Here is a 56,717-nt window from a genome sequence, read left to right on the forward strand (position 1 = left end):
TCCAGCCAATTCCCCGTTATATAGACGAGGCCAAGCAGTGCCGCGATCGTTGCCGGCAGGAAGGGACCGATCACCGAATGCAGCGTCCCGGCTATTCCGCCGAGAAAACCAGTGAGGGCGAATGTGCGGATACCTGCTGTCCTGCCGCCCGCCCGGACGTCGCGCTCCTGCCAGCCCCGCTCGACGCCGACAAGCAGGCCAATCGCAAGCGCCACGCCGAGACGCTGAAAGATTTCGAGATGTTCCATGGTCTTACGATATTCCTGTCATGTCATCGTACAATCAGAAATGTTTGAAGGAGTTGACGCATTCGTTGCTATTCTTAACGCCGGAACCTTCGCAGTTCTGGAATCTTTTCGCGCTTGCTGCTATTGCCCCATGGATTTAAGCGAAGGAGAGAGCGATGATCCACACGACATTTCCCGACCGCGCCGTCATGGCCGAACTGGTGGCGAAGATGCTCTGGGAGATCAGGGCGGTCCATTTCAACGCCGCCCAGCCCTACAAGCTCTCCTCCGGCATGGCGAGCCCGGTCTATATCGATTGCCGCAAGCTGCTCTCTTTCCCGCGAATCCGTTCCACGGTGATGGACTTCGCCGCAGGCGTCGTCCTTCGTGACGCCGGTTTCGAGCAGTTCGATTGCATTGCCGGCGGCGAGACGGCGGGGATTCCCTTCGCCGCGTTGCTTGCCGATCGTCTCGGCCTGCCGATGATCTATGTGCGCAAACAGCCGAAGGGTCACGGCCGCAATGCGCAGATCGAAGGCAATATGCCGGAAGGTTCGCGCGTGCTTGTCATCGAGGATCTGACGACGGCGGGCGGCAGCATGTTCAAGTTCATCGATGCCGTCCGCGCGGCTGGCGGCATCGTTGATCACGGTATTGCACTCTTCTACTACGGCATCTTTGACGAAGGCGCGCTGCGCTTTGCTGACGGGAAGGTGAAGCTACATTACATCGCTACCTGGCGTGACGTTCTGGCTGTTGCGAAAGCGCAGGAGCTTTTCGACGAGAAGACGCTCAGCGAAGTGGAAGCCTTCCTCGACGCGCCGCTCGCCTGGTCGGGCCGCAACGGCGGCGTTTCGTCGCTTTAAGGACAGATAGGCAAAGTGTGGCTTTGCTTTTGCCACGAAATTATCTAATCGATTTGAAGACCGAATTTCACCGATACGTTGGGAGGCCGGAATGATTTTGTGCTGTGGCGAAGCGTTGATCGACATGCTGCCGCGGGAGACAACGCTCGGCGAGAAGAGCTTCGCGCCCTATGCCGGCGGAGCGATCTTCAACACGGCGATTGCGCTCGGCAGGCTTGGCGTTCCGACGTCCTTCTTTACCGGCATCGCCGATGACATGATGGGCGATATCCTGCGCGAGACGCTGGTCGCCAGCAATGTCGATTTCAGCCTTTGCGCCATATCGCCCCGCCCGTCGACGCTCGCATTCGTTAAGCTGGTGAACGGACAGGCGACTTATGCCTTCTACGATGAAGGCACGGCCGGCCGCATGATCACCAAAGACGACCTGCCGGTCCTCGGCGACGATTGTGAGGCGCTACATTTCGGCGCGATCAGCCTGATTCCGAGTCCCTGCGGCGAGACGTACGAGACGCTACTCGATCGAGAGGCCGGAAAGCGCGTCATCTCGCTCGATCCGAACATCCGCCCCGGCTTCATCAAGAACAAGGAAGCCCACATGGCGCGCATCAAGCGCATGGCGGCGAAATCCGATATCGTCAAGTTTTCCGACGAGGATCTCGAATGGTTTGGCCTTGAAGCCAGCCACGACGATCTGGCGGCCCACTGGCTGAAGCATGGCGCCAAGCTCGTCGTCATCACCAAGGGCGCTGAAGGCGCGTCGGGCTACACCAAGGATCGCAAGGTCGTTGTGCCGAGCCAGCGCGTCACCGTGGTCGACACGGTTGGTGCGGGCGATACATTCGATGCGGGCATCCTCGCTTCGCTGAAGATGGACAATCTTCTGACCAAGGCGCAGGTTGCCTCCCTCGACGAAAAGGCGCTGCACAACGCCCTGTCGCTTGGGGCAAAGGCCGCGGCCGTCACCGTTTCGCGCGCCGGCGCCAATCCGCCCTGGTCGCACGAAATCGGCCTTTGAGCTACGCAAGCCGATCAAGAAAGCCGAGGACTTCGCGATTGAAGTGCTCGGGCCGCTGCAGTGGCGCGAAGTGGCCGACATCGGGCAGCAGGATGAGCTCCGCATCAGGGATGTTGCGCGCGAGATAGTCGGCATGCTCGGGCTTGATGAATTCGTCGCGCTCACCCAGCACGACCGCGACTGGCACCTTGATCCGCGCGAGATCGCTCGCTGTGTAGTTGGGCTCGGTCGCCATCATCCTGCTGACGTCCTGAACAAAGGCATCGAACTGATCGGGTGTTGCCGATAGTGCCTGATAGTCCTTCCTGTGCCGGCTGAAGCAGCGATCGATGACCGGTGTCGCGACAAACTCTTTCGTGCCGCTCGGATCCATATTGCACGCGAAGAAGAAGACGCCGGAGACGCGGTCCGGATGCTGATCGGCAAGGATGAGTGCCGTGCAGGCGCCATCACTCCAGCCGACGAGCGCTGCTTTGGCGAGCTCTAGATGATCCATGATTTCCAGAACGTCCGTTGCCATCAACTCGTACTCATACGGCTGGCTATCGCGCGTGCTGCGGCCATGCCCCCGGCTGTCGATGACCACAACCTGCCGGCCGGACTCGATCAATGCCGGCACTTGGTAGCCCCAATTGCCGCTGTTACCAAGCCCGCCATGCAGCAGGATCACCGCAGGACCGTTCCCGTAAGTCGCGTACCAGATACTGGCGCCGTCATGCTCGACGACACCTGCGGATGCCGCCGTCGGCAGCGGTGGCGCGCCCTCTGCCTCAAAAATCTTGAGCTCGTCGTCCATCACACTCATCCGGCTCTCCCTTCCTGATACAAACGATCAGATGTGGCGCGTTTCGACAGCTTCAAATGAAAATCACAGATCCCTTCCGAGATCTTGAAGCACGATCCGATAGCGTCGGGATCGTCGAACGTCAGACCGATATGGTCCCAGGGAGAATTGGTAGGAGGTGAAATAAGACACCATCAGATCGTCTTAGGCTTCGAAAGTCGCACCATGCCTAAACGGGATGCCAGGCTCAGGGAGACCCGTCGTGTACCGGCAGCCGCGACAAGGGCGAGCCGAGGAGCAGAGCAGACACAGCATCTCGTCGAACGGACTTACGTGGCCAATTCGACGGACAAACGAGTCATTCGCATTTTCATCTACTAGGCCGATAGACGAGCCTCGACAAAGTGTTCGGCGGCTTCTTCGAGTGCTTCTTCCGCCCACTGATTGAGGCTCTTTCCTGAAAGCTCGGCAGCAAGAGCTGCTCGGCGGTGCACTTCAGGAGCGACACGAAACATCATCTTGCCAGAATAGGGTTTCTGAGGCTCTTTTCCTATTGTCTTGCATGTCTCGACGTAATCATCGACAGCCTCATGAAAGGCTTTCTTAATTTCAGAGACGCTGTCACCGTGAAAGCCGATGACATCGGAAATACCTGCAATCTTGCCAAAAAATACTTCGTCCTCAGCGTCAAATTCGATGCGAGCGTGGTAGCCGTTGTAAGTCATGGTGTTCATGGTGTTGCTCCAATCTGGGTCAGGAACTCGCGAGCATCGCGCACCTGATAGCGCTTCGCTTCCTTGTCCAGGTGAGGTCGATGGAAGCTCGCAATGATGCCGTCTTTTTCGAACTTAACGCGAGAGCCGTTTCCCTCGATTACATTCGCCCCGGCAGCTACAAGCAGGTTCTCGATTGCCGTCCATTCAATGGTTCCAGAGACCGGATCCTTGAAGACGGCCGCGAGAGTCTTTCTCTGCTTGCTGTTCATGCTAGCAAATATATAGGCGCTTGCTGATTATGCAAGCACATATTCGGCAGCCCAAGCAGGCTAAAATATGGGTCCATAGTTTTCTAATCGCCCTTATGAGGCAGTCGATCAATTCGAAGAATAGGCTCGTGACTACGTTCTCGCCGGCATCGGTGTTATCAGGGGTCTGCAGCTCGAATCTTTTCAAGGCGAGGGATTGGAGTTGCCTCTTGGCGCGATCGATCCAGCGGCAAGCAATACAAAGGGCAAACTTCCATCCAAGCCTGCCCTGACGTTCTCGTCGGCGCGACAGGCAGCTCTGGAGCGCTTCGCCACGCCCGCGGCCGAGCCGCCCATCAATCCAGGAGATCACTTCGCCGTGAGGCCTGGGCTCCGTCTTGAAACGAAATTAAGCCGCTCCAATTCCTTCCAGCAATTCAGCTTGTATTCGGAGGGCGCCGATGAACGTCTTTTCCCCTAAAGCCGGATTTCTCTCCGCTAGAATTGGATTTCTCGCGCTCGCCTCCGTCGCGACTGTCGCCTCCGGCGTGGCCCTCGGCCCGGCGCGGGCCGAGCTGCTCGCACGTGTTCCCGCCGCGCGCGAAATGGCGGTCTGCGGCGACATATTGTTCGTCGGGACCAAAGGTTCCTCGGTCTATGCCGTGCCATTCTCCGGCGGCCTCGCCCGGCGGGTTGCCTCCGGATTCTCCGCTCCGAACGGAGTCGCATGCTCCCGCGGTCGTTTGTTCGTTGCTTCGAGGAACAGCGTAACCGCGTTCAACATCGGGCGTGGGGGCGCTCTGAGCGGTAGGCGTGATATTCGTCGAGACTTGCCGAATTCGGGAGCCCACAGTTTTCGCTATATCGCCGTCGGTCCCGATTCCCGGCTCTATGTCTCGTTGGGATCGCCTTGCAACATTTGCTTGCCGCGCGGGCTGCAAGGCACGATCGTCAGCATGGACCAGGACGGGTCCGACCTTCGACGAGTGGCCTGGGGTGTGCGCAATTCGGTCGGCTTCGACTGGCGCGGCGGCACGATGTTCTTTACCGACAACGGCGCCGACCGAATGGGCGACGATATCCCACCAGACGAGCTGAACGCGCTGCAGCCCGGCGGCTTTTACGGCTTTCCCTTTTTCGGAGGCCAGATCCGGCTCAAAGGGTTCGAGGACGCGTCGCCGCCCGCGCGGCAGATTTCGCCCGTCTTCAACTTTCAGGCACATGTCGCAACCTTGGGAATCCATTTTTTCCGCAGCCTCGGCGGCGACGCCCTGGTTGCCGAGCACGGCAGTTGGGATAGGTCTGTTCCGGTCGGCCGTCAGGTAGTGCGGGTGCGCTTCCAAGGGGGGCGCCCCGTCTCCGCGACGACTTTCGCCAGAGGCGTCGGACGGCCCGTGGACGTCAAGGAGGCGCCGGATGGTTCCGTCCTCGTATCCGACGACGCCGGAGGCGCGATTTACGTCTTCAGGCGGTGACGTCCGAGGGCTCCTTAGAGGGGACCCGTCAGGTTAACGGCGTGGTTGGTCGGATGAGCGCTTCGAGGTAGTCGGGTTCAAGATTGGCGAGCTTGCCGCGGACTTCGAGACGCTGCGAAAGCCTCCCGACACCGGTTGCGCATTGCGCCTTATGCGACCTTGAACGATGGTCCGTTCGGTGAACATGTTCTCGTTCTGTGTTGCGAAAGCCGCACAATGCCTAGTTTGGAACTGTGCTTTTCGCACCACTCAACATACTGAGATCTGACTTCATGCGCCAAGACGTTCCTTGCAGATAGTCTCCACAAGCGCCTGCAGGTCCTTCACGCGCGCAACAAGCCATTGCAGCTCATCATTACTGATCGTGTATCTCGACGAATAGCGCGCCTCGACATAAGCCCGCGACAACAGCTCACGAATGAGCGGCGGGCAGAGCGAGTGTCGCGCGGCCAAGCGGAAACCAGCCGCGCATCGGCGCTTTCGGCTTGCGAGCGCAGTACCTTGATCCGATGAGACTTCGGGCTGTAGAGGGTCAGGGTCAACAAGACGCAATGGTAGAAGCGTTCGGTGGCCTGATGCAGATCAAAGGCTGCGTGATTTGACATCTGATCGGCAACAGCATTTTCAGCCTGCCTGACACAGTAAAACGCATCGACAAACCATTTATCGAAATATCGCTGTGCCTCGGCCTTCGCCTCCCCTGGTGTCAGCGCCTTCGGCTGGGCGAGGGGATGGCCCGGCTCCTCATAGAGCACGATCCCGTCTTTGGCGATGTCGGTAAAGAACGGCCGACCGCGCGAAAGCTGGTCGTTGACGTCTGAAAGGCAGTGCACGATCGGGATCACCGGTGTTTCGATCCGGTGGCTGATCTGCTCCTGCAGCAACCGTTCTTCCAGCGTCTCCCACAGCTCATGCTCCCCGGCAAAGCTCTTGGTGTTGACGACGATGAGAAGGTCATAGTCGGAACGGTAGCCGCTTGAGCGATCCTCGACCCAGTCGCCGCGGGCATAGGAGCCGTAAAGGATGACCATGAGGACCTTGCCGGCCGCCTTCTTGGCGGACAGCTTGGTAGCGCGGAACTGCTCGACCTCGAAAAACAGGATTTGCAGAACCCGGGCAAGCTCCCGTCGCTTCTTGTCGGGCAGATGGTCGAGATGGTCTGTCAGGGTCACTGCCGCGTCGAAGCCTTCGGTGGGAATCATATCCATCGTAGCGGCTCATCGGTTGTTGCGCATCTAAACTCTTTACGCGCACGTGTTATGGATTACAACCATATTTCCCTGGTACACCTCTCCCCGCAAAGCGAAAAGGGTTGTCCTTGTCTCCGGCGCGAAATCTCACTGTCGCGGGCTTCTCTTGCGGTTCGGATCAACGCCGGCCCGCTCGGCGAGATACCTCCTCACATCCGCTGGGAGGAGGATCCGACAGCTATCGCCGAGGGGCGCAACCCAAAGGATCCAAGTGATCTTACGTGGCGAGCTTCGCCAATGATGCAACAAGCCCCTGAGTCGAGCTATCGTGTCCTGCCGCGCTCTCCGTGCCTTCAATAACCGGCAGCAGGCCGGTCGCCAGTTCCTTGCCGAGCTCGACACCCCACTGGTCGAAGGAGTTGATGCGGAAGAGCACGCCTTCGACGAATACGCGATGCTCGTAGAGGGCAATCAGGCGGCCGAGCGCATAGGGCGTCAGTTTATCATAGACGAAGGTGATCGATGGCCGGTTGCCGGTGAAGACCCGGTGCGGCGCGATGAAATCGGCCTTCTTGTCGTCCATCCCCTTGGCTGTGAGCTGCGCTTTGGCTTCCTCGAAAGTGCGGCCCTTCATGAGCGCTTCGGACTGTGCCAGGCAATTGGCCATCAGCAATTGGTGCTGGTGGCGCAGTTCCGGCTCGAAGGCATTGGCGGCGATCATGAATTCACTGGGAATAATGCTCGTTCCCTGGTGGATGAGTTGGAAGAATGCGTGCTGGCCGTTGGTCCCAGGCTCGCCCCAGACCACCGGGCCGGAATTGCTCTCGACCGGCGTGCCGTCGATCGTCACACCCTTGCCGTTGGATTCCATGTCGAGCTGCTGCAGGTAGGCCGGGAAGCGCGAAAGGCGCTGGTCGTAGGGCAGGATCGCACGGGTGGGATACCCCAGCACATTGCGATGGTAAAAGCCGATGAGGCCGAGCAGCATCGGCAGGTTTTCGGTAACCGGAGCCTTACGGAAATGGTTGTCCATTGCATGCGCGCCGTCGAGGAACTTGCCGAAGTTTTCCGGTCCGATCGCGATCATCAGCGGCAGGCCGATGGCCGACCAGATGGAATAGCGGCCACCGACCCAATCCCAGAAGCCGAAGACGCGTTCGCTCGTGATGCCGAAGGCGGCGACCTTGTCGAGCGCCGTCGAGACGGCCGCGAAATGGTGCTGCACCGCAGCCTCACCCAGCGCCTTGGCGACGAAATTGCGCGCCGTCTGCGCATTGGTCATCGTCTCGATCGTCGTGAAGGTCTTCGAGGCAATGATGAAGAGCGTCGTTTCCGGCTGGACCTGCTTCAGGATGTCGGCGATATGGGCGCCGTCGATGTTGGAGACGAAATGCGCGCGCGGGCCATCATGGAAGGGCGCGAGCGCCAGCGTCGCCATGACCGGGCCGAGGTCCGAGCCGCCGATCCCGATATTGACGACGTCGGTGATCTGCTTGCCCGTCGCGCCCTTCAGCGCGCCGGAGCGGATGCCGTCGGCGAACTTGCCCATGGCGGCGAGAACGCCGTTGACATCCGGCATCACATCCTTGCCGTCGACCAGCACCGCCGTGTTGGAGCGGTTGCGAAGTGCAGTGTGTAGAACGGCGCGGTCTTCTGTGAAGTTGATCGCCTTGCCGGAAAACATTTCCTCGCGCTTCTTCTCCACACCGCCTTCTTCTGCGAGCTTGACAAGAAGCGCCAGGATTTCGTCGTTCACGGCGGTCTTTGAATAGTCCATCAAAAGGTCGTCGAGCGAGGCGGTGAAGCGCGAGAAGCGCTGCGGATCGGCCGCGAAGGCGTCGCGGATATCGGTTGCCCTCGTGGCGGCCGCAGTGCTCTTCAGCTGTTCGACGATGACATTCATGGGAGGCTCCTTGAAGGCGGAAAGGGTTGCGGAAACTATTCGCTTTGTAGGGCGTAAATCAAGTTCAGCCACCGCCGGAATGCAAAAAAGCCACCCGCGCACAGGCGGATGGCTTCAAATTTCATGCGGGTGTCAAAATCAGCCGCGCAGGTCCTTGCGCAGAATCTTGCCGACCGGCGATTTCGGCAATTCGGTGCGGAATTCGATATGGCGGGGACGCTTGTAGTTGGTGAGGTTGGCGGCACAATGGGCCCTCACATCGGCCTCGGTCAGCGCCAGGTCCTTCCGCACCACGAAGAGTTTCACCGCTTCGCCGGAATGGCCATCCGGCACGCCGATCGCGGCGGCCTCGATGATGCCCGGGTGCATGGCGGCGACTTCCTCGATCTCGTTCGGATAGACGTTGAAACCGGAAACCAGGATCATGTCCTTCTTGCGGTCAACGATCTTGGTGTAGCCGCGCTCGTCCATGAAGCCCATGTCGCCGCTGCGGAAAAAGCCGTCCGCCGTCATCACCTTCGCGGTCTCCTCCGGCTTCTGCCAGTAGCCGGCCATCACCTGCGGGCCGCGGATGCAGATCTCGCCGATCTCGCCGAGCGGCAGGGAATTGCCGTTTTCATCGCGGATGTCGACATCGGTAGAGGGGAGAGGCAAGCCGATCGAGCCGGTGAATTCCGGCGAATCGAAGCGGTTGGCGGTTGCGACCGGCGAGGTCTCGGAAAGGCCGTAGCCCTCGGTGATATGCGAGCCCGTCATCTTCAGCCAGCGCTCGGCGACCGGCCGCTGCACCGCCATGCCGCCGCCCAGCGACATGATGAGCGAGGAGAAATCGAGCTTGGCGAAATCGGCATTGTTCATCAGCGCGTTGAACAGCGTGTTGAGGCCGGGGAAGATATGGACGTTCGACTTGCCGAATTCTTTGACAAAGCCCGGAATGTCGCGCGGATTGGCGATCAGAATGTTGTGCGCGCCGAGCGACATACCCATCAGCGAATTCACCGTAAGCGCGAAGATGTGATAAAGCGGCAGTGCGCACATGAAGTTGAGCACGTCCGGCTGCTTCTTGAGCTCGAAGGCGGATTTCAGCCAAAGCTGCAGCTGTCGTTTGTTGGCAAGCAGGTTCTGGTGTGTCAGCACCGCACCCTTGGCCACACCCGTGGTGCCGCCGGTATATTGAAGGAAGGCGATATCGCTGCCCTCGATGGCCGGCGGTTGCAGCGGTTTGCGTGCACCTTCGCCCAAGATCTGCTTGAATGTCTTGTGCTGCGGGATCGACCAGGAGGGGACCAGCTTCTTCACCTTGCGGACGACGAAATTGACGATCAGTCCCTTTGGACCCAGCATTTCGCCAAGCGAAGTCACCACCACATGGCGCACATCGGTCTTTGCCAGCACCTGTTCGACCGTGCGGGCGAAGTTCTCCAGTACGAAGATCGCCTTGGCGCCTGAATCGCGCAGCTGGTGTTCCAGTTCGCGCGGCGTATAGAGTGGATTGACATTCACGACGACCAGGCCGGCGCGCAGGATGCCGTAGACCGCGATAGGGTTCTGCAGCACATTCGGCATCATCACGGCGACCCGATCGCCTTTCTGAAGACCGATGCTTTGCAGCCAGGCTGCGACCTTGCGTGTCTGCTCTCCAAGCTCCCGATAGGTGAGCGTCTTGCCCATGCTCGAAAAGGCAACACGGGTTGCATAGGTCCCGCAGGATTTGTCCAGCAGATCCGCCAGCGATTCATGCTCGGGCGGCGGCAGTTCGGCCGGAACGATCGCGGGATAGGCGGCAAGCCAGGGTTTTTCCCGCTTCGAGCCACCTGGATGGACGGAAATGCTGCTCATCGTGTCTCTCTCCCTATCCGGCAACGGATGCCGGTCTGCGGCTGCCGGTCGGATGATCCTCCATCCTCCGAAGGGCAGCTTATGCCAATGCTTGAACGGTTCAAGCTGGATTAGAGTTACACTAACTTTGACGTAAACGTCAACGTGCTTCCGGCGCTCCGGTAATCCGGGAACTTTTGAGTTCGAAGACACGTTTTATTTCCATGACTGACAGGTGAGGAGAAGCAGAAATGCTCAATGAAGAGGCTGATGTCAGCCGCGATCCCAATGTGAAGGATACTCCGTCGCTGATTGCAAGTGACCGCGTTGAGGGCACTCGTGTCTATGGCGCCGATGGCAAGCACATCGGCTCGATCGAGCGCCTGATCATCGGAAAGCAGGACGGCCGCGTGGCCTATGCCGTGATGAGCTTTGGCGGCTTCCTGGGTATCGGCAACGACCACTACCCGCTGCCTTGGGAAAAGCTGAACTACGACACGCAGCTTGACGGCTACCGTATCGACCTCACGAAGGAGGAGATCGAAAACGCGCCGAGCTACGCGGACGATGACGACAACTGGTACAACGATAATAGCCGCCGAATCTATGACTACTACGGCGTGCCACCTTACTGGATGTAACGTCGTTCGCGCGAACGAGCCGGAAAGGGCCCCGCGGCTGGCGGGGCCTTTTTGGTGTCTTCAAAGGAGATCGTTGGCCGAGCGAAGAACCACGCCCGGGACGATATCGTCCGAAGAGATCAGCCTCTTCGTCTTCAGCGTGAAAACGTGGCTCTCGCCCGGCAGCAGGGACACAAGCATGGAATCCACCACCGCAGTCGGATCGAGCCGGTCGGCCATCAGGCAAAGATCCTTCAGAAAAGTTCTGGCCGTGACCTTCACCTCGCAGCCGTCGACACCAAGCGTGACTGCGACGCCAAACTGCGGCCTCGGCAGCTTCAGGTCGACATCCTCGACGAAATAGTGGAAGGCTCGTTTGTCGAGCATCTCTACGACGACCACCTCGTCATCAGCCGCATCTGGAGTGGCGATGTCGTCCGGCAGGATGAATTCCTTGGCTTCGAACCTGTCGCAGAGCAGCCGCCAGAATTCGAATTCGGCAAGCACCGTCCCGTCGAGCTTCATGCGCCTGCCGCTGATTTTCGACCGCCAGAAAAGCGTCCGCTCGTTGACGGCTATGGCGGCGAGCTTGTCTCCCCGCGGCTGGATCGTCAAAAGGCGCGGATCGAAAGTCTGTTGCAGGGCGTACCAGAGCGGCTTTCGCCGCCCCGCGGAATCGAGTGCGGACCAGGAGGTTACCGGCCAGCAATCGTTGAACTGCCAAACCACTGCACCTTTGCAGATGCCGCGATTCGAGCGCATATGCTCGACGGCGAAGCGGATCGCGCGCGCCTGGTTCAACTGTGTGGCGAAATGCCAGTCGGCCATCGTCTTCGGTATGGGCAAATGGCCGGCAAGGCCGCGGATCAGCCGCTCGTTGCCATGTGTCGCCTTTTGATGATGGAAGACGCCATGTGATTGCGGCGTCAGCGGATTGTCATGCACGCTTTCTTCGAGCGTCGCCCAACTCGGCGGTGCCTGCCAGCCGAATTCGGAGCAAAAGCGCGGGATGTAGTTGCGATAAACCTCGTAGCCGACGTCGTTCCACACATCCCAGATATGCTTGCACCCGTGTTCGTCCGCATTGGGCGCGATATCCATCGTGCCGGAATAGGGACTACCGGGATAATAGGGCCGGTCGGGGTCGAGTTCGGCGCACAGCTTCGGGAGCAGATCGAGATAATAGCCAAGCCCCCAGGTAACGCCCTCCTTGATGATCGGCCGCCAGCCCCACTCGTCGAAGCCCCAGATATTCTCATTGTTGCCATTCCAGACGATGAGCGAAGCATGTGACATCAGCCGGACGACATTGTCACGTACCTCGGCTTCCACTTCGCTACGAAGCGGCTCTTCCTCCGGATAGGCAGCACAGGCAAAGAGGAAGTCTTGCCAGACCAGCATCCCGGCGCGGTCGCACGCCTCGTAGAATCCATCGCGCTCGAAAATGCCGCCGCCCCAGACGCGCAGCATATTGATGTTTGCTGCCTTCGCCTCGGCGATGCGCGAGACATAGCCGTCCGAAGTCACACGCGAGGGGAAGCAATCGTCGGGAATCCAGTTCGCGCCGCAGATGAAAAGCGGCACCTCGTTGACGATGAAAGTGAAGGCTGAGCCATGTGCGTCCGGCGCAGTATCTAGCCGGACAGAGCGAAAGCCGATCGCCTTGGAATAGCTATCGAGTAAGTCATCGTTTACGCTATCGCGCAACTCGATCTTCAGCGGATAGAGTGGCTGGGCGCCGAGATGATGCGGCCACCAAAGCTGCGGCGATGGAACGCGGATATCGAAGCTGACCTCTCCGGCATCTTCCGCAATCTCGACCGTATGAAATACGCCCGCAATCTCGGCGACGATCCTGCATGCACCCGATGCGCCATGCTGCGTCAGCTTGGCATGGACCTTCACCAGGCCATCGCCCCCTGCAAGCGTCGCCGATACCCGGGTCTCGAGGAGCCGTGCCCGATCCCAGCTTTCCAGCCGCACCGGCTTCCATATCCCCGCAGTCACCAAGGTCGGCCCCCAGTCCCAGCCGAAATTGCAGGCCATCTTGCGCATCAGGTTGCCGGGCCCGGGATAATTGTTGGGCCGGTAGCCGTAACGCTTCTCCATCTCCGCACCGTGGGCATAGGCGGAATGGAAGGTGACGCTGAGTTCGTTGACGCCGGCCTTCAGCAACGCTGAAACATCGAAGCGGTAGGTGCGATGCTGGTTGAAGGTTCGCGCCACCTCCTCGCCGTTCAGTCGGATCGTCGCGATCGTATCCAACCCGTCGAAAACCAGCTCATGAACTTTGCGTTCATCAGGGGCGGCTTCGAAGCTGCAGCGATAGGTCCATTCCGTTCTGCCGATCCAGTCGTTGCTGATCTCGTTGACGTCGAGATAGGGGTCGGGGATCAGCCGGTTTGCCAGAAGGTCGAGATGCACACAGCCGGGAACGGCTGCGGGAATGAATTCGGGCAGTCCGGGATGCCCTGTATCGTTGCAGGAGAGCGTCCAGCCGCTGTGAAGTTCGGCTTTTTCGATCATGGGAGTGCTCTTACTGGAAACGACCGTGACGCTGCAGAACTTCGATCTTGTAGCCGTCGGGATCGGTGATGAAGAAGAAGAGGCCGAAGAGCTTGCCGTCGCGGTTGAGCTCGACAAGCTTGCCGGGGTTGAGGCCGGCTTTCGTCAATCGCTCGTGTTCGACGGCGACCTCATCGACCGAAACGGCGAGGTGACCATAGCCGTTGCCGAGGTCGTAGGATGCGGTACGGCCCTTGTTGATCGTCAGCTCCAGCTCGAATCCGGTCTCGGCATTGCTCATATAGATCAGCGTGAAGGTCTCGAAATCGACCCGATCGGCGACTGTCAGCCCCAAGACCTTGCTGTAGAAATCGACGGAGCGCGCCTCGTCGAGTACGCGGATCATGGAGTGGATCATCTTTGCCAAGGCGGCCTCCCATTGCCGGTATTGCGGCAGCCTTGGTAGCTTTCCCGCTATGCGGGGCGCAAGCCTATTCTTTGCGTTATCGCGCTTTCGATGAGCCCCATTGCATCGTAGATCAGCACGGCCATCAGGCCGACGATGAGACCGCCTTGCAGGATGAAGGCTGTATTGTCGGAGATCAGGCCAGCGATGATGACCTCGCCAAGGCCCTTTGCCGCAACCGTCGAGCCGATCGTCGCCGTGCCGATATTGATGACGGTCGCGACCTTTAGTCCCTCAAGGATGAGCGGAAGCGCAAGCGGCAGCTCAACGCGCAAAAGCCGCTGTGTCGCATCCATCCCCATGCCGTCAGCGGCATCAAGAACGGACGGCGAAACCTGACGCAATCCGGAGACGGTATTCTCGAAGATCGGCAGCAGGCCATAGAGAAAGAGAGCGATCAGCGTCGGAGCGGCGCCGAAGCCTGTGGCCGGAACGGCAAGCGCCAGCACGGCGACCGGCGGGAAGGTCTGCCCGGCATTGGCGATCGCGCGTGAGAGCGGCAGGAAATCCTCGCCGCTTTTCCGCGTCACGAAGACGCCGGCCAGAACCGCCAGAATGGCACTGCCGACGATCGAGACGGCCACCAGTTGGAGGTGGCCGAAGGCAAGCGATGGCAGGCTGTTTTGCGTGTAGACCGGCGGCGCGTTGTTGCTGGTCAGTGGCACCAGTATGAAGGAAAGCCACTCGGTCCTGAAAAGCAGGATCAGGAGTAGCCCCAGCGCTGTGAAACGAAAGAGGTTGGCGACGACAAGCTTCATGCCTTGCGGCCCAGTTCGAGAAGCCGCGTCATGGAGATGGAGCCGACCGGAGCCCTGTCGGCATCTTGTACAGCTGCTTCCTCGACCCCTTGCCAGATCATTTCCGCGAGAGCGTCCCGAAGGCTGATCGATTGCGGCAGTGCGTAAGGCAGCCCTGTCTTGGCGGGCGCCATGCTTGCCTTGAGCGGCAGCAGCGACATCAGTTTCAAGGCCCTGTCGGAGGTACCGGTCAACTGTTGCACGAAGGGGTCGGCCGGTTCGGTCAGTATCTTTTCCGGCGTCGAGCATTGCAGCAGCCTGCCCTCGCTCATGACGGCGATCTGGTTGCCGAGGTGGAAGGCCTCGTCCATGTCGTGGGTCACGAGAATGACGGTCGTGCCGAACTGCTTCTGGATCGCCAGAAGATCGTCCTGCGCCTTTCCGCGGATAACTGGATCGAGCGCACCAAAGGGCTCGTCCATCAGCAGTAGCTCTGGTTCGGCGGCGAGCGCGCGGGCTACACCGACGCGTTGCTGCTGACCGCCGGAAAGCTGATGGGGGTATTTTTCGGCAAAACTTGCCGGATCGAGATTGAAGAGACCGAGGAGCTCGTCGACGCGCCCGGCGGTGCGCCCTGCGTCCCAGCCCAGCAGTTCCGGTACGGTTGCGATATTCTGCGCCACGGTCCGGTGCGGAAAGAGCCCATGACCCTGGATTGCGTAGCCGATCTTGCGGCGGAGGTCTGTTGCCGGCACGTCCATGACATTCTGCCCGGCGACGAAGATCTGCCCTTCGGTGATCGGGACTAGCCGATTGATCATCCGCATCAGCGTCGATTTGCCCGAACCGGACGTGCCGACGATGACGGTGATCGAACCCTTCTCGACACTCATCGAGACACCATCGACGACGGTTGCAGCGCCATAGCGTTTGGTGACGTTCCTGATCTCGATCATGGTCATGCGGCCGATCCCCGTATGCTGTCTATGACCGCATCGAGGATGACGGCCGATGAAAAGGCGAAGAAGACGGTCGGCACGGCACCGAGCATGACGAGATCCATGGCGGTCTGCCCGAGGCCCTGGAAAATGAAGATGCCGAACCCGCCGCCGCCGATGAGCGCTGCGATCGTCACAAGGCCGATCGCCTGTACGAGCACGATGCGGATGCCGGTGAGAATGACCGGAAAGGCAAGCGGCATATCGATGCCGGTCAGGATTTGCCGGCGCGTCAGTCCCATGCCGGCGGCTGCATCCCGCACTGAAGGATCAACGCCCTCAAGACCGACGACCGTATTGGCTACGATCGGCAGCAAGGAATAGAGCACGAGCGCGATCAGCGCCGGCGCCGTGCCAATCCCGCGGATGCCGAAGTCCGCTGCGAGCGGCACATGCGTTGCGATATAGCCGAGCGGCAGCATGAGGATGCCGAAGAGCGCAAGGCTCGGGATGGTCTGGATCAGGCTGAGGCCCTGCAGCACGGCGGCGCGCAGCTTCGGTACCCAGAAACAGAAGATGCCGAGCGGCAAGCCGACGACGATCGCGATCGCAAGCGAACCGAGGGCAAGCAGCGAATGGGCGACCGCCTCGGACCAGAATTGAGCAGACCGCGTTGCGAACTCCTTCATGATCGACAGGCTGTCGAGCAAGCCGGAAGAAAGGCAACCGGCCAAGAGCGCAGTGTAGCCGATCAGCGCGGCGACCCGCATCCACGGCGTCAGGCGGACCTTGACGAGCGCATCCGAAATGATGAGACCGACGACGGCAAACAGCACCCAGAAACCGCCTCCCGGCGTCATGCGCGCCGCATTGCTGTTGGGTGGAGTAAAGGCCGCGGCAACGAGACCGATCGCCGCGACAAGTGCTGCCAGGCCAAGCGTCGCTATCGCAAGCCGCAACGGGGCGCTCTTTGCAAAGAGCGTAGCAAATGCGGTGGCGACCAGCAGAATGGCTAGAATGATGATGGAAGGGTGGTCGAGAAGCTGCGTAAGCAGCATCGGCTTGCCGGAGGCAATGCGGTTTGCCTTCACATAGATGAAGGGCAAAAGGGCCGTGGCGATGATGCCGGCAGCCACGAGAACCACGCCGAGCCGATCCAATTTGCGGACCGCTAAGGTTTCTTCCATCGATCCATCCTGTCTGGAAAGCAGCCGCTCCGCCCTGCGATGAGGGCGGAGCGTAAGGAGATTACTTCAGGAAGCCCTTTTCCTTCAGAAAGGTTTCGGCAACAGACTTTGCCGGCTCGCCCTCGACCTGGATCCTGGCGTTCAGCTTTCGCAGTTCGTCGGCCGTCAGGCTCTTGAAGATCGGAGCGAGGATTTCCTCGATCTTCGGGTTCGCCTTCAGCACGTCCTCGCGGATGATCGGGGTCGGCGCGTAGACCTGCTGCACGCTCTTATCGTCTTCAAGGACGGTGAGTTCGGCCGCTTCGATTGCGCCGTCGGTGCCATAGACCATGGCGGTGTTGACGCCGTTCGTCTGGTCGGCGGCGGCCTTGATCGTCGCTGCCGTGTCGCCGCCGGAAAGGACGACCATCTGGTCGGGCTTGAGTTGGAAGCCGTAGGTGGTCTGGAAGGCGGGAAGCGCACCGGCCGAGTTCACGAACTCGGCCGAAGCTGCAAGCTTTGCATCGCCGCCACCGGCCACCCATTTGCCGAAATCGGACATGGTCTTGAGGTTGTTCGGACCGGCGACATCGTTGCGAATGCCGAGCGCCCAGGTGTTGTTGGCAGGCGAGGGGGCCAGCCAGACGATCTTGTTGGCATCGTAGTCGAGCTTCTTGGCCATATCGTAGCCCTGCTCGAGATTCTTCCAGGCTGCATCATCGGCCTTGTTGAAGAAGAAGCCGGCATTACCGGTATATTCCGGATAGATATCGATTTCGCCGGCCGTGATCGCCTTGCGCACGACCGGCGTCGCTCCCAGTGCGATGCGATCCTGCGTCTTGATGCCGCTGGCTTCCAGCGCCAGCGCAATGACGTTGCCGAGCAGCGTGCCTTCCGTATCGATCTTCGACGAGACGACGACGTCGGCAGCATGGGCCGCACCCGCAGCAAAAGCGGAAAGTGAGACGGCAAGCGCGAGTTTCTTGAGCATGGAGTGTCCCCTTGGTTACACCGTTTGACCGTCGCGAGGGCTCGGCGGAACCTTCGCGCATGAAATCCGCCGGCCAAAGCGCATAAGCGATCATGCCGGACATACGAGCATCATGGAAATAGTGTGCGCTCTCGAAAAATCGATGCAACCCCTCTCCAGTATCTGCAGTCGCGGCGCGATTATGGCCGTGAAAGCATCACCGCGCGCGAAACTGCATTTCCTTTTGCAAGGCCGCGGCGGTTTGTTTTTGTCCCCTTGCGTGTTTCCGCAATCCTCCGGTGCTCTTTATCGGCTGTGCTGCCGCGCCCGGAATTGTTCTCGAAAAGACGATAGCCCGGCAATTCCGGAACAGGGATATCTTTTTTCGTGAACACATCATATCGTCCGGTTTTTCAGTCACTTCCGGAGAATGCCTTGCATCTCGGTGCCCTTTTTGTCGCCAGCCACGTTCTCTCCTCGGGTTCAGTTCGCGAAACCGCGCGGCGCTTCTCGCTCGCGGCCTCCACGGTATCGGCGGCGGTCAGCAATCTTGAGAGTGAGCTTGCGATCAAGTTGACCAAGCGCAGTTCCGGTGAACTCGTCAAACTGATCGCGAGCGGCAAGGTGCGTGACGCGCTGCGGCCCATCATGCACGCGGTCGAGCAGCTTTATGAACTCGCCGGCGAACGCGCCGAAACCTTCGAAAGCTGGGCATCGCGCATTCCGGTCAAGCTCGTGACGATCGAGCGCTTTCTGGAGGTCGCGGATCAGGGCAGCATCAATCGTGCCGCCCGGCGTCTTCAGCTTGGCCAGCCGCAACTTTCATTGCAGATCGCCAACCTTGAGAAGTTCGTCGGTCATCAGCTTCTCGAACGTCAGGCGCAGGGCTCGACGCTGACCGAGAACGGAAGGCGGGTCTACGGCATCTTTTCGGCGGTGAGCCAGGCCTGGAATGATCTCAAATCAGCGGCCGACGAACGCTATCGGCGTGCGGCGCGTTCGCTGCGTATCGGATCGATCATTCCGACGGGTGCGGAAAGCTGGGTTGCGCGCTGCCTGGGCGCTGTGGTGGCCGATTGGAATGCGGGGCGCAGCAAGAATGCCATTTCGCTGATCTCCATGACTGCCGATGATCTGCGGGAAGCCCTGAGATCTGGCCGCATCGACGTGGCGATCCTGGATTCGGTGTTCGAGCTGGAAAGCTTCGGACATCGCGAACTCCTTCGCACCGATCTGGTGGCAATCGCGCCGCCGGGAAGTACGGGGCTGACTGTCGCCGATCTGGTGGCCGAGCATCCCATCTGCACGCCGAGCGAGCGAACCGGCCTGGGCGATGCCGCAACCGCACTGAGCCGCGAGCGGACCGTAAGCCGCCGCTTTCGCAACCAGGATATCATGGCGGCGGATTCACTGCCGGTGATCGTCGATCTCGTCGCGAACCACGGCTATGTCTCTTTCCTCGGACGCGTCAGCGCGTTGCCGATCGCCGATCGCGTCCGTATTGTCGAACTCGCAGAACACATCCCGATTTCCTATCATGTCGCCTTCAATCATCGGAAAGCATCGGCGGATGCCTGCGCCATGATTTCTGCAGCCGTGCACAAGATCATCTCGGAGCCTGTCGCAAAAACCGCTGCTGTCGCCTAAAGAGGCTGTCGGCGGATGAAGGAGATTAGAAGATGCCGGCTTTGCTGGAAGTGTGCGTGGACAGCCCGAAAGGCCTTGCTGCCGCAATCGAAGGCGGCGCGGGCCGTATCGAACTTTGCTCGGCGCTCGAGCTGGGCGGCCTGACGCCGGTCGCAGGTCTCATGAAAGCCGCAGCCTCAGCTGCGATCCCAGTCTACGCGATGATCCGTCCGCATTCCGGGCCCTTCATCTTCGATGCAGCGGACGAGGATGTAATGCTGGCGGATATCGATGCCGTCCGCGCTTTCGGCCTCGCCGGCGTTGTCATCGGCGCCAACCGCCCCGACGGAACGCTGGACATGCCGCTCATCCACCGCTTGAAAAAGCATGCTGCCGGTCTGGGCTCTACGCTGCATCGCGCCTTCGACCTCGTGCCGGATGCCGATGTTGCGCTGGAGCAGGCCGTCGAGCTTGGCTGCGAACGCATCCTCACCTCCGGCTGCACACCGAAAGCGATGGACGGCCTCGAAACGCTGAAGCGTATCTCCGCAAAGGCCGCCGGCCGGATATCGGTCATGCCGGGCAGCGGCGTGCGCCCCGGCAATGTTGCGGAAATTCTGCGCGCAACGGGCGCCCGCGAGATCCATGGCTCCTGCAGTTCGCCGGCAGCAAGCGTGGATCCGCGTGCCGTTTATTTCGGCTTCGAGACACCGGCCTCCAATCAAACCGATGTCGCGGTCGTCCGGCAGATGCGCCAGGCGATCGACGCGGCTTAAGCGGCCACTTTGATGACGGCCTTGATGAGGCCGGTCTTTTCATGCGTCCAGCGGGGGAGGTCGCGCGGCGCGTCGGCAAGGGTCGTGCGGTGCGTGATCAGCTTGTCGACCGGTACCAGACCTTTGGCGATCGAATCCGCGACATGCTCGAAGTCGGCGCGCGTCGCATTGCGGCTGCCGATGACCGTCATTTCGCGCTTGTGGAATTCCGGGTCGGAAAAGCGGATGTCGTCCTTCACGACGCTAACCAGCACCAGCGCGCCGCCATGCGCCACGAAACTGAAAGCCTTCTCCATCGAAGGACCGTAGCCCGTCGCGTCGAACACGGCATCGAAGCCGTCGCCGTCCGTCTTCGCCTTCACGGCTTCCGCCGTTTCGTCATTGGCGACAATGCCGGAGACGAAGCCGAATCGCTCCGAAGCCATCTGCAACCGTTCGGCACTGGTGTCGAGCAGCGTTACGTCATGTCCGGCAATCCGTGAGAAGATTGCAGCCCCAAGCCCGATAGGACCTGCGCCGATGACCAGCGAGCGCGAGCCGGCGCGCGCCATCGAACGTCGGACGGCGTGTGCGCCGATCGCCAGGAACTCGACGGTTGCTGCCGCCTCGAGGCTCAAGCCTTTCGCGGCATAGAGATTGCCGGCCGGAACGGTGATCTCTTCGCAGAACGCTCCATCGGTGTGGACGCCGAGCACCTTGATACTCGTGCAGCAGTTCGGTTTGTCTTGCCGGCAGGCAATGCAGTTGCCGCAGGAAAGGTAAGGATTGACGATCACCGGCGTTCGGGCAGTCATCGTGACACCGTCACCCGCCTCGAGCACGGTTGCCGAGATTTCGTGGCCCATGACGCGCGGATATTCGAGGAAGGGGTGTTTGCCTTCGAAGATGTGATAGTCCGTGCCGCAAATGCCGACGTGGCTGACGGCAAGCCGGACCCAACCGGGGGCAGGCGTTCCGGGGGAGGGGTGCTCGACCATTTCGAGCACGCCGGGCTTCTGGCAAAGCACTGCTTTCATGATGTGTCTCGCATTCAGAACATGAAGAAGCCGGTCCTGGACCGGCTTCACGATGTTTCTTCGATCTCACTGGCTCCGGCGGCGGCGCAACTGATCGAAATAGACGATCACGATGATCAGCAGACCGGTGATGATACGCTGCCAGAAGGAGTTGACGTTCAGGAGGTTCGCGCCGTTGTTGATCGTGGCCAGGATGAAGGCGCCGATCAACGGACCATGAACCGAGCCGATCGCACCGAAAAGGCTGGTCCCGCCGATAACGGAAGAGGCGATCGCCTGCAGTTCCCACCCGTCGGCCTGGGTCGCGTTGCCGATCGCGATGCGCGAGGCAAGCAGCACGCCGACGAAGGCGGCGAAGGTCGCCGAGAGAATATAGGCGAGATAGATCATGCCGTCGACGCGCACGCCCGAAAGGCGGGCAGCTTCGCGGTTGGAGCCGACCGCGAAAAGATAGCGACCCCAGCGGCTCAGATGCAGGAAGACGAAGGACGGAACCGCAACGAGTATGACCATCCAGAAGAGGCTCGGCACGCCGAGAAAGTTGGCGCGGGCGAAGTTCGTGAAGGGCTCGTTGACGATATTGATCGTCGATCCGTTGGTGATGAGCAATCCGATACCGCGCAACGAGGTCAGCGTCGCCAAGGTGATGATGAACGGCGGCAGACCCATCTTGACGATGCCGAAGCCGTGAAAGGCTCCGATCCCGACCCCGATCAGCAGCGTTATGACGACGGATGCCCACACCGGGACCCCTGCCTGCAGAAGCCACGCGAGGATGACACCGGCAAAGCCGACGATGGCGCCGACGGATAGGTCGATGCCGGCCGTAATGATAACGAAGGTCTGGCCGAGCGCCAGGATTGCCGTCATCGCGCCCTGCCGCAGCAGGTTCGAAATATTGAGCGGCGTCCAGAAGCTGACGGTGACGATGCCGAGGAGGATCCAGAGGAAGAGAAGCAGCCCGATCAGGGTCAAGCTAAATAGGATGTTCACTTTTCGGCGCGGCGGCGGGGCGACGATTTCCGTGGGGGTTACAGTCATTGGTTTTTCTCTCTCCCTCTTATTCTTTTACTCAGACGCCGATCGCTTCGCCGAGCACTTCTTCATGCGTCGCGGCGTGGTAGTCGTGGCTTGCGACCAACTGGCCGCGGCGGAAAACGTGCAGCCGGTCAGCAAGCTCGTAGACTTCCGGCAGGTAGGACGAGATCAGGATGATGCCTGCGCCTTCCTTCAGAAGCTTGGCAAACAGCCGGTAGATTTCCGCCTTTGTGCCGACATCGACACCAACCGTTGGCTCGTCGAAGATGAACAGGCGTGCGCCGTGGCTGAGCCATTTGCCGATGACGACCTTTTGCTGGTTGCCGCCGGACATGCTGGACGCGAGCACACGGCGGCTCGGGGTCTTGATTGAAAGATTGCGAATCTGCCGGTCGGAATTCTCCGATTCTTCGCTGTGGCTGATGACCGGGCCTTTGCTCAGCCTCTTGAAGACCGGCAAGTTGATGTTGAGACTGATAGACAGGTTGAGGCAGAGCCCCTGATCGCGGCGGCTCTCGGGCGCAAGCGCGATCCCGAGCTCCATCGCCGTGCGTTCGTTCTTGATATCGACCTGCTTGCCCATCCAGCGGATTTCGCCGGCCGTCGTCTTTTCGCGGCCGTAGAGGCCGAGTGCGAATTCGCTGCGTCCTGCCCCGATCAGGCCGTAAAGCCCGACGATCTGGCCGGCCTTCACGGTCAGCGATACGTCCTCGAAACCAGGCCCCGAAAGCCCGCGTACATCAAGGATCGTTTCGCCGATCGGAATTTCTTCCTTGTGATAGATCTGTTCGATCGAGCGGTTGATCATCAGTGCGATCAGTTCCGCCTCGTTCGTCTCGCCGATCGCGCGCGTGCCGACATGGGTGCCGTCGCGCAGCACCGATACGCGGTCGGCAAGCTCGAAAACTTCTTCCATGCGGTGGCTGATGTAGACGATTGTCACGCCTTCGCCCTGCAGGCGACGGATGAGCTTGAAGAGTTGTGCAGATTCCTGTCGGGTAAGATAAGCCGTCGGCTCGTCGAAGATGAGGAACTGCGTACCGCGCATAGCTGCGCGTGCCGTTGCAACGAGCTGCTGCTGGCCGATGGTGAGCGCACTCAGCAGGACATTTGCGGGCAGGCCGAAGCCGAGATCGTCGAGGACGGCCTGTGCCATCTTGACCATCTGCTTCTTTCGCATGAGGCCGTACTGGTTGACTTCGTCGCCGAGAAAGAGATTGGCCGCAACCGTCAGGTGCGGGCAGAGCACCACCTCCTGGTGGACGGCGTTGATGCCGCGCGCGATCGCCTCGTTCGGCGTCGCAAGTGCAACGGGATGGCCGCACCAGAAAACTTCCCCGGCGGTTCGGCTGATCACACCGGTCAACAGCTTGATGAGGGTTGATTTGCCCGCACCGTTTTCGCCGACAATCGCATGAATTTCGCCGGCCAGAAACGTCATCGTCGCGGGCTTTAGCGCTTGGACATAGCCATAATTCTTCTGTAACGCCCTGAGCTCGAGGATCGGTGAGCCTGCAGGAATGCGGTTTGCCTCTTTCAGTGTCGCGCTGTCGTCGTGGCGATGACTGACCTCTTCCAGGCTCATGGACGTCTCCTCCTCACGAATTGCTGTCTCCTCCACCAGCGATCCGCACCCCTCGGGAAAACGATAACACAGGTGAAGAAAAGGCTGCGCGGAATTTCTCGCGCGCAGCCTTGGCTCGTGTTTACTGGATCTTCGGATTGATCAGCGCATCGATCTTCGGATCGCTCATGTTCGCCTTGGTGACGAGGTTCGCGCCGGTATCGACGTTTTCTTCGACCTTCTCGCCCTTCGAAACCGCAAGCGCGGTCTTTATGCCGTCATAGCCCATGCGATAGGGGTCCTGTACGACGAGGGCGGCCAGCGCGCCTTCCTTCAGGAAGCCGACGGTCTTCTCGTCGCTGTCGAAGGCGACGACCTTGATCTTGTCGCCGAGCTTGTTTTCAGCGATCGCCTGGCCAACACCCTGCCCCAGGATCAGGTTGGAAGCAAAGACCCCGACGAGGTTCGGGTTGGCGGTGATCAGGTCGGTCATCATGTTGAGACCGGTCGTTGCCTGGCCATCACCGTATTTGTCGGCAATGACCTTCAGGCCGGGATACTTGGTCTTCACTTGATCCAGGAAACCTTCGCGGCGCTGCTCGAGCGAGCCGACGCCCGGAAGATTGGTGAGGATCACCACTTCGCCCTCTTCCTTGCCCGTCATTTCCTTGATGGCTGCAGCCAGACCGTCAGCTGCGATACGGCCGCCCTGAACGTTGTCCGTCGTCAGGAACGACTTGAATGCCTTGGAATCGGCGGCAGAGTCGATACCGATGATCGGAACCGATTTGGCGGCTTCGTCGATCGGCTTGCCGAGCGCCTTGAACTCGGTCGGCGAAATGACGACGGCGGCGGGTTTGCCAGCGACGGCGTTTTCAAGAATGCTGATCTGGCCATTGATGTCGGATTCGGCCTGCGCGCCGAGTTCCGGGACGTTGACGCCGAGATCCTTGCCGGCCTTGCGGGCGCCGGCGAGCACGATCTGCCAGTAGAAGGACGTCGTATCCTTGACGATGATCGGGATCGTCACGTCGGCTGCGAAGGATGGGACCGGCATTGCAGTTGCGATGACGGCGGCGCCCGCGAGAGCCGTGAAGGCTCGACGAGACAGAATGGATTTCATGCGCATGTGGGTTCTCCTCTCAGGTGCGTTCTCCTCCAAGAAACCAGACCGCTGAACGCAGGCGGACGATTTTTATCTATAAAAAACAGATGCCGAAGGAAGTTAGCCGAGGCCTTTTCAAATTGCAAGTGGCTACAGGCCGGCTGCGGCTGTTTCGACTATACTCTCAAGCTCCTGTTTTTAAATAAATTAAACTGCATTCTAAAATAAATCTCAGCCGCGATAGACTTCATGCGGATGCACGACGCCTTTCTTCAGAATAAGATTTCCATACAGTCGGAATTCGGTCGTCGCGACGATATAGGCCGCCTTCCTGGCATGCTCGTAGAATGCGAAGCGTTCAAGCGGTGCGATCCGGAAATCGCCAGCCCGCCTGTTCACAATCTCCTGGAATTCGAGGCATACCTCCGGCATGGCGCCGGGATCACCGACGACCTCCATGCGCCATGCCGTTTCCGGAACGAACGTGTCCAGCGGCATATGCGTCAGGATCGCTTCGGCCATCTCAGTCGCCGTTACGCCGTCGGCACGAATGACATCCGGTCCCATGGTGCTCGAGGGAAAGTTGGCGTCCGCGATGACAATGTCGTCGCCGTGCCCCATGCACGCTATGGCGCGCAGAAGATCCGGGCTGAGAACGGGATGAATTCCTTTGAGCATCGTCTGGTCCTTAAACGCGCACCGCATCTTCGCCGAGCGGCGGCGCGACGAGTGTCAGGTGGTCGAATTCAGGGAAGATCGTGTCGGGTAGCGCGGGCTCGAAGAGCTCCATGTTGCGCTTGAAGCTGGATGCCTTTGCCGTACCGATCAGCACGGAAGAAACGGCTGGCTCGCGGAGCGGGAATTGCAGCGCCGGGGCCGCGAGCACAACGCCGTGGCGTTTGGCGATGTCTTCCATCGCGCCCACCTTGGCAAGCACGTGCGGTGTCGCGGGCATGTAGTCGAAATGCGAGCCCGGCACCGGACCAGTCGCAAGGATGCCGGAATTGAAGACGCCACCGACAACCAGAGACGTGCCTTTCTTGCGGCAGAGCGGCAGGAGCTCCGCCACGGCGGAGCGATCGAGCAAGGTATAGCGCCCGGCCATCAGGATGGCGTCGATGTCGGCGTTGCGCATGACATCGAGACAGACAGGAACCTCGTTGACGCCCAGGCCGAAAGCCTTGATCGCGCCCGATGACTTCAGCTCTTCCAGCGCCTTGATGCCGGAATTAAGAAAATTTTTCAGGTGGACGGCATTCTTCGCCGCACCGTGCGTGTAGCTGCCGATGTCGTGGACATAGAGAATATCGACGCGATTGAGCCCCAGCCGCGCATAGCTGAAATCGACCGATCGCATGATGCCGTCATAGGAATAGTCGTAATCGGCATCGAAGGAGAGCGGGTCGACATAGCTATAGTCGGGCACCGTACCAGTCGGCACGGGCCGCAAAAGCCGGCCAACCTTGGTCGAGAGCACGTATTCGCTCTCGGGCTTTGCCCTCAGGAAATCGCCCACGTGGCGCTCGGCAAGGCCGAGGCCATACCAGGGGGCCACGTCGAAATAGCGGATGCCGCTCGCCCAAGCAGCTTCCAGCGTTTCCATTGCCTGTTCGCGCGGGCAGGCACGGTACAGGCCACCCAGAGCCGCGGCACCGAAACTGATTTCGGTGACCTTGAGTTCCGTCTTGCCGATTTTCCTCGTCTTCATCTTCCCTCCCCGTGAAGAGCCGATCTGTGTTAGAGCGTTGCTCCCAGATGCCACGGTACGAATTCGTTGTCGCCGTAGCCGAACTCCTCGCTTTTCGTCTTCTTGCCGGAAGCCGTATCGATGATCAGGTCGAAAATTTCGCGCCCCTTGCCGCTGATCGTCGCATCGCCGGTGGCGATCGTGCCGCAATCGATATCCATGTCCTCTTCCATCGAAGCATAGAGCGCCGAATTGCTGGAGAGCTTGATCGAGGGTGCGGGACGACAGCCGAAACAGCTGCCGCGGCCGGTTGTGAAGGCGATCATGTTTGCGCCGCCTGCAACCTGCCCCGTTGCGGAAACCGGGTCGTATCCGGGCGTATCCATGAAAACGAGTCCCGGTGCAGTCACGCGTTCGGCATAGCTGTAGACCGCCGTCAGCGGGGACCGGCCACCCTTGGCGACGGCACCGAGCGATTTTTCAAGAATGGTCGTCAATCCGCCGCGCTTGTTGCCGGGCGAGGGGTTGTTGTCGAGCGAGGCGCCATGCAGCCCGACATATTTTTCCCACCAGGCGATCTTGTCGTCGAGCTTCCTGGCCACGTCCTCGTTGATCGCGCGGCTGCGCAGCAGATGCTCAGCGCCGTAGATTTCCGAGGTCTCGGAAAGGATTGCGGTACTGCCGGCTGCGGCCAGAAGATCGGCTGCGACGCCGAGCGCCGGATTGGCGGTAATACCCGAAAAGCCATCCGACCCACCGCATTGCAGGCCGATGATGATCTCGCTGATGGGGATCGGCGTGCGCCGCTCCCCACCGACATCGGCGGCGATCTCCCGGAGCATCCCCATGGCGCGTTCGACGGCCCGCCGCGAGCCGCCGGCATCCTGAATGTTGAAGTGCCGCTTGGCATTGCCGGCACCGCTTTGGCCGTAGAGCGTCAGCTGGTTCACTTCGCAGCCAAGTCCGATCATCAGCACGCCACCGAAATTGACATGGCGCGTGTAGCCCGCAAGCGTGCGGTGAAGGACCGACATGCCATCACCCGTCGAGCTCATGCCGCAGCCCTGGTCGTGCACGATCGGCACGAAGCCGTCGATGCCCTCGTAATACGGCAGGATGGTGCGATTGGCCTCGTCTGCAATCGCACGGCAGACGGTGGTGGAACAGTTCACGCTGGCGATGATGCCGATATAGTTGCGGGTCGCCGCCCGGCCATCGGCGCGGCGATAACCCATGAAGGTTCTCGCGCGGTCTTCCTCGGTCGCCGCCTCCGGCGCGGAATTCGCAGTTGCCGCCAGCCGATCGTTCTCGAAATGCAGGTTATGGCTGTGGATATGATCGCCGGCCTTCACCTCGGCCGTCGTTCGACCGATCGCCTGGCCATATTTCACCACCGGCGTGCCAAGCGGGATGTCGGCGATCGCAACCTTGTGGCCGGGTTCGATTTTCTGCCGGGTCTCGATACCTGCGACGGTCGCTCCGGCTTCGATCGCTGCCGTTGCGACGGCGACGTTATCTCCAGCAGAAAGGATGAGCCAAGGCAGTTTGTCCAATTGTCTTCTCCCTGAGGAATGCGCCCGCTGCATCGGCAAAATGCGCATTGATTTTGTTTTTTATCTACAATAAACATTTTCAAGTCAACGGGAATATTGTTCCTGTGGTCAAGGGAGGCAAACAGCCGCAGATGGCCAGGAAATAGGATAAAGGTCGCAGTCGATTAGCTCCTGCGCGCTTCAGACTTTGCAGGTTGCAAAGTATAAAGGCACGAGGAAAGAGCGGGGTAACATGGCAAGGCAGAATACGGTCTTCAAGGAAGCCTATAACAGGTATGCTGCTGCTCTGCGCCCGGATGCCGCCTTGCCTTCCGAACCCGAAATCGCCGCGCAGCTCGGCATCAGCCGCAGCACGACCCGCGCGATTTTGACCCGCCTGAACGACGAAGGCATCATCCGGTGGAACAAGCGCCAGAAGATCGTGCTGCGCGTTCCCACCGAGAAAGACCTCTTTCCGTCCGAAGAGACGGATTCGCTGCACGACATCATCGAGCGCAGCTTCATGCAGCGCATTCTGTCAGACGATGCCGCGCCCGGCATGCAGATCAACGAGCTGGAACTAGCTCGTGAGATCGGCACCGGTACCACCAGCGTTCGCGAATTTCTCATCCGTTTCTCGCGCTTCGGCCTCATCGAAAAGCGGCCGAACAGCCACTGGATCCTGAAAGGCTTCACCCGCGAATTTGCACTGGAACTGGCGGATGTCCGCGAAATGTTCGAGCTCCATTCGGCCACCGAATTCGGCAAGCTGCCGCCCGAAAGCGAAGCCTGGGCGGCGCTGGCCGATATCAAGGCCGAGCATCATGCGATGCTCAACGATTTCGATGCGCGCTACAAGGAATTCTCAGCCCTTGACGAGCGCTTCCATCTCTTGATCCACGGCGCCGCGAAAAACCGGTTCATCGCGGACTTCTACGATGCGATCGCGATCATCTTCCACTATCACTACCAGTGGAACAAGGCGTTCGCCCGCCAGCGCAACGGACGCGCCATTCACGAACATCTCGACTATATCGCGGCACTGGAATCACGCGATCAGGCGGCAATCGACTTCTCGTGCCGCCTGCATCTGCGTTCTGCACGCCAGACCCTTCTTCAGTCGCTGCCGCAGAATCCTGCCGAGCCGTCTCCAGCTTAGGCAAGCGCAGTCGGCACGTGGATCTAATGGGCGGTATAGGCCCCGTCCACGAGATGGTAGCTTCCAGTGATAAAGCTTGCTTGTTCGGACAGAAGGAAGCACACGAGGGCTGCGACTTCCTCCGGCCTGCCGCGCCTGCCCATCGGCTGAAGCGCTTCCATGCGCCGGCTTCCCGCTATTGCAAGATGCTCGGTCAGAAGCGGTGTTTCGATCCAGCCGGGGCCGACGGCATTGATGCGGATGCCCAGTCTCGCATATTCGATTGCGGCAACCTTGGTCAGGCCGACAACCCCGTGTTTGGCGGCCGTATAGGCTGCTGTAAATGGCAATCCAACGGAACCGAGGGCGGAAGACATGTTGACGATGGCCCCTCCGCCGCGTTGCAGCATGGCGGCAATCTCATGCTTCATGCAGTAGAAGACGCCGTTCAGGTTGACGTTCATCAGGTTGTGCCAATTGTCGAGCGGGTAGTCTGCCGTCGCCTTTCGGGGGCCGTCTATGCCTGCATTGTTAACCGCCAGATGCAGCCCGCCGCATGTCTCGACAGTGTAGCCGATCAGCTTTTCCACAGCCCCGGCATCCGTGACATCGACCGCAAAGTCCCGCGCCCGCCCACCCATTGAACAGATCTCCGCGGCAAGGTTGCGTGCGGCGTCAGCATCGAGATCGGCAATCACAACCTCTGCTCCCTCGTCAGCGAGCTGCCGGCAAATGGCTGCGCCTATACCGGACCCTCCGCCGGTTACGAGCGCGACTTTCCCCGTGAAGTCAGGCTTCGTCATCAAGTCCCTCCTCATTATCCCTGCCACTAGTCGAGCAGAGGCATGCCATTGATGCAAGACCTTTCATAACCGCAAGCAACGCGGCCGCTCGTTCTGCGAGCCCTTCACCCTTCATGCTCCCGGTTGGGGCAGCGCCCTGCCCTCAAAGGACGTCAGCGCAGGTTCAAGGCGAACGAGAGCGTTTGCACCTTTCACCTTTGACGCGAGGCTTGGCCGGTTGGCGCCGGGATGTTAAGACGAAGAATAGGGTCGATCGATTGCTTAGCAGGTAGAGATGGAAAAAAAACACGTTGCGCGCCGGGGGCTCCTGCTGGGCAGTCTGGCGTTGATGGTATCTGGATGTGCTTCAACGACGGGATGGCAGGTGGGGTCGATGTTTTCGTCGACACCGCGAATCAGCTCTCGCTACCGGCGGCGGCGCGTGCCATATGACGGAAGCGAGCCGCCTGGAACGATCGTGGTCGACACCTACGAGCGTTACCTTTATCTGGTCGAAGGCGGCGGCGAGGCCCTGCGCTATGGCGTTGCAGTCGGCGAGGAGGGGCTGACGCTCAAGGGAAGGGCGACCATCGGGCGGAAGGCGGAATGGCCCTCGTGGATGCCCACAGCCAGCATGATACGGCGCAAGCCGCACCTGGCGCAGTATGCAGGCGGTGTTTCGGGCGGACCCCACAATCCGCTTGGCGCCGCTGCCCTTTATCTCTACAGGGGCGGACAGGACACCCTGTTCCGGCTGCATGGAACGAACGAGCCCTGGTTGATAGGGCAAGCGGTTTCCAATGGATGCATTCGATTGACCAATGAGGACATCGTCGACCTCTACAGCAGGGCTCCGGTGGGAACGCCAGTATTGGTCATATGATGCTTACATTTTGCAACGATAACGCCACGGTCTGTTAGGCATTATGAGGCACCCGGGGCCGCGTAGGGGCAAGGTGTGTCCTTTCTGCACTTGGCTTAGGCGTATTTTGCGGCTATTAGTAGAAGCGTTGCCTTCGATAACCTATTCCGTGCTAAGGAGAGGACTACTGATGAGCAGAATTCTGATCATGTGCCTAGTTGCGTTGTTTTCCGTTGCAAGCCTGAGCGCTTGCGGGACGATCGGTAAGGGCAAGGGGAAGGCCCCACCGCCCGTAGCGGAAACGGCACCGGCACCAGTATATAAGTAGTAACTAACTGTTGCTGAATGGGAGGGGGCATTCGTGGCCCTTCCCGACATCGTGCAGTCCGGGCTGGACCTGCCTTGCAGCTTGCAGCGCAAAGATTGGCGTCAAGCGGGGCATGTGTGGATGCTCGCTCGATACCGGGAGATGAAGTGTAGCGATGACGCTTGCAAAGGGCCGTCTATCACTTGTAATTCTATTCGCTCTCGCGCTCACATCATGCCAGACAGAAGACAAGCCACCGCAGCCGCGATTCGTTTCGGATGCACGAGGGGGGTCTGTTGGCGAATCATCCCAAAAAAGAGATGGCCAGTACTTTGTCGAATTCCGCTCGCGCTACGCGCTGAGCTACGGCCATACCTACGTGATTTTCGGGCGGTTGAACAAAGCTGGCGGGATGGTCAATCCGGAGGTCGCGGGGCTTGCTCCGGCGACCAATGATACAGGCCCCTATGTTCTCGGCCACTTCGTGCCCGTGCCGGCCGAAACCGGGGCCAGTGACGGCGACCTGGAGGAGGCCTACAGGTCGGCAAGCTGGCGCGTCCTTCTCACTCCATCGGAATACGATGATACCGTTGCCTCCATACGCAAGCTGAAGGCCAAATCCAAGTTTTGGCAGGCTTCGGTTTATAACTGTAACGCTTTCGTAGCAGAAATCGCTCGCTCGATGGGCTATAAGGCGCCCAGCATCTGGCTCCGCCCGCAACAATTCGTGACGCAGCTTCGAGAAATGAACACCTAAATGCGAGGCGGGCAAGCTGCTATACCGCTTCTCCATCCAGTCGGTTGCAGGACGCAGAAGGGCTCTGGAGACTTAAATTGAGCATAGCTGTTGTCGGCAAGGTCCTATGGGTGCTCGGCGTCGTTGCCTGGTATATCATCCGCTATCCGTTCGAGCGCCGCGCCAAGCGCGTGCGTGTCGTAAGTCACCGCCGTTCTCGTATCGAGACGATCGGGCTTGCGTCGGCGCTGCTCGGTCTTGCGATCGTGCCGGGGTTCTATGTCGCCACCGGCATGCCGCAAGCAGCCGATTATCCGGCCCGCGCCTGGGCGGTCGCCGTCGGGGTGGTGCTCTTTGCCGCCGCCATGTGGGTCTTTCGCAGAACCCACAAGGAACTCGGCCGCAACTGGTCCATCACGTTGGAGATTCGCGACCAGCATCAGCTGATTTGCAGCGGTCCCTACGCTTTCGTCCGCCATCCCATGTACACGTCTTTCCTGCTGATGGGCCTCGGCCAGGCCTTTCTGCTGTCGAATTGGGTCGTGGGGCTTGCTGGTTTGATCGGCTTCGCAATCCTCTTTTTTCTCCGGGTGGACAAGGAAGAGCGTATGATGCTGGAAATTTTCGGCGCGCAATATCGCGCCTATATGGATAGGACCAAGCGAATTATTCCCTATCTTTATTAGAGGAGGCATGATGCGAGGCCGGACCATCAAGCTTTCGGCGGCACGGCGCCTTGTCGGGGATCTGATGCGGTTCTCGATCGGAGTGCCGCGGGTCACTGTGCAGCGGCAGATGAACCTCGGCCCGCTCCAGAAGGCCAGAATGGCGCAGTCAAGCAGGCCCTCCTGGACCGTACTCTTCTTGAAGGGGTACGCGCTACTCTCCCAGGAGACACCGGACCTTAGGCGCGCTTACATCAAGTTCCCGAGAGCTCAGCTCTATGAATATCCGGAAAGCGTGGCCTCGATTGCCCACGAGCGCGAATATGGCGGCGAGCGGGTCGTCTTGCTGAGCTCGATCAAGGCCCCCGAGCGGCGACCGATCGCCGAACTCGAGGCTTTGATCCAGGCGGCGCGCTCGCGCCCGGTCCTGGAAATCAAGGAGTTCCGGCGTGCATTGAAGTTTGCCCGTGGGCCGGCGCCTTTGAGGTGGCTGTTGATGTGGCTCGGGCTGAATATCGGGCGGCAGCGTGCCCGCCGGTTCGGCACTTTCCAGCTGTCGGTCTATTCCGGCCTGGGGGCAGAGTCACTCAACCCCCTTTCGCCTTTGACCACGCTCTTCAATTACGGCCCGATCTCCGCAGATGGATCGGTCACGGTCCGGATCCACTACGATCACAGGGTCATGGACGGCGCCAATGTCGCACGGGCGCTGGAGCGGTTCGAAAAGATATTGAACGGCGAAGTCGCCAGCGAAGTAAAGAGCATCGCCCCGCAGGGTGCTGCCGCTCTCGATACGGCGGCTTCAGGGACGGCAATATGATCATGCAGAGTGAGTTTCGTCCGGCGGCTGTCGTGGTCGGTGCGTCGCGCGGCATCGGCAGGGCAATTGCCAAGGTTGTCGCCCGGGAGCATGGGGCCGTCGTTGTGCTCGTTGCGCGCTCGCCTGAAGGTCTGGCTGCTGCTGCGGCCGACGTGCGGGCGGCCGGCGGCGAGGCATTCACGCTGGAATTGGATCTCCTTGTGGCCGATGCCTCGGCGCACCTGCAGGACTTCCTGTCTGCAAACGGGTTGTTCTGCGATGTTCTGGTCAACAGCGCCGGATACGGATTGCGCGGTGCGGCGACGCTCCTTCCGGTCGAAGATCAGCTTGGCATCATCGATCTCAACATACGAGCCCTCAGCGACCTGACCCTTCGCTTCCTGCCGGGAATGGCAGCGCGCGGGCGTGGCGGCGTGCTCAATCTCGGTTCCATAGCCGGATTCACGCCCGGGCCGAATATGGCCCTGTATTATGCGAGCAAAGCTTTTGTACGCTTCTTTTCGGAAGCGCTTCATCAGGAATTGCGCCGCACGGGCGTGACCGTCACATGCGTTGCGCCGGGACCGGTGTCGACCGAGTTCCTCGAAAAATCCGGCGCCGGCCGGGCACAGCTTTTCAAGATATTGCCGAAGCTCGATTCGGACTATGTGGCAGAACGCGCCTGGCGCGGCTTCAAGTCCGGCCGCCGCCTGGTCGTCCCCGGCATCTCGGCCAAGCTTGTCGCCCTTGCCGCGGCCTTCCTGCCCTCCGCAGCCACGCTTCCCCTGATCGGGCGTCTGCAGCGCCGCAGCAGCGATCCATGCCCCTGCGGCTCCGGCAAGACCTTCAAGGAATGCTGCCGCATTGGCCATCGGGGGATTGCTGCCGGAGACAGTTGATTGGCGTGGCAGCGTCAGGAGGCACGCTTGCGGATTTCCGGAGATATCAGGGGGCGAGTTTATCAACAAAATCAATCAGAAAGGAATGGTGTCGCTTTACGTGACTCGAACAGGTGACCCCATCATTACGAACACATTTACGCTACGGGGGCCGCAACGCGCGGGAGCGGACATGCCTGAGAGCGCGTCTGCCTCCGGATGAACCGTCGCGACAAGTTCAGGCCGCCGCCAAGAAAGTTGCAATATCCGACCGGCTCGACAGCCTTAACTTTTGAAACGGATGTTCCTCGAAAAACCGTTCATGGGCGTCGGCCAGTCGCATTTGCCATCGCTCAACCTCTCATGAAGAGGTCAAGCGTACAATGTAATGAACTTTCCAGATGACTAGGATTTCAGCGATAAATCTGGCTTAGTCGCTGCTAACAATAGGAATGGTGGTCGTCTAAGTGTTTCCTCCAACGAAGGGCGCTCTTTCAGGAACTCCGCTAACGGCTTTGGCTCTCCGATATGGTCAAGCCGGAAGCCTGCCGCTATCAGGGTGTTGACATAGGTTTCGACCGTGCGATGAAATTTCGTAACACCGTCGACGAACCACGAGGTACGACGCTCGCCCTCACGCTGATATTGGTCGAGCGGCCAATGAAGGGGTGCGCCATCGGGGCCTAGTACCCATCCGACAGGATGGGCCGTGCAGGCGGGATGCTCCACCGAAAATATGAACTTTCCCCCGGATGTGAGGCCCGCGAACATGCGCTTGGTTACCGCCGCGTAGTCATTAATATAATGCAGGGCTAACGAGGAAACGCACAAATCAAAGCTCTCTGGCTTAGGTGAGAAATCTTCGATTGAGCTATGCAGATAGACGATATTGTCATCAGCCGTGAGTCGCGCCGCTTCCGCAATCATGTTCTCGGACACGTCTAGTGCGGTGACGGACTGTGCGCCATGACCGCGTGCGTAGCGCGCGAAATCTCCGAAACCGCAGCCAAGGTCCAGAACGCGTCGTCCCGACAAGTCTGGCAGTAACGCATGAAGCGCGGGGACTTCCAGAGCTCCGTTCAGGCCGGTGTCGTTCTGGCGCAGATTCTTGTAACCCTCGAAAAATACAGGATCGTCATAGACGTTCTGCGGCATGCGATTGTGACCGGTGTTCATCTGAAGTCCTTTTTCGTGAAGGAGCCGCAAAAATCCCGCAGACCGTCCTAAAGCTCAAGCCGGATATTCCTGCATAGTATTGTGTTTCAAAAAAGCCAATTTTTGGAACAGAATTGTCGCGGACCCACATTCGTGACGTTGAAACGAGTATCGGATTCTAATACAATTTTCTACACGGGAAGTTTTCGGGCAGTTGCAAGCCTGCCATTCCCGTCGCTTGCACTGTGCAAATTTGAATGCAGTTCAATGGCCGCTCTTGGCTCAGGGGTAGACGGTCCACTTCTGGATTGCGGTCCGAAGCGGTCACTACCGTGCGCTTGAAATAAAACTTAGTTGAGAGCAAACCAATACTTAGGTTAACCGTGCTATCTGCGCGTGTAAGACTTATCAGCCGGAAAGTTAACGGGGAGGAGAAAAGCGCCGTCACAGGACCAATGTTGCGGGTGCTCGCTGGTACCGGGGCGATAAGCGGCTCGCAAGCGCGTTGCACAGGGTTGTTCTATGGCTGCCCGAGAGGGTTCATCTTCCCCGCCTCGCATTCCGGCAGTCGCACAGGTTTGGCGAGTTTTGCCAGCGCCTCGGGCTTGGCGCACGCCGGGAAGCCAGCGAGCGGCATCGTCTTTATGAGCCGATTGCGCTCCACTGTGCTCAGGCCGGGTTCACTGATCACGCTCTCAACAGTCACGTCCGGGTGCTGCTTGAGAGCTTCTATAGCTGAAGCATTCGCTTCATCGGTTCGGCCAAGGGCCGCGAGGGAGCTGCTTCGGACCACCCAAGTCCACCTTTGATAGTTGTCAGGCGTCATGCGCTCCAGCATCTTCACCGCGTCCTCATACCGGCCCGCCATAAAATAGGCAGGTGCGAAGAAGTTGGACGTCCACATCGGATAGTTCGGGTCGAGGCGCATTACCTGGTCGACCATTTGCGCGCCGCGTTCGGGTTCACCGAAGCGTGCTGCATAGCCGATGTAAAAAGTCAGGATTTCGGACGAACCCGGAGCCAGACGAAGGGCTGTGTCCAGCTCAGATTTGGCGCGGCCCATGTCGCCCTTTTTAGCAAGGCTCATGCCAAATACCGCATGTGCTTCAGCGTCACTCGGATCAAGCCGCACCGCGCGTTCGGCCGCCTGGCCCGCCGCCTTCCGGTTGCTCTCAGGATCGCCACCGAACGCACCCAATAGATCATGAGCATGGTAAAGCTCTACCCAGGCCCGTGCCAGCCCCGGGTCCAGCTCGACGGCCCGGTTTAGAAGCGTGATGGCCTCCTCCTCATCCGCTTTGGTGAGATTTTCAATCTTCTCGGTCCCGAGCAGATAGTAGTCATAGGCATTCAGGTTTTCAGGCCGTTTACGTTTGGCTGCAGCCCGCCCGGCTTCTTGAATCAGTCCCACTCCGCCGCCGAGGCGGTTGGTGACCTGCTCTGCGATTTCGGTCTGAACGGCGAACACGTCCTCAGCGGGCCTGTCCCATTTCTCCGACCAAAGTTGGTGGCCGCTTTTTGCATCTATCAACTGTGCTGTGATCCGTACCCGGTCCCCCTGCCGCTGGATCGAGCCTTCCAGTACAAAGCCGACATGGAGCGCACTAGCGACCTGGCGGGCATCCACCGGCTTATCTTTATAAACTTCCGTCGAATTCCGCGCCATCACCTCAAATTCGGGAAACCGCGCGAGGTCGGTGATGATGTCCTCAGTCAGGCCATCGGCCAGACGCCCGCTAGCCTCGTCGCCGCCATAATTATCGAAGGGCAGCACCGCCACCGACGGCTTGCCGCTCAAAGATTCGGGCTGCAAGAACCACCAGACCCCGCCGCCCGCCAGAGAAAGCGCCACGATCGCCGCCGCAGCCGTCTCGGCCCAGCGCGGTATCATTCCGAGAAGCGGGCGACGCGCCCGTTTGCCGTCGAGTCTCAGCCGATACATCCGCACTGGGCGGCTGATGTTCTTGACCTGCTGCTCGCCGGCGAAATCGAGCGGCCAGTCGAGTTTGCCCTGGAGATGATCGTATGCCGTCCCCGACACCATCACGCCGCCCGGCTCGGCCAAATGCTCCAGCCGCGCGGCGACATTCACCCCATCCCCATACACATCGCCATCCACCAAGGCCACATCGCCCAGATTGATCCCGACGCGGAATACGATGCGCTCAGGCTCCGTCAGACCAGCGTTGCGCGCCGCCACGCTATTCTGAAACTCCGCGGCGCAGGCAACCGCATCCACCACGCTGTCGAAGGCGACGAGCGCGCCGTCGCCCATCAGCTTGATAACGGTGCCATGGCGCTCAGAGATGGCGGGATTGATCAGCTCGGCGCGGATGTCCTTCAGGCGCTTGATGGTGCCGCCCTCATCGGCCTCCATCGCCTTCGAGTAGCCTACCATATCCGCCGCCAGGATCGCGAGCAGCTTCCGGTCGAGTGCGGGGGTACTCATCATCGTTGCCTTGCATGAACATGCAATAGTGTCGGCAGTCTACACCCATCGAAGCGCCGCAACTACCACACCGCCAAAACGGCATGTCTGCTTGTGGAGCCATGAGCGGACGATTGAAGATTTCCGATCAGCGGCTGGAATCGACCCAAATCGGAAGTCCCTCGGTCGAATTTTTAGACTCAAGACCCGTATTCCACGCTTCGTCAGAATCGGCTGCTCGCTTAGGCAAACTTGCACTGCTAGCCCTCGTATCATCGTGATCGGCCTGACTTTCGACACGACCCTTCACTGCGAAAGAGACCGGTCTGGAACGCTTCTTGACGCCGATGCCGTATAAGCTACAACTTGTCCATGCGCCGTGACCACCTCTCCTCCTGAAGCGGGATAATCGTCATGTGTCACAAATCCTTTGGATCGCATGACCTGGCAAAAGGCAAGGTTGTGGCGCATGCCGTGTCCTGCGCCGCAGCGTTGTTCTTTCTTGCGCGCCCAGTTTTCACGATGCTTCGCTCTGGCAGAGAAATGTTCGCAGCGGCTCTCCTGCTCGGACTTTGCGCCACCGCGAGCGCCGATGACGTGCTTTTCGAAAACGTCCGCATCTTCGACGGAAAAGGTGCTGCTCTTTCGGCTCCGTCGAATGTGCTGGTCCAGGGCAATGTGATCGCGGAGATTTCGACAAGCTCCATCGAAGCCGAAGGCGCTGAGCGCATTGCCGGCAACGGGCGAACGCTGATGCCCGGCCTGATCGATGCGCACTGGCATGCGATGTTGGCTGCGTCCACCCCGGCAGAGGCAATGGGCGACGTCAGCTTCGCCAGTATCCTGGCCGGCGATGAGGCGACGGATACGCTGATGCGCGGCTTCACCACCGTCCGCGACGTGGGCGGGCCGGCGTTCGGCCTCAAGCGCGCGATAGACCGGGGCATCATCCCCGGTCCGCGCATCTATCCGTCCGGTGCCATGATCACAGTGACTAGCGGGCATGGCGATTTCCGCCAGATCACCGACCTGCCACGGAGGACCGGCGGCCTTCTCACCCCCATGGAGACGATCGGGGGCGCAATGGTCGTGGACAGCCCCGACGAGGTGCGTTTGCGCGTCCGCGAGCAGTTCATGCAGGGGGCCGTTCTGATCAAGCTGACGGCGGGCGGCGGGGTGTCTTCACCCTTCAGCCCGCTCGACGTCACCACCTTCACCGAGCCAGAATTGCGGGCGGCCGTTGAAATTGCCGAGAACTGGGGCACCTACGTCGCCGCGCACGCTTTCACCCCGGATGCGATCCGGAAGGCTATCGCGGCTGGTGTGAAGTGCATCGAACACGGCTTCCTCATGGATGAGGCCACCGCCAGGCTGATCGCCGAAAAGGGAATTTGGCTGAGTTTGCAGCCGCTACCCGAATTGATGAGGACAGGCCTCCGCGAGGGTTCGGTCGAGCGCGCCAAGGCCGATGAGGTGTGGCCGGGCATCGGCAGGACATACGAACTGGCAAAGAAGTACAAAATCAAGACGGCGTGGGGAACGGATGTCCTGTTCTCCCGTGCGCTGGCGAAGCAGCAGGGAGCAATTCTGGCCTCGCTCGTGCGTTGGTACACGCCTGCCGAAGCGCTCGTCATGGCGACCGGGACCAATGCCGAACTGCTGGCGCTGTCGGGCGAGCGCAACCCCTATCCGGGAAAGCTCGGCGTGATCGAGGAAGGCGCGCTCGCGGACCTCCTGCTCGTAGAAGGCAATCCGCTGGAGAACATCGACCTGGTGGCCGATCCTGCCAACAGCTTCAAAATCATCATGAAGGACGGCCTGATCTACAAAAACACGCTGACCCAGTGAGGAACGACTGAGCCGCCTGTCCTGCTGGACTCCGCCGATGGCCTGCTGGCCGTAGAGCGCTGGCATACCACAGGCGAGCGACAAGGAATGGCCGCTTTCCCCCAATGTAGGCGCTCGGCTGACCGACAGGAGCGGGCCAAAAGCTGCCTGGACCACGGCCACCACGGCCCGTAGCGCCACTTCTGGCCCTTGTCAATGAACGCCTGAAGATCGCGTCAACGGCTTACCTTCTGTCACATTTCGAATACACGACCTAGGCCATACTGGGACAAAGGCCCCGATGGCCTGGTTGCCCCGAAACCTTAACTTGCCACCAGATCTCCACGATCATGTCTATACCACGGAGGACGCAACTATCCGTGCCTTGCTGAAATCCTATTCGACAGAGGAAAGCTAAGCCGATGAAAAGGACCAGTCTTACACTCTTTGCGCTCATGTTCGCGGTCGAGCCTTCATTCGCAATCGAGCGGTTGAATGCCGGTTCAACGACCTGCGCTGCCGTTCAGCAGATTATCGCCCGCGATGGAGCGGCCATCTTGCGTTATCCATCTGAGAGAGTACCTGGTATGACGCTTTACAAACGGTATGTTCGCAATAAGGCCCAGTGTGACAGCGATGATGAAGCCGCGCGGACCTCAGTCAAGACCGCTGACGAGCCACGATGCCGGCTGGCGCGTTGCCGATCGTCTTCACACAATCAATCGACGACGTCAGGTTCCCGATGACGGGTGTTGCCTTCTTTGAACGGATTTGGCGATCACCGACCGGAGTAAATAGACCTTGCGCACCGGCGAGAAGTCACCTGCTGTACGTCATGTTTGGCACTCGCCGATGCACTCGGCTTTGAAATCGTGATGCTTTGAAAGACATAATCGAGCGAGTATGCGTCACGCATATTCTTCGCAACATCCTTCATATGTGGCCAAAAGCGGACATGGGATTCTCTCGCAAAGCCAGCATGGCCGCTGCCATGGCTAAACTTGATGATGCAAAGGCTTACCTTGTCGCAAACGGTCTGACGCGCGGCAAATGAGCACATCTGCTACCCGAACGGCATTTATCAAACTCCCGGCAAATAGCCGTGTCTAATCTGGCCTAAGGAACTGATTTACTTCAAGAAAAGTGGTGCCGCTTACGTGACTCGAACACGTGACCCCATCATTACGAATGATGTGCTCTACCGACTGAGCTAAAGCGGCAACTTGGCGGCCAACTGTGCGGCCGCGATTTGCATGGCGCTGATACAGGCATTGTTTGAAGATTTCAAGCGCCCTGTCGTGCCTTTGAAAAAAAAGACGCTCCGCTGTGGAACGTGGCGCGGCTCAGAGCGCGAGGCGTGTGCGCGCTGCCCGGTATTCGCTTTCCAGCCTGTCAACGAGCTTGGCGACCGGCTCAACCGCCTTGATCGCGCTGATGCCCTGGCCGCTGCCCCAGATGTCTTTCCAGGCCTTCGCGCCGCCGACTGCCTGCTCGAAATCCATCTTCGATGGGTCCGCTACCGGGAGGTTGTCCGGGTCGAGGCCAACGGCCTGGATCGATGGTTTCAGGTAATTGCCATGCACGCCGGTGAAATAATTGGAATAGACGATGTCGTTTGCAGCGCCCGCGACGATCGCCTGCTTGTAGGCGTCGGCGGCGCGCGCTTCCTCGGTCGCGATGAACGGCGTTCCGATATAGGCCATGTCTGCACCCATCGCCTGTGCTGCAAGGATCGCGCCGCCGGTGGCGATTGCGCCTGCCAAAAGCAGCGGCCCGTCGAACCATTCACGGATTTCCTGTACCAGAGCGAAGGGTGACAGCGTGCCGGCATGCCCACCGGCGCCCGCCGCTACCGCAATCAGGCCATCGGCACCCTTCCTAATCGCCGAATTGGCATGGCGGTTGTTGATGACGTCGTGGAGCACGATGCCGCCATAGGAGTGTACGGCCGCATTCACCTCGGGCACGGCACCGAGCGAAGAGATCACGATCGGCACCTTGTATTTGACGCAGAGGCGCAGGTCGTGCTCCAGCCGCTTGTTCGACATGTGGACGATCTGGTTGACGGCAAAGGGTGCTGCCGGCCTGTCCGGATTGGCGGCGTTGTGGGCCGCGATGCCTTCGGTGATCATTGCCAGCCATTCGTCGAGCTGGCTTTCCGGCCGGGCGTTCAGTGCCGGAAAAGCGCCGATTACGCCCGCCTTGCATTGCGCCAGCGTCAGGGCCGGATGGGAGATGATAAAGAGCGGTGAAGCAAGGACCGGCAGTCTCAGGTTTTCCGTAAGGATTTTGGGAAGGGACATCGCGTTCACCATTCAATTGACGTTTACGAAAACGTCAATCTGATAGCAGACTTGATGAGCGAGGAAAAGAGCATGCTTGAGTGCCAAGCTGTCGATTCCGCAGAGATTTAGTTGGCGAGATAAATGGGCAAGGGCGGGGGAAGGGGCATATTTATTGCTCGCGATGCGAAATGCTGCCAGCCGCAAGACTTGCGGTTTTCAACCATTGACGCTACCGAGTTTTGTTAGGCATTTGTAAAGATTTCAGCGTGATGCCTGATGCCAGCATGAAGGATCGGATGTGAGCGGATTAGAAACGGCAATCAGAACGGCGCTTAACAACTCCGATCGCGATAATCCGGAAGTCCGTGCAAGGATTTATCAATCGGCCCGCCAGGCGCTGGAGGCCGGCCTTCGCAAGCAGGATATCACCGACCGGGAAGCGATTGCGCATCATCGTCATCGGCTCGAAACGACCATTCACATGATCGAGGCCGAAGAACGCGAGCGCCTGCATCCGCGCCAGGGTCCACCGGAAGTGCCTGTTCCGCCCGTCGCCGAAATCCCGCCGCCGGTCAGGCACGACGAGCGCTTCGAACATGACGCGCCTCAGGTCGGCGGTGAAACACGAGGCTATTCGGCAAGGCCTGCCTACGACGAGTCGAGGCTTGATGACGTCCATGCCGCTGCGTCCGATCATCTCGGCGCTGCGCCTCAGACCGGCGAAGGCCTAGCGCTCGAAAGCCGCCCTTCCGCCCATTTGGATTTCCGCCCGGAGGGGGCTGCAAAGCGCCGCAAGCCGCGAAAATTCTTCTCGCGGCTGCTTGTCTGGTGCGTGCTGATCGCCTTCATCGGCATGGGCGCCTGGTGGGCTTATAAATCCGGCCTCTTCCTGACGGCGGCCGAGCGCGACACCAGCGTCGCCAATCCGCCTGCCAGTACCGAGCCGGAAGACTTCGACGGTGCGGACGAAGGTGCTGCGAACACGGCGCCGCATGTCGATCAGCCGGTCACGATCGACCCGCAGAACAGCTTTTCTGCGGAATGGATCGAGATATTCAAGCCTTCGGACGCTGCCAAGATCGAAAGCGGCCCGCGGGCACGGACGGAAAACATCGCCGAAAACGATGGTCCGGCCGTTCGTTTGATCTCGGAAAGCAACGGCGCCGATGGCAATATCGGCATCAGCGTTCCGAAAGACGTACTTCGAGAGCTCGCCGGCAAATCCTCGACGATCGCGATCACGTTGCAATCGACGAGCGACGAGCCGACGCAGGTGATGGTCGAATGCAATTTCCAGACGCTCGGCAATTGCGCCCGACATCGGTTCAGCGTCACCCGCGAAAAGTCCGACGCTCTGCTTCAGGTTACCTTCGACCGGTCGTTGGCGCCGAGTGGCGATGGCAGGCTGATGATCAACAGCGATGTCGACGGCAAGGCGCGAGGCATCAACCTCTACGCCGTGCGCATCCTGCCGGGGCAGTGACCCTTATTTGAGAAAGCCGGACCCCGCGCCAATGATCTTGTCGTCGAGATCGCCAATCGCCTTGTCGTCCTTTCCGTCGTAATCCATTTTCTTCAGCATGTGACGGATGAGGTTGAGCCGCGCGCGGCGTTTGTCGTTAGCGCGGATGACCGTCCAGGGCGCAAATTCCGTATGCGTCGCCTCGAGCATCCGCTCGCGTTTGTCGCTGTAGTCGCCCCATTTGGTGAGCGCCGCGATATCCATCGATGAAAGCTTCCATACCTTCAGCGGATCGTGCCTGCGGTCGTGGAAGCGCTTGAGTTGCATCTCGCGGCCGATATCCAGATAGAACTTGAAGAAGTGAATGCCTTCGTGGGCAATGATCTTTTCCAGCTGCGGCGCTTGCTTGAGAAAATCCTCATATTGCTTGGGCGTGCAAAACCCCATGACCGGTTCGACACCTGCGCGGTTGTACCAGGAGCGGTCAAAGAGAACGAACTCGCCGGCCGTCGGAAACTGGGCGATGTAGCGCTGGAAATACCATTGGCCGAGTTCGCGGTCATTCGGCTTGGCGAGTGCGACGACGCGGGCAAGGCGCGGGTTCATGTGGGCGGAGGAGGCCGAGATGGCGCCGCCCTTGCCGGCCGCGTCGCGGCCTTCAAAGAGCGCCATCACCCGTATGCCGGTCGCCTGCAGCCAGAACTGCACTTTGACCAGTTCGATCTGCAGCTTTTCCAGCTCTTCGAGATACTCTTCCTCTTTCAGCTTTTTCTTGTAAGGGAAATCCCCCGATTCCAGCGCCTCTTCATCGATCCAGTCCGGAAGCACCGGATCGTCGACATCGAAGACGCGCTTCTTGCCCCTGATGTCCAGTTCAACCGCGCGGCTTTCGACAGCTTCGGCCATATTTCCTTCTCCGCCTGTGGCTTTCTTCGCAGGCGATCATATTTTTCATTGAAAATCAAATCCGCTGCGGCAGGCAAAATTCCTGTGTGTATCGGTTGCCGCTTTTGCGGCAAATGGCAGCGGCGGAAAACTTCTGTCATGAATCACGGCTATCAGGCAGAGTTTGAACATAAGAACGACTCGACCGGGCGAGGAACACTTGGAAGACGAAATGCCATGGACAACGGGGCTCATGGCCCGCATACGGCAGCAGCGAACGGTTTTGCTCGCGGCGATCGTCATTGGCCTCGTTGCGCTTGCGGCCGGCATGAACAAGTGGGCGGTGCTGGCGCTTCTTGTCTTAATGATCGCCATTGTGCTTCTAAACAGCATGCCGGCCGTGCAGGCAAAGCTTGCGGAACCGCCGGAAGTCGAACCGGAAGCGCCAGCGAGTCTGCTGCCCGCCGTCTCCGCAACGCTGGCTGGCCTCGATATACCCGTGATGCTCCTCTCAGGCGATGCCTCCGTTCTCTTCCAGAACCGCGCCGCGGAAAAGGCCTTTGGCGAAGTGGTGATCGGGGCGCATATTTCTGCACGCCTGCGCTCGCCGGGCATTCTGGACATGGTGGGAGAGACGATCGCCACCAACGCTCCCAACCAGATCGAGCATTCCGAGCGCCTGCCGTCGGAGCGCGTCTATATTGTTCGCAGCGCGCCGATCGACCTCGGCGGTACCGGGAATGGCGAGCGCTTCTTCTTGCTTTCGTTCCGCGATATCTCCGAGGTGCGGCGTATCGATCGCATGCGGTCGGATTTTGTCGCCAATGCCAGCCATGAGCTGCGGACTCCGCTTGCGTCGCTCCGCGGTTTCATCGAGACGATCCAAGGCCCGGCAAAGAATGATCCGAAGGCGCAGGAGCGCTTCCTGGGCATCATGTTCGACCAGACCACTCGCATGAGCCGCCTTGTCGACGATCTTCTCTCGCTTTCCCGTCTTGAGCTCAAGTCGCACATCGCACCGGACGAGAAGGTCGATCTCGTGCCGCTGCTCGGCCATGTCAGGGACGCGCTGGTGCCGCTTGCCACGGAGGTTGGAGTCGAGATCAATCTGCACCTGCCGGAGGGCAAGGCGGAGGTTCTCGGAGACCGCGACGAACTGGTCCAGGTTTTTGAAAATCTCATGGAGAATGCATGCAAGTACGGCCAGGAGGGCAAGGTCGTCGATGTCCACGTCAAGAATGCATCCGGTGAGGCGGTTGAAGTCAGCATCGAAGATAAGGGCCCGGGCATTCCCGCGGAGCATGTGCCGCGCCTCACGGAGCGGTTTTATCGCGTCAATATCGAGGATAGCCGCTCCAAAAAGGGCACCGGTCTCGGTCTGGCGATCGTCAAGCATATCCTGACGCGTCACCGCGCACGGCTGATCGTCAAGTCCGAAATCGGTAAGGGAACGGAGTTTACCGTGCGTTTCTGACGACGTAAGCCCTGGAATATTGGTCGTGGATTTGACGCCGAAGTCTCGATTGCCAGACGCAAAAAAACGGGCCCGCGAGGACCCGTTTCCGTTTTTACTTACCCGGCTCAGCTTGCGCGGGCTGCGGTCCGGCGGCGTTCGTTGACCGGCTGATAGGCAAGGCGCTGGTGATAGCTGCAATAAGGGGAAGAGTCCGGGCTGTCGCAGCCGCAGAAGTGGAAGTCGTCCTTCAGCGGGTCGCCGACCGGCCACTTGCAGGTACGCTCCGTGAGTTCCGTCAGACCGAGACGGCGGGAGATCGGCACGACAACGTTTGTGGCCGGACGATAGTCCATCTCCTCCATGAGATCGATTTCGACCTCTTCCTTGAGCATCGTCGCGCCCTGCTGGCGCGTGACGGTGCGGGTCGCCATCCGCGATGCATAATTCGGTGCGCGGACAGCCGAAGTGTTGCGCTTCGGCGCGCGTGCCGTCGTCGTCGCGCCGCCGGCCTTGGCGCGGCCCGGAAGACTAAGCCTGTGGACCTTGCCAATGACCGCGTTCCTGCTCACTCCGCCGAGTTGCGCCGCGATCTGGCTCGCGCTCAACCCTTCGGACCAAAGCTTCTTGAGTTTTTCGACACGCTCGTCTGTCCAGTTCATGCCCTGTCTCCGCCGTTTAGCGTTGTGAAGGCAGAATCCCTCACCGTTGCTCCGGACACGTCCGAAGCAGGAAACGCCTGACCAATTGTGGTGACTAGTTCCGCCGCATGCAGTCTAGTAATTGAGTTTTAACCTAGTGTGAGGCTGACTCCGTGACAAGAGTCGCGGGAATCCGGATGAATCGAATTTCAAGTTTTCCCCAACTTGCTTCCCGAGCGAGTCATTTCTGCAACATTAGCTGTTGATAAATAGCTCGCCTGATCGCCTGCCGGCCGCATGCGCCCAAATCCGCAGTTTTGTTGACATTACGGCGCGAAACGTAAATAGTGGCCCTCGCCGCCGAAAGGCGGCATTTTTAATTTTTCGGGCCTGGTTTTTAGCCGGAGTCCGGTTGCCCTAACGACGACAGGAGACCGCGCCATGGCTCAAGCCGCGCCGCTATATGACACCTATTCTCGCGCCCCTCTGCGGTTCGAGCGAGGTGAGGGCGTGTGGCTGATCACCGAGGGCGGCGAGCGATATCTGGATTTTGGCGCAGGCGTTGCCGTAACATCCGTCGGTCACGGCAACCCGCATGTCGTTGGAGCCCTGAAGGCGCAGGCCGACAAGGTTTGGCATCTGTCGAACATCTATGAAATTCCAGGCCAGGAAGCGCTTGCCAAGCGGCTGACCGACGTCACATTCGCCGACAAGGTGTTTTTCACCAATTCCGGGGCCGAGGCGCTGGAATGCGCGATCAAGACCGCGCGCCGCTATCAGTATTCCAAGGGCCATCCAGAACGCTTCCACATCATCACCTTCGAAGGCGCTTTCCATGGCCGTACGCTGGCGACGATCGCTGCCGGCGGTCAGGAGAAGTATCTCGAAGGCTTCGGCCCCAAGGCACCGGGTTTCGATCAGGTTCCGTTCGGCGATATCGAGGCGGTCCGCGCCGCGGTTACGGATGCGACGGCGGGCATCCTCATAGAGCCGGTGCAGGGTGAGGGCGGTATTCGTCCGGCGACAAACGAATTCATGAAGGCGCTCCGCCAACTCTGCGACGAGAAGGGCCTGTTGTTGATTCTTGACGAGGTTCAGTCCGGCGTCGGCCGCACAGGCAAGCTCTTTGCCCACGAATGGTCCGGCGTCACGCCGGATATCATGGCGGTGGCGAAGGGCATCGGCGGCGGCTTCCCGCTCGGCGCCTGCCTTGCGACCGCGGATGCCGCTTCCGGCATGAAGGCCGGCACGCATGGTTCCACCTATGGCGGCAATCCGCTTGCCATGGCGGTGGGCAGCGCAGTGCTTGACGTCATCCTGGCCGACGGTTTCCTGCAACATGTGCGCGACGTGGCGCTGGTCTTCCGCCAGGGCCTTGCCTCGCTGAAGGACCGCTATCCGGATGTTATCGAGAATGTGCGCGGCGAAGGCCTGATGCTCGGCATCAAGGCAGCCGTCCCGTCTTCCGAACTGCTGCAGGCCATTCGTGCTGCTCATCTTCTGGCCATTCCGGCGGGCGATAATGTCATTCGTCTCCTTCCGCCTCTGGTCGTCACGGCGGAGGAAGCGCGCGAGGGGCTTGCCCGCGTGGAACGCGCTGCCGAAAGCATTCGCGCCGCAAAGACCAAGAAGACGGCTTGAACGGATAGACGCCTCTCAAGGGGCATACAGGTAAGAACGACATGGCTTCCCCCAAACACTTTCTCGATCTCTCGGCGGTAACCGCATCCGATCTCAGGTCCATCATGGATGATGCGATCGTACGCAAGCAGGCCTTCAAGGCCGGTAAGGGCGATAAGCCGCTCGCAGGCAAGATGCTGGCAATGATTTTCGAGAAGCCCTCGACGCGCACACGCGTTTCCTTCGATGTCGGCATGCGCCAGCTTGGCGGCGAGACGCTTTTTCTCTCCGGCACGGAGATGCAGCTCGGCCGCGCGGAGGCGATCGGCGATACCGCCAAGGTGCTCTCGCGTTACGTCGACGCGATCATGATCCGCACCACGGAGCATCACCGCATGCTGGAACTTGCCGAACGCGCGACGGTGCCGGTCATCAACGCGCTGACGGACGACACACACCCCTGCCAGATCATGGCCGACATCATGACCTTCGAGGAGCATCGCGGTCCCGTCAAGGGCAAGACGATCGCCTGGACCGGCGATGGCAATAACGTGCTGCACTCGCTGGTCGAAGGCGCTGCCCGTTTTGGCTATCGCATGAACATGGCCGTGCCTCTTGGTTCCGAGCCGAAGGATCACTATCTGAACTGGGCCCGCAACGAGGGCGCCCAGATCATGCTTGGCCATGATGCCGACCGTGCGGTCGAGGGTGCCGATTGCGTGGTAACCGATACCTGGGTCTCCATGAATCAGGAACATCGGGCCCGCGGTCACAACGTTTTCCAGCCCTATCAGGTCAACGCGGCTTTGATGGCAAAGGCCGGCAAGGATGCATTGTTCATGCATTGCCTGCCCGCCCATCGTGGTGAGGAAGTGACGGACGAAGTGATCGACGGCCCGCAATCCGTGGTTTTCGATGAGGCGGAAAACCGTCTTCACGCGCAAAAGTCGATTCTTGCATGGTGCCTGGGTGTGATCTGAACCATACTGGGCGCCACCTTTGGCCTGATGGCCTCGTGGCCGCGCGAGTGGAAAGACTTCTGGTCTGCCGCTCGGACTACTAGGAGTAAGACCATGGCAGAAACCGCAAGTGCTCTCGGCGAGTTCGATTTCGCCGGTGATGATCACGTTGTCCCGTTCCAGGTAGAGGGCCTCGATGTGCGCGGCCGCGCCGTCCAGCTCGGTCCCATGCTGGATGCGATCCTCGAGCGCCATCACTATCCGGCACCCGTTGCCCGGCTCCTCGCCGAAGTCATTGTGCTGACGGTGCTTCTCGGGACGTCGCTCAAGTTCGAAGGCAAGTTCACGGTGCAGACCAAGGGCGATGGCCCTGTCGATCTCCTCGTCGCTGATTTCTCGACGCCGGAGAACGTGCGTGCCTATGCGCGCTTCGATCAGGCCCTGCTCGACAAGGCAGTCGCCGCCGGCCAAACCGAGCCGGAACAGCTTCTTGGCAAGGGCGTGCTGGCTTTCACCATCGACCAGGGTAAGTTCAGCCAGCCCTATCAGGGCATCGTCGCGCTCGACGGTACCTCGCTTGAGGATATTGCCGGCACGTATTTCCGTCAGTCGGAGCAGATCCCGACACGCGTCCGCCTGGCTGCCGCCGAATTGTTTGACCGCGACGAGGCGGGTAAGCCGCGCCACCGCTGGCGCGCCGGCGGTCTCGTTGCGCAGTTCTTGCCGGAAGCGCCGGAGCGCATGCGCCAGCCCGACCTCCACGGCGGCGACGGCGATAACGCCGCGCTGGCACACAAGGAAGACGACGCCTGGACCGAAGCGCGCGCGTTGGTCGACACCATCGATGCGGACGAACTGACGGATCCGCAAGTCGGAATCGAACGCCTGCTCTTTCGCCTCTTCCACGAGCGTGGCGTGCGTGTTTTCAGTACCCGGGCAGTTTTCGACCGCTGCAGCTGCTCGCGCGATAAGATCAAGAATGTGCTGAAGGGCTTTTCGGACGACGAGATCGACGCCAGCCAGGAGAATGGCGAGATTGCCGTTACCTGCGAATTCTGTTCCACGACCTACCGGTTTGAGGTCGTGGAAGTCGCATCGGCTGCGGAATGATCAATTCAGCACTCTGAGCAGCCCGGGAGAATCCAGCGAGAAGGCGGGTATTTCGACATCGAAAAGCTCGCCGTCCTCCGTTTCCATCTGGTAGTGCCCGAACATGAGGCCGGAAGGCGTATCGAGCGGACAGCCGGACGAGTATTCGTAGGTGTCGCCGGGTTCCAGCCGGGGCTGCTCGCCGACGACCCCAGGACCGGTCACCTCGTCCACCAGGCCGTTCTGATCGGTGATGTTCCAGTAGCGATTGATGAGCCGTACTGTCAGGTCCGAATTATTGCTGATCACGATCCGGTAGCCCCAGACATAGCGATCATCATCCGGATCGGATTGCTCCTCCAGATAAAAGGGCTCGACGACAACTTCGATATCTCGTGTGAGGGCGCGGTACATGCCTTACACCATAGCCAAGATATGTTACCCGTATCTTATACAGCGCTCGATCCGTCAAGAAACGGCACATGCATCATCCTTCAAACCGCGATGATTGCACGTCGTTTCGAACATTAATCCTAATTTTCGAAGTTAATTCCCGTATTAAAGCGAAGCTCTTGCGCCATTTCTTAGGTGGAGCATGCGGCCGGACCGGCAAGGTCCGGCCGTCGCTATCGCAGGTCAGGACTTAACCTTTGAAAGAGCCTGAGCGAAATCTTCGATCAGGTCATCAGCATCCTCGATGCCGAGCGAAAGGCGAACGGTGCCGGGCGAAATGCCTAATTCCGCGCGGGCGTCATCGCTCAGGTTCTTGTGCGTCGTTGTTGCCGGATGCGTGATCAGGCTCTTGGAATCGCCGAGATTGTTCGAGATTTTGATGATATCGAGCGCATTCTGCAACGCGAAGGCTGCTTCCTTCCCGCCCTTCAGCTCGAATGCGACGAGTGTCGAGCCGCCGGACATCTGCTTGGCGATGATATCGGCCTGCGGATGATCCTTGCGGCCCGGATAAATCACCTTGGCCACTTGCTTCTGTTCGGCAAGGAAGTCCGCGATCCTGGCGGCACTCGCTGTCTGCTGTTTGACGCGCAGCGGCAGCGTTTCGATGCCCTTCAGAAGCGTCCAGGCATTGAAAGGCGACATGGCCGGACCCGTGTGGCGGAAGTAGTCGTGCAGGTTTTCGTCGATCCATTCCTTATCGGAAAGCACGACGCCGCCGAGGCAGCGGCCCTGGCCGTCGATATGCTTGGTCGCGGAATAGACGACGATATGGGCGCCGAGTTCCAGGGGCTTCTGGAAGAGCGGCGTTGCGAAGACGTTGTCGACGACCACCTTGGCGCCGATCTCGTCGGCGAGCTTGGCAACGCCTGCGATGTCGACCACTTCCAGCGTAGGGTTCGTCGGGCTTTCGAGGAAGAAGACCTTCGTCGCCGGGCGGATCGCCTTCTCCCAGTTTTCGAGATAGCGGCCGTCGATGAGCGTGCATTCGATGCCGTATTTCGGCGCAAGCGTTTCGACCACCCATCGGCAGGAGCCGAAGAGCGCGCGGGCGGCAACGATATGGTCGCCGGCCTTCAACTGGCAGAGGATCGCCGCGGTGACAGCAGCCATGCCGGAAGCGGTGGCGCGGGCGTCTTCGGCGCCTTCGAGCGCGCACATCCGCTTTTCGAACATATCGTTGGTCGGGCTTCCGTATCGGGCATAGATGAAGCCGTCCGTCTCACCCTTGAACCGGGCTTCCGCCGCTTCAGAGGTATCATAGACGAAACCTTGCGTCAGGAAGATCGCTTCCGAAGTCTCGCCATATTGCGAGCGCAGCGTCCCTTCGTGAACGAGTTGGGTTGCCGGGCGCCAAGTCTTGCTCATGCCATCACCACCTTCAAACAACAAAAAAACCGGCCGCAAAAGCAGACCGGTTTCATACCCGGTCTTTTTAGCCACTTCTTTAACGTGGCTGCAAGCCGACCGGCCAAATCACCACGGGATAAAGCTGCAATACTGCTGTTAGCTTCTTGCGTCAATTCCTTGAGTTTGGTTTTGTCTGAGGCAAATTATGGATGGAGCATGATGGCTCGCGAAACTGGAATCTTGGCCGATCGCGCAATTGCTGCGCTGTTTGAAACGGGCCGCCTCACGAGTGAGCGGGAACTGGATCGCGATCAGATCCAGCCGGCCAGCCTGGACCTGCGCCTGGGCGCCAAGGCGTTCCGCGTCCGGGCAAGTTTCATGCCGGGTCCCTCGCATCTCGTTGCCGACAAGCTCGACCGGCTGAGCCTGCACGTCATCGACCTCTCCGAAGGTGCCGTGCTCGAAACGGGTTGCGTCTATATCGTGCCTCTCATGGAGCGGCTCGATCTTCCGGCTGAAATGTCCGCCTCGGCCAACCCGAAGAGCTCGACTGGCCGCCTCGACATCTTCACCCGTGTCATTACCGATTACGCGCAGGAATTCGACAAGATTCCTGCCGGTTATTCTGGCCCGCTCTATCTGGAAATCAGCCCGCGCACGTTCCCCGTCGTCGTGCGCCGTGGCTCGCGCCTCTCGCAGATACGGTTCCGGGTTGGGTATTCGATTCTCGGCGAGCCGGAACTGCAGGCGCTGCATGATGCGGAAACGCTGGTCGCAAGCGCCAAGCCGAACGTTTCAGGTGGCGGCATTGCGCTGTCGATCGACCTGGCAGGCGACAAGGATGGCCTGATCGGCTACCGCGGCAAGCATCACACGGCCGTCGTCGATGTCGATAAGAAGGCCGAGCACGATATCTTCGATTTCTGGGAGCCGCTTTACAGCCGCGGTCGCAACGAATTGATCCTCGATCCGGATGAGTTCTATATCCTCGTTTCGCGCGAGGCCGTGCACGTTCCGCCGCACTACGCAGCCGAAATGACGCCCTTCGATCCGCTCGTCGGCGAGTTTCGCGTGCATTACGCCGGCTTCTTCGATCCAGGCTTCGGCCACGCGCCTGCCGGCGGCATGGGCAGCCGCGCCGTTCTCGAAGTCCGCAGCCATGAAGTGCCCTTCATCCTCGAGGACGGCCAGATCGTCGGCCGCCTGGTTTACGAGCACATGCTGGAGAAACCCGAAAGCCTTTATGGCTCCGGCCTTGGATCGAACTACCAGGCCCAGGGTTTGAAACTCTCGAAGCACTTCCGCATCTGAGAGCCTTGACACCGCCACCCATCTGTTGGAAGGCTTCCGTCATCGCGGGTGTAGCTCAATGGTAGAGCAGCAGCTTCCCAAGCTGAATACGAGGGTTCGATTCCCTTCACCCGCTCCAGCTGCTCACGATCCACAGGTGGGACGCCTATAAACGATTGGGCGGGCTCTAGCCGCCCGCTCTCAAAATTCTGTCCAATCGGCGTCCTTGTTTTCCGAAGCGCTGTTCATGCCGAATGCACCGGCAAGCGTCTGGCCAAGTGCGCGTGCAGGCGAAGCGGCGGGCCGCGTGCTCACTGTCGCCACGCGGATTGCGGGTTTTGATACCGGCGCCGGACGGGTCACCGCAGGCCGTGCTGGTGCTTGCGGCATCGGACGCGCCGCTGCGATGAAGCTATCCGTTCCGCTCAGCTTGAACTGGCCTAGCAGTTCGTTCAGCGCGGCGGCCTCCGTTGCCAGGCTGTGGCTTGCTGCCGTGCTCTCTTCGACCATGGCGGCATTCTGCTGTGTGCCCTGGTCCATGGTGTTCACGGCCGTATTGATTTCCTGCAGGCCTGTCGATTGCTCACGGGAAGCCTCCGCGATCGCGTGGACGTGCTGGTTGATCTCCTGCACCTCATGAACGATGGCGTCGAGCGCCTTGCCCGTTTCGCCGACAAGGGCAACGCCGGTCTGGACATGTGTGCCGGAATTGGTGATCAGCGACTTGATCTCCCTTGCCGCATTCGCCGAACGTTGCGCCAGTTCGCGCACTTCCTGAGCGACGACCGCAAAGCCCTTGCCCGCTTCGCCTGCACGTGCTGCCTCGACGCCGGCATTCAGGGCGAGCAGGTTCGTCTGGAAGGCGATGTCGTCGATCACGCCGATGATATTGCTGATCTCGGCCGAGGACTGCTCGATCTGCTGCATCGCCTTGACGGCATGGCGGACGACTTCGCCGGACTTCTCGGCGCCTGCGCGGGTGCGGGCAACGAGTTCGCTTGCTTCCTGCGCGCGGCGGGCGGCGTCCTTTACAGTCGTTGTGATCTGTTCCAGCGCGGCAGCGGTTTCCTCCACCGATGCGGCCTGCTGCTCCGTGCGCTTCGAAAGTTCGTCGGCCGATGAACGGATTTCATTCGCCCCCGCGCCGATCGCCCGCGCATTGGCGCCGACTGTACGCATGGCCTCGTTCAGCTTTTCGACCGAATGGTTGAAGTCTTGGCGCAATCCATCGAGATGTTCTGCGAACGGAACATCGATATGCGAGGCAAGATCGCCCGATGCGAGACGGCGCAGCCCGTCGCCGAGCGCCTCTGCCGCGCCGGATAATTCCGCCGCTTCGCGAGCCTTCTGGGCTTCGCGCTCGCGGCGTTCGCCATCGGTCAGGTTGCGATCGACTTCCGCCTGGGCTCCGAGCTGGATGCGCTCGATCGCGTTGGTGCGGAAAACTTCGAGCGCTTCGGCCATCTGGCCCACTTCGTCGCGGCGCTCGAGGCCCGGTACATCGCCGTCGGTCTCGCCTTCGGCAAGGCGTGTCATTCGCTCACGAAGCTTCGCCATCGGCGACGTGATGCCGGCCTGTGCGATGACGATGCCGAGCGCGATGGCGCCGATAACGGCCGCCGCGATTATCGCAAGGCAGAGATTGATGCGGTCATTGACGCTTGCCGAAACGGCGTCCCCGCCATCGTTGAGCATCGACATCAAGGCATCGTTATTCGCCGTCATCTTCGGTGTCAGTACGGTGAGCTTGGCGTTCAGCTGAGCGGCCGCAATTTGGGCTCCGGCGCTGTCGCCAGACTTGCTCATTTCGGCAACCTTGCTTGAAATCGTTTCTATTTCGGCGATTCCGCTGAGAATATCGTCTATCGCCGGCTTACGGCTGGGCACCAGAACGGCCGCCTCGTTAAGACGGTCACGCGCTTGCGGCAGCTTGCTCGGTGTGGAAAGCGCGGTATGGAAAGCGGGCGTGCCCGCCTTCAGGCTCGCCAGCCTCGTGGTCTGCAGCACGGCGGCGACGACAGACGCGCTGGCGCGCGAGCCTTGCATGGCCGCCAATGCTTCATGGTCGATGAAGGCGCTGTATGTCGCATCCGCATGACGGAACTCGGTGATGACGTAAATCAAACCGCCCATGGCGATCACCCCCAGAAGCATGAGGATGGACATGATCTTGGTTCGTATTTTCAGGTTCTTCAGCAGTGTTCGCATGGAAAATACCCGCTTTCTTAGGCCTTCTGCTTGCCCGGTATTCTGGAAAATCAATGGTTCGAAACTCGGCATAGAGCTGCGGCATGTTCGAAATGATCTGGTGAGGCTCGACGTCCGCGTCATGCAGCCGGCTGAAAAAAAGCCGTCGTCGTCTGCGGCATAAGAATCGATATTGCTTAACGGTGGCCTAACGTTCAAAGCCGATCCCCAGTAATTCGAGGCGCGCATTTCGTGCAATTTCCTATGCTGGAATCTCGCTCGGTGTATGAGGCGTGTTGTCCGGAAGAAGGGGTTCGTCCGGGGCTTCTAGCACGGCCCGCCACGCGGTGGCGGACAGCATGAGCCAGCCGAGCGGCGCCCGATCCATCGCAGCCGGGTCGCCTGTTTGCCGCTGTCATCTGAATGAAGAGGGTAGCCCCAGAAGACGGTGAAGAGATCGATGCCGAAAGGATCGGCTAGGCGGGATGAGGAGGCCGATCTCGGCATGCGCCTTTTTGTCGGACCGGATATCCGTTGCCGCGCGTCAAAGCCGAGGATACCCATCTGCCGCACCTCGATCCGGCCGTTTGCCATCGTCGAGACGGTGCGGCCCGGCGCATATTCCCCGCAACGCATGACTCTGATACACGGATCACCGAGCGACAGTGCCCCGACCCCACGAGCCGGACATGAGACAATCTTTCCTCGCCTCTATAAGGTTTAAGGTTTTTTTTACCTTATTGCAATTAGTAGCTGCATCATCTGTGACGCCTGGCTTTGCGCAGCAGACGCCGTCGTCGCTGCCGCTGCTTTTTGATGCTCGCGAAAGACTTGCCAAGCCGGACCTTTCGTCACTCGTCCGCCTCCGCTTTCTCACCTCCGTCGACTTCCCGCCTTTCAACTTTACCGATCAGAACGGCAAGCTGGCGGGCTTCAATATCGACCTGGCCCGCGAGATCTGCGATGAATTGGAAGTTGCTGCGAAATGCGAGATCCAGGCACTGCCCTTCGCCGATCTCAAGGAAGCGCTTGCAGCCTCCCAGGGCGATGCCGTCATCGCGGGACTGGCCGTCACCTCGGACTTGCGAAAGCAGTTTACCTTCACCCGTCCCTACCTGATGCTGCCGGCCCGCTTTGTGCGCAATGCGAAGGCAGAAATCAACGGGAATACCTCCGCATCGCTCTCCGGACGTCCGGTCGGCGTCGTCAAGGCGACGGTTCATGAGGCCATGCTTGCCGCCTTTTTTCCGGCAATAAAAGCCGTGCCTTTCGAGAACAAGGAAGCGATGCTTACTGCTCTTAAGGATGGCAAGGTGGATGCCGCCTTTGCCGATGCGCTGCAGCTGTCCTTCTGGGTTTCCTCCCAGGCGTCAGCAAAATGCTGTGCGCTCTTCGACGGCCCTTATCTGTCGGAGCAGTTTCTGGGGGAAGGCATGACGATCATGCTTCGCCAGAACGACGGCGTATTGACCGCA

At 59.9% G+C, this 56,717-nt stretch carries 51 protein-coding genes, 2 tRNA genes and 1 riboswitch (2 of these 54 cut by a window edge); of the genes, 23 read left to right on the top strand and 30 right to left on the bottom strand.

Annotated features, from left to right (window positions below):
- Positions 1-248: the 5' portion of an MgtC/SapB family protein gene (locus ISN39_RS00555; protein WP_194728818.1), read on the bottom strand. The gene continues 1,024 nt to the left of window position 1, outside the view; the window shows 248 of its 1,272 coding nt (coding positions 1-248); the start codon lies at positions 246-248; the stop codon falls past the left edge of the window.
- A 155-nt stretch (positions 249-403) separates the two neighbouring features.
- Here ISN39_RS00555 and ISN39_RS00560 point away from each other — a divergent pair, with 155 nt between their 5' ends.
- On the top strand, positions 404-1,093 hold the full coding sequence (locus ISN39_RS00560) for an orotate phosphoribosyltransferase (protein WP_074066511.1): 690 nt from the start codon (positions 404-406) through the stop codon (positions 1,091-1,093).
- A 91-nt stretch (positions 1,094-1,184) separates the two neighbouring features.
- Complete coding sequence (locus tag ISN39_RS00565; RefSeq protein ID WP_194728819.1) at positions 1,185-2,111, top strand: carbohydrate kinase; 927 nt, start codon at positions 1,185-1,187, stop codon at positions 2,109-2,111.
- Between the two features lies 1 nt (position 2,112).
- Here the strand turns inward: ISN39_RS00565 and ISN39_RS00570 are convergent, their stop codons facing one another.
- The 3 genes from ISN39_RS00570 to ISN39_RS00580 form a co-directional block, all read right to left on the bottom strand.
- Entirely contained in the window at positions 2,113-2,916 is an 804-nt protein-coding gene (locus ISN39_RS00570) for an alpha/beta hydrolase (protein ID WP_194728820.1), read from the bottom strand.
- Positions 2,917-3,272: 356 nt separating this feature from the next.
- Positions 3,273-3,629 (bottom strand): type II toxin-antitoxin system HicB family antitoxin, encoded by a 357-nt coding sequence (locus tag ISN39_RS00575; protein ID WP_074066514.1) that lies wholly within the window; start codon positions 3,627-3,629, stop codon positions 3,273-3,275.
- The gene (locus tag ISN39_RS00580) at positions 3,626-3,880 is read right to left on the bottom strand and encodes a type II toxin-antitoxin system HicA family toxin (RefSeq protein WP_194728821.1); all 255 of its coding nucleotides are present in this window, start codon (positions 3,878-3,880) and stop codon (positions 3,626-3,628) included. Before ISN39_RS00580 ends, ISN39_RS00575 begins: the two co-directional genes overlap by 4 nt.
- A 440-nt stretch (positions 3,881-4,320) precedes the next feature.
- Here ISN39_RS00580 and ISN39_RS00585 point away from each other — a divergent pair, with 440 nt between their 5' ends.
- Positions 4,321-5,334 (top strand): PQQ-dependent sugar dehydrogenase, encoded by a 1,014-nt coding sequence (locus ISN39_RS00585; RefSeq protein WP_194728822.1) that lies wholly within the window; start codon positions 4,321-4,323, stop codon positions 5,332-5,334.
- A 323-nt stretch (positions 5,335-5,657) separates the two neighbouring features.
- On the opposite strand, the gene ISN39_RS00590 is transcribed toward ISN39_RS00585, so the two are convergent.
- The 3 genes from ISN39_RS00590 to ISN39_RS00600 all read right to left on the bottom strand — a co-directional run bounded on the left by ISN39_RS00590 (position 5,658) and on the right by ISN39_RS00600 (position 10,266).
- Positions 5,658-6,542: a nucleotidyltransferase domain-containing protein gene (locus ISN39_RS00590; RefSeq protein WP_348651962.1), complete on the bottom strand. Its 885-nt coding sequence runs from the start codon at positions 6,540-6,542 to the stop codon at positions 5,658-5,660.
- Between the two features lie 259 nt (positions 6,543-6,801).
- On the bottom strand, positions 6,802-8,427 hold the full coding sequence (gene pgi / locus ISN39_RS00595) for a glucose-6-phosphate isomerase (RefSeq protein ID WP_194728823.1): 1,626 nt from the start codon (positions 8,425-8,427) through the stop codon (positions 6,802-6,804).
- 138 nt (positions 8,428-8,565) lie between these two features.
- On the bottom strand, positions 8,566-10,266 hold the full coding sequence (locus ISN39_RS00600; protein ID WP_194728824.1) for a long-chain fatty acid--CoA ligase: 1,701 nt from the start codon (positions 10,264-10,266) through the stop codon (positions 8,566-8,568).
- A gap of 230 nt (positions 10,267-10,496) precedes the next feature.
- Between ISN39_RS00600 and ISN39_RS00605 the strand changes: the two genes are divergently transcribed.
- Positions 10,497-10,886, top strand: coding sequence for a PRC-barrel domain-containing protein (locus ISN39_RS00605; RefSeq protein ID WP_074066519.1), 390 nt, complete (start codon positions 10,497-10,499; stop codon positions 10,884-10,886).
- Between the two features lie 60 nt (positions 10,887-10,946).
- On the opposite strand, the gene ISN39_RS00610 is transcribed toward ISN39_RS00605, so the two are convergent.
- From ISN39_RS00610 to ISN39_RS00635, 6 genes are all read right to left on the bottom strand, one after another.
- Positions 10,947-13,391 carry a glycoside hydrolase family 2 protein gene (locus ISN39_RS00610; RefSeq protein ID WP_194728825.1) on the bottom strand — a complete coding sequence of 815 codons (2,445 nt, stop codon included), beginning with the start codon at positions 13,389-13,391 and terminating at the stop codon, positions 10,947-10,949.
- A 10-nt stretch (positions 13,392-13,401) separates the two neighbouring features.
- On the bottom strand, positions 13,402-13,797 hold the full coding sequence (locus tag ISN39_RS00615; RefSeq protein ID WP_194728826.1) for a VOC family protein: 396 nt from the start codon (positions 13,795-13,797) through the stop codon (positions 13,402-13,404).
- 47 nt (positions 13,798-13,844) lie between these two features.
- The gene (locus ISN39_RS00620; RefSeq protein WP_194728827.1) at positions 13,845-14,594 is read right to left on the bottom strand and encodes an ABC transporter permease; all 750 of its coding nucleotides are present in this window, start codon (positions 14,592-14,594) and stop codon (positions 13,845-13,847) included.
- A complete protein-coding gene (locus ISN39_RS00625) occupies positions 14,591-15,535 on the bottom strand; it encodes an ABC transporter ATP-binding protein (RefSeq protein ID WP_194728828.1) in 945 nt (314 codons plus the stop codon). The genes ISN39_RS00620 and ISN39_RS00625 overlap by 4 nt, the downstream gene beginning before the upstream one ends.
- Positions 15,532-16,698, bottom strand: a complete 1,167-nt coding sequence (locus ISN39_RS00630; protein WP_194728829.1) for an ABC transporter permease — start codon at positions 16,696-16,698, stop codon at positions 15,532-15,534. Before ISN39_RS00630 ends, ISN39_RS00625 begins: the two co-directional genes overlap by 4 nt.
- A 61-nt stretch (positions 16,699-16,759) precedes the next feature.
- Positions 16,760-17,668, bottom strand: a complete 909-nt coding sequence (locus ISN39_RS00635) for an ABC transporter substrate-binding protein (protein ID WP_194728830.1) — start codon at positions 17,666-17,668, stop codon at positions 16,760-16,762.
- A gap of 414 nt (positions 17,669-18,082) precedes the next feature.
- Here ISN39_RS00635 and ISN39_RS00640 point away from each other — a divergent pair, with 414 nt between their 5' ends.
- Together ISN39_RS00640 and ISN39_RS00645 are read left to right on the top strand one after the other, a co-directional pair.
- Entirely contained in the window at positions 18,083-19,294 is a 1,212-nt protein-coding gene (locus ISN39_RS00640) for a LysR family transcriptional regulator (RefSeq protein WP_194728831.1), read from the top strand.
- 32 nt (positions 19,295-19,326) lie between these two features.
- Positions 19,327-20,049, top strand: coding sequence for a copper homeostasis protein CutC (locus ISN39_RS00645; protein WP_194728832.1), 723 nt, complete (start codon positions 19,327-19,329; stop codon positions 20,047-20,049).
- Here the strand turns inward: ISN39_RS00645 and ISN39_RS00650 are convergent.
- The 7 genes from ISN39_RS00650 to ISN39_RS00680 form a co-directional block, all read right to left on the bottom strand.
- Positions 20,046-21,065 (bottom strand): zinc-binding alcohol dehydrogenase family protein, encoded by a 1,020-nt coding sequence (locus ISN39_RS00650; protein WP_194728833.1) that lies wholly within the window; start codon positions 21,063-21,065, stop codon positions 20,046-20,048. The two genes, ISN39_RS00645 and ISN39_RS00650, sit on opposite strands and share 4 nt — an antisense overlap.
- A 66-nt stretch (positions 21,066-21,131) precedes the next feature.
- Positions 21,132-22,106, bottom strand: coding sequence for an ABC transporter permease (locus tag ISN39_RS00655; RefSeq protein WP_074066529.1), 975 nt, complete (start codon positions 22,104-22,106; stop codon positions 21,132-21,134).
- Between the two features lie 31 nt (positions 22,107-22,137).
- Entirely contained in the window at positions 22,138-23,688 is a 1,551-nt protein-coding gene (locus ISN39_RS00660) for a sugar ABC transporter ATP-binding protein (protein WP_194728834.1), read from the bottom strand.
- A gap of 121 nt (positions 23,689-23,809) precedes the next feature.
- The gene (locus ISN39_RS00665) at positions 23,810-24,796 is read right to left on the bottom strand and encodes an ABC transporter substrate-binding protein (RefSeq protein WP_183927724.1); all 987 of its coding nucleotides are present in this window, start codon (positions 24,794-24,796) and stop codon (positions 23,810-23,812) included.
- Positions 24,797-25,003: 207 nt separating this feature from the next.
- Positions 25,004-25,450, bottom strand: coding sequence for an RbsD/FucU domain-containing protein (locus ISN39_RS00670; protein WP_194728835.1), 447 nt, complete (start codon positions 25,448-25,450; stop codon positions 25,004-25,006).
- A gap of 10 nt (positions 25,451-25,460) precedes the next feature.
- Positions 25,461-26,480, bottom strand: a complete 1,020-nt coding sequence (locus ISN39_RS00675; protein ID WP_194728836.1) for an aldo/keto reductase — start codon at positions 26,478-26,480, stop codon at positions 25,461-25,463.
- A 29-nt stretch (positions 26,481-26,509) separates the two neighbouring features.
- A complete protein-coding gene (locus tag ISN39_RS00680; RefSeq protein WP_194728837.1) occupies positions 26,510-28,012 on the bottom strand; it encodes an altronate dehydratase family protein in 1,503 nt (500 codons plus the stop codon).
- A gap of 232 nt (positions 28,013-28,244) precedes the next feature.
- On the opposite strand from ISN39_RS00680, the gene ISN39_RS00685 reads away from it, so the two are divergent.
- Positions 28,245-29,150, top strand: coding sequence for a GntR family transcriptional regulator (locus tag ISN39_RS00685; protein WP_074066535.1), 906 nt, complete (start codon positions 28,245-28,247; stop codon positions 29,148-29,150).
- Between the two features lie 23 nt (positions 29,151-29,173).
- Here ISN39_RS00685 and ISN39_RS00690 read toward each other — a convergent pair whose 3' ends face one another.
- A complete protein-coding gene (locus ISN39_RS00690; RefSeq protein WP_194728838.1) occupies positions 29,174-29,932 on the bottom strand; it encodes a glucose 1-dehydrogenase in 759 nt (252 codons plus the stop codon).
- A 274-nt stretch (positions 29,933-30,206) separates the two neighbouring features.
- Here ISN39_RS00690 and ISN39_RS00695 point away from each other — a divergent pair, with 274 nt between their 5' ends.
- The 6 genes from ISN39_RS00695 to ISN39_RS00715 all read left to right on the top strand — a co-directional run bounded on the left by ISN39_RS00695 (position 30,207) and on the right by ISN39_RS00715 (position 34,179).
- The gene (locus tag ISN39_RS00695; protein WP_194728839.1) at positions 30,207-30,794 is read left to right on the top strand and encodes a L,D-transpeptidase; all 588 of its coding nucleotides are present in this window, start codon (positions 30,207-30,209) and stop codon (positions 30,792-30,794) included.
- 169 nt (positions 30,795-30,963) lie between these two features.
- Positions 30,964-31,101: an ABC transporter gene (locus ISN39_RS36030; protein ID WP_074066537.1), complete on the top strand. Its 138-nt coding sequence runs from the start codon at positions 30,964-30,966 to the stop codon at positions 31,099-31,101.
- 154 nt (positions 31,102-31,255) lie between these two features.
- Positions 31,256-31,837 carry a hypothetical protein gene (locus tag ISN39_RS00700; RefSeq protein ID WP_194728840.1) on the top strand — a complete coding sequence of 194 codons (582 nt, stop codon included), beginning with the start codon at positions 31,256-31,258 and terminating at the stop codon, positions 31,835-31,837.
- Between the two features lie 77 nt (positions 31,838-31,914).
- Positions 31,915-32,502: a protein-S-isoprenylcysteine O-methyltransferase gene (locus ISN39_RS00705; protein ID WP_194728841.1), complete on the top strand. Its 588-nt coding sequence runs from the start codon at positions 31,915-31,917 to the stop codon at positions 32,500-32,502.
- A gap of 10 nt (positions 32,503-32,512) precedes the next feature.
- Positions 32,513-33,301: a hypothetical protein gene (locus ISN39_RS00710; RefSeq protein ID WP_194730061.1), complete on the top strand. Its 789-nt coding sequence runs from the start codon at positions 32,513-32,515 to the stop codon at positions 33,299-33,301.
- On the top strand, positions 33,298-34,179 hold the full coding sequence (locus ISN39_RS00715; protein WP_194728842.1) for an SDR family NAD(P)-dependent oxidoreductase: 882 nt from the start codon (positions 33,298-33,300) through the stop codon (positions 34,177-34,179). Before ISN39_RS00710 ends, ISN39_RS00715 begins: the two co-directional genes overlap by 4 nt.
- A 384-nt stretch (positions 34,180-34,563) precedes the next feature.
- Here the strand turns inward: ISN39_RS00715 and ISN39_RS00720 are convergent, their stop codons facing one another.
- Positions 34,564-35,334 (bottom strand): class I SAM-dependent methyltransferase, encoded by a 771-nt coding sequence (locus ISN39_RS00720; RefSeq protein ID WP_074066541.1) that lies wholly within the window; start codon positions 35,332-35,334, stop codon positions 34,564-34,566.
- A gap of 499 nt (positions 35,335-35,833) precedes the next feature.
- Entirely contained in the window at positions 35,834-37,762 is a 1,929-nt protein-coding gene (locus ISN39_RS00725) for an adenylate/guanylate cyclase domain-containing protein (RefSeq protein ID WP_194730062.1), read from the bottom strand.
- Positions 37,763-38,284: 522 nt separating this feature from the next.
- Here ISN39_RS00725 and ISN39_RS00730 point away from each other — a divergent pair.
- Positions 38,285-39,589 carry an amidohydrolase family protein gene (locus ISN39_RS00730; RefSeq protein ID WP_194730063.1) on the top strand — a complete coding sequence of 435 codons (1,305 nt, stop codon included), beginning with the start codon at positions 38,285-38,287 and terminating at the stop codon, positions 39,587-39,589.
- Between the two features lie 1,123 nt (positions 39,590-40,712).
- Here the strand turns inward: ISN39_RS00730 and ISN39_RS00735 are convergent.
- A tRNA-Thr gene (locus tag ISN39_RS00735) sits at positions 40,713-40,788 on the bottom strand.
- A gap of 123 nt (positions 40,789-40,911) precedes the next feature.
- Positions 40,912-41,871 carry a nitronate monooxygenase family protein gene (locus ISN39_RS00740; protein WP_194728843.1) on the bottom strand — a complete coding sequence of 320 codons (960 nt, stop codon included), beginning with the start codon at positions 41,869-41,871 and terminating at the stop codon, positions 40,912-40,914.
- Positions 41,872-42,151: 280 nt separating this feature from the next.
- Between ISN39_RS00740 and ISN39_RS00745 the strand changes: the two genes are divergently transcribed.
- On the top strand, positions 42,152-43,336 hold the full coding sequence (locus ISN39_RS00745) for a regulator (RefSeq protein WP_194728844.1): 1,185 nt from the start codon (positions 42,152-42,154) through the stop codon (positions 43,334-43,336).
- Between the two features lie 3 nt (positions 43,337-43,339).
- Here ISN39_RS00745 and ppk2 read toward each other — a convergent pair whose 3' ends face one another.
- A complete protein-coding gene (gene ppk2 / locus ISN39_RS00750) occupies positions 43,340-44,221 on the bottom strand; it encodes a polyphosphate kinase 2 (RefSeq protein WP_194728845.1) in 882 nt (293 codons plus the stop codon).
- Between the two features lie 232 nt (positions 44,222-44,453).
- On the opposite strand from ppk2, the gene phoR reads away from it, so the two are divergent.
- Positions 44,454-45,674, top strand: coding sequence for a phosphate regulon sensor histidine kinase PhoR (gene phoR / locus ISN39_RS00755; protein WP_194730064.1), 1,221 nt, complete (start codon positions 44,454-44,456; stop codon positions 45,672-45,674).
- A gap of 107 nt (positions 45,675-45,781) precedes the next feature.
- Here the strand turns inward: phoR and ISN39_RS00760 are convergent, their stop codons facing one another.
- Positions 45,782-46,315 carry a GcrA family cell cycle regulator gene (locus tag ISN39_RS00760; RefSeq protein WP_074066548.1) on the bottom strand — a complete coding sequence of 178 codons (534 nt, stop codon included), beginning with the start codon at positions 46,313-46,315 and terminating at the stop codon, positions 45,782-45,784.
- Between the two features lie 420 nt (positions 46,316-46,735).
- Here ISN39_RS00760 and ISN39_RS00765 point away from each other — a divergent pair, with 420 nt between their 5' ends.
- From ISN39_RS00765 to ISN39_RS00775, 3 genes are all read left to right on the top strand, one after another.
- The gene (locus tag ISN39_RS00765; protein ID WP_194728846.1) at positions 46,736-47,935 is read left to right on the top strand and encodes an aspartate aminotransferase family protein; all 1,200 of its coding nucleotides are present in this window, start codon (positions 46,736-46,738) and stop codon (positions 47,933-47,935) included.
- Positions 47,936-47,976: 41 nt separating this feature from the next.
- The gene (gene argF, locus ISN39_RS00770; protein WP_074066550.1) at positions 47,977-48,894 is read left to right on the top strand and encodes an ornithine carbamoyltransferase; all 918 of its coding nucleotides are present in this window, start codon (positions 47,977-47,979) and stop codon (positions 48,892-48,894) included.
- A gap of 93 nt (positions 48,895-48,987) precedes the next feature.
- A complete protein-coding gene (locus tag ISN39_RS00775; protein ID WP_194728847.1) occupies positions 48,988-49,983 on the top strand; it encodes an Hsp33 family molecular chaperone in 996 nt (331 codons plus the stop codon).
- Here ISN39_RS00775 and apaG read toward each other — a convergent pair whose 3' ends face one another.
- Entirely contained in the window at positions 49,984-50,376 is a 393-nt protein-coding gene (gene apaG, locus ISN39_RS00780) for a Co2+/Mg2+ efflux protein ApaG (protein WP_022713591.1), read from the bottom strand.
- Positions 50,377-50,598: 222 nt separating this feature from the next.
- Entirely contained in the window at positions 50,599-51,783 is a 1,185-nt protein-coding gene (locus ISN39_RS00785) for an O-succinylhomoserine sulfhydrylase (protein WP_194728848.1), read from the bottom strand.
- Positions 51,784-51,829: 46 nt separating this feature from the next.
- Positions 51,830-51,908: riboswitch (SAM riboswitch) on the bottom strand.
- Positions 51,909-51,981: 73 nt separating this feature from the next.
- On the opposite strand from ISN39_RS00785, the gene ISN39_RS00790 reads away from it, so the two are divergent.
- Together ISN39_RS00790 and ISN39_RS00795 are read left to right on the top strand one after the other, a co-directional pair.
- The gene (locus tag ISN39_RS00790) at positions 51,982-53,076 is read left to right on the top strand and encodes a 2'-deoxycytidine 5'-triphosphate deaminase (protein WP_194728849.1); all 1,095 of its coding nucleotides are present in this window, start codon (positions 51,982-51,984) and stop codon (positions 53,074-53,076) included.
- 44 nt (positions 53,077-53,120) lie between these two features.
- Positions 53,121-53,194: transfer RNA gene (locus ISN39_RS00795), tRNA-Gly, on the top strand.
- Between the two features lie 62 nt (positions 53,195-53,256).
- Here the strand turns inward: ISN39_RS00795 and ISN39_RS00800 are convergent.
- Positions 53,257-55,254, bottom strand: a complete 1,998-nt coding sequence (locus ISN39_RS00800; RefSeq protein ID WP_194730065.1) for a methyl-accepting chemotaxis protein — start codon at positions 55,252-55,254, stop codon at positions 53,257-53,259.
- Between ISN39_RS00800 and ISN39_RS00805 the strand changes: the two genes are divergently transcribed.
- Entirely contained in the window at positions 55,214-55,426 is a 213-nt protein-coding gene (locus ISN39_RS00805; protein WP_194730280.1) for a hypothetical protein, read from the top strand. The genes ISN39_RS00800 and ISN39_RS00805 overlap by 41 nt on opposite strands.
- Before the next feature lie 505 nt (positions 55,427-55,931).
- Positions 55,932-56,717, top strand: partial view of a transporter substrate-binding domain-containing protein gene (locus tag ISN39_RS00810; RefSeq protein WP_194728850.1) — the 5' portion only. 87 nt of this gene lie beyond the right edge of the window; only the first 786 of its 873 coding nucleotides appear in the window; the start codon lies at positions 55,932-55,934; its stop codon lies off the right edge, out of view.

It is taken from the genome of Rhizobium sp. 007 (assembly GCF_015353075.1).
Taxonomy (GTDB): Bacteria; Pseudomonadota; Alphaproteobacteria; order Rhizobiales; family Rhizobiaceae; genus Rhizobium.

Excerpts from the sequence above, each read along its gene's own strand:
- ISN39_RS00560 (WP_074066511.1), top strand. The coding sequence starts at position 404 with ATGATCCACACGACATTTCCCGACCGCGCCGTCATGGCCGAACTGGTG.
- ISN39_RS00565 (WP_194728819.1), top strand. The coding sequence starts at position 1,185 with ATGATTTTGTGCTGTGGCGAAGCGTTGATCGACATGCTGCCGCGGGAG.
- ISN39_RS00570 (WP_194728820.1), bottom strand. The coding sequence starts at position 2,916 with ATGAGTGTGATGGACGACGAGCTCAAGATTTTTGAGGCAGAGGGCGCG.
- ISN39_RS00575 (WP_074066514.1), bottom strand. The coding sequence starts at position 3,629 with ATGAACACCATGACTTACAACGGCTACCACGCTCGCATCGAATTTGAC.
- ISN39_RS00580 (WP_194728821.1), bottom strand. The coding sequence starts at position 3,880 with ATGAACAGCAAGCAGAGAAAGACTCTCGCGGCCGTCTTCAAGGATCCG.
- ISN39_RS00585 (WP_194728822.1), top strand. The coding sequence starts at position 4,321 with ATGAACGTCTTTTCCCCTAAAGCCGGATTTCTCTCCGCTAGAATTGGA.
- ISN39_RS00590 (WP_348651962.1), bottom strand. The coding sequence starts at position 6,542 with ATGGATATGATTCCCACCGAAGGCTTCGACGCGGCAGTGACCCTGACA.
- pgi (WP_194728823.1), bottom strand. The coding sequence starts at position 8,427 with ATGAATGTCATCGTCGAACAGCTGAAGAGCACTGCGGCCGCCACGAGG.
- ISN39_RS00600 (WP_194728824.1), bottom strand. The coding sequence starts at position 10,266 with ATGAGCAGCATTTCCGTCCATCCAGGTGGCTCGAAGCGGGAAAAACCC.
- ISN39_RS00605 (WP_074066519.1), top strand. The coding sequence starts at position 10,497 with ATGCTCAATGAAGAGGCTGATGTCAGCCGCGATCCCAATGTGAAGGAT.
- ISN39_RS00610 (WP_194728825.1), bottom strand. The coding sequence starts at position 13,391 with ATGATCGAAAAAGCCGAACTTCACAGCGGCTGGACGCTCTCCTGCAAC.
- ISN39_RS00620 (WP_194728827.1), bottom strand. The coding sequence starts at position 14,594 with ATGAAGCTTGTCGTCGCCAACCTCTTTCGTTTCACAGCGCTGGGGCTA.
- ISN39_RS00625 (WP_194728828.1), bottom strand. The coding sequence starts at position 15,535 with ATGACCATGATCGAGATCAGGAACGTCACCAAACGCTATGGCGCTGCA.
- ISN39_RS00630 (WP_194728829.1), bottom strand. The coding sequence starts at position 16,698 with ATGGAAGAAACCTTAGCGGTCCGCAAATTGGATCGGCTCGGCGTGGTT.
- ISN39_RS00635 (WP_194728830.1), bottom strand. The coding sequence starts at position 17,668 with ATGCTCAAGAAACTCGCGCTTGCCGTCTCACTTTCCGCTTTTGCTGCG.
- ISN39_RS00645 (WP_194728832.1), top strand. The coding sequence starts at position 19,327 with ATGCCGGCTTTGCTGGAAGTGTGCGTGGACAGCCCGAAAGGCCTTGCT.
- ISN39_RS00650 (WP_194728833.1), bottom strand. The coding sequence starts at position 21,065 with ATGAAAGCAGTGCTTTGCCAGAAGCCCGGCGTGCTCGAAATGGTCGAG.
- ISN39_RS00655 (WP_074066529.1), bottom strand. The coding sequence starts at position 22,106 with ATGACTGTAACCCCCACGGAAATCGTCGCCCCGCCGCCGCGCCGAAAA.
- ISN39_RS00660 (WP_194728834.1), bottom strand. The coding sequence starts at position 23,688 with ATGAGCCTGGAAGAGGTCAGTCATCGCCACGACGACAGCGCGACACTG.
- ISN39_RS00665 (WP_183927724.1), bottom strand. The coding sequence starts at position 24,796 with ATGCGCATGAAATCCATTCTGTCTCGTCGAGCCTTCACGGCTCTCGCG.
- ISN39_RS00670 (WP_194728835.1), bottom strand. The coding sequence starts at position 25,450 with ATGCTCAAAGGAATTCATCCCGTTCTCAGCCCGGATCTTCTGCGCGCC.
- ISN39_RS00675 (WP_194728836.1), bottom strand. The coding sequence starts at position 26,480 with ATGAAGACGAGGAAAATCGGCAAGACGGAACTCAAGGTCACCGAAATC.
- ISN39_RS00685 (WP_074066535.1), top strand. The coding sequence starts at position 28,245 with ATGGCAAGGCAGAATACGGTCTTCAAGGAAGCCTATAACAGGTATGCT.
- ISN39_RS00690 (WP_194728838.1), bottom strand. The coding sequence starts at position 29,932 with ATGACGAAGCCTGACTTCACGGGGAAAGTCGCGCTCGTAACCGGCGGA.
- ISN39_RS00695 (WP_194728839.1), top strand. The coding sequence starts at position 30,207 with ATGGAAAAAAAACACGTTGCGCGCCGGGGGCTCCTGCTGGGCAGTCTG.
- ISN39_RS36030 (WP_074066537.1), top strand. The coding sequence starts at position 30,964 with ATGAGCAGAATTCTGATCATGTGCCTAGTTGCGTTGTTTTCCGTTGCA.
- ISN39_RS00700 (WP_194728840.1), top strand. The coding sequence starts at position 31,256 with ATGACGCTTGCAAAGGGCCGTCTATCACTTGTAATTCTATTCGCTCTC.
- ISN39_RS00710 (WP_194730061.1), top strand. The coding sequence starts at position 32,513 with ATGCGAGGCCGGACCATCAAGCTTTCGGCGGCACGGCGCCTTGTCGGG.
- ISN39_RS00715 (WP_194728842.1), top strand. The coding sequence starts at position 33,298 with ATGATCATGCAGAGTGAGTTTCGTCCGGCGGCTGTCGTGGTCGGTGCG.
- ISN39_RS00720 (WP_074066541.1), bottom strand. The coding sequence starts at position 35,334 with ATGAACACCGGTCACAATCGCATGCCGCAGAACGTCTATGACGATCCT.
- ISN39_RS00725 (WP_194730062.1), bottom strand. The coding sequence starts at position 37,762 with ATGAGTACCCCCGCACTCGACCGGAAGCTGCTCGCGATCCTGGCGGCG.
- ISN39_RS00730 (WP_194730063.1), top strand. The coding sequence starts at position 38,285 with ATGTTCGCAGCGGCTCTCCTGCTCGGACTTTGCGCCACCGCGAGCGCC.
- ISN39_RS00740 (WP_194728843.1), bottom strand. The coding sequence starts at position 41,871 with ATGTCCCTTCCCAAAATCCTTACGGAAAACCTGAGACTGCCGGTCCTT.
- ppk2 (WP_194728845.1), bottom strand. The coding sequence starts at position 44,221 with ATGGCCGAAGCTGTCGAAAGCCGCGCGGTTGAACTGGACATCAGGGGC.
- phoR (WP_194730064.1), top strand. The coding sequence starts at position 44,454 with ATGGCCCGCATACGGCAGCAGCGAACGGTTTTGCTCGCGGCGATCGTC.
- ISN39_RS00760 (WP_074066548.1), bottom strand. The coding sequence starts at position 46,315 with ATGAACTGGACAGACGAGCGTGTCGAAAAACTCAAGAAGCTTTGGTCC.
- ISN39_RS00765 (WP_194728846.1), top strand. The coding sequence starts at position 46,736 with ATGGCTCAAGCCGCGCCGCTATATGACACCTATTCTCGCGCCCCTCTG.
- argF (WP_074066550.1), top strand. The coding sequence starts at position 47,977 with ATGGCTTCCCCCAAACACTTTCTCGATCTCTCGGCGGTAACCGCATCC.
- ISN39_RS00775 (WP_194728847.1), top strand. The coding sequence starts at position 48,988 with ATGGCAGAAACCGCAAGTGCTCTCGGCGAGTTCGATTTCGCCGGTGAT.
- apaG (WP_022713591.1), bottom strand. The coding sequence starts at position 50,376 with ATGTACCGCGCCCTCACACGAGATATCGAAGTTGTCGTCGAGCCCTTT.
- ISN39_RS00785 (WP_194728848.1), bottom strand. The coding sequence starts at position 51,783 with ATGAGCAAGACTTGGCGCCCGGCAACCCAACTCGTTCACGAAGGGACG.
- ISN39_RS00790 (WP_194728849.1), top strand. The coding sequence starts at position 51,982 with ATGATGGCTCGCGAAACTGGAATCTTGGCCGATCGCGCAATTGCTGCG.
- ISN39_RS00805 (WP_194730280.1), top strand. The coding sequence starts at position 55,214 with ATGGACATGATCTTGGTTCGTATTTTCAGGTTCTTCAGCAGTGTTCGC.